General features: G+C 67.9%; 66 protein-coding genes and 4 pseudogenes (1 of these 70 running past the window's edge). 41 read left to right on the top strand and 29 right to left on the bottom strand.

Annotated elements, in window-relative coordinates:
- Positions 1-79: 79 nt before the first annotated feature.
- The 5 genes from IH68_RS0137525 (at position 80) to IH68_RS59955 (ending at position 3,003) form a co-directional block, all read left to right on the top strand.
- Positions 80-421: an ArsR/SmtB family transcription factor gene (locus IH68_RS0137525; protein ID WP_030944580.1), complete on the top strand. Its 342-nt coding sequence runs from the start codon at positions 80-82 to the stop codon at positions 419-421.
- A 3-nt stretch (positions 422-424) separates the two neighbouring features.
- Positions 425-931, top strand: coding sequence for an SRPBCC family protein (locus IH68_RS0137520; RefSeq protein WP_030944577.1), 507 nt, complete (start codon positions 425-427; stop codon positions 929-931).
- Positions 931-1,596, top strand: a complete 666-nt coding sequence (locus IH68_RS0137515) for a dihydrofolate reductase family protein (RefSeq protein WP_030944574.1) — start codon at positions 931-933, stop codon at positions 1,594-1,596. The genes IH68_RS0137520 and IH68_RS0137515 overlap by 1 nt, the downstream gene beginning before the upstream one ends.
- Positions 1,597-1,829: 233 nt before the next feature.
- Entirely contained in the window at positions 1,830-2,405 is a 576-nt protein-coding gene (locus IH68_RS0137510) for a hypothetical protein (protein WP_030944571.1), read from the top strand.
- Positions 2,406-2,622: 217 nt separating this feature from the next.
- Positions 2,623-3,003, top strand: coding sequence for a Tn3 family transposase (locus tag IH68_RS59955; RefSeq protein ID WP_078912783.1), 381 nt, complete (start codon positions 2,623-2,625; stop codon positions 3,001-3,003).
- Positions 3,004-3,144: 141 nt separating this feature from the next.
- On the opposite strand, the gene IH68_RS0137500 is transcribed toward IH68_RS59955, so the two are convergent.
- A complete protein-coding gene (locus IH68_RS0137500) occupies positions 3,145-3,723 on the bottom strand; it encodes a TetR/AcrR family transcriptional regulator (RefSeq protein WP_030944567.1) in 579 nt (192 codons plus the stop codon).
- 90 nt (positions 3,724-3,813) lie between these two features.
- Between IH68_RS0137500 and IH68_RS0137495 the strand changes: the two genes are divergently transcribed.
- The 6 genes from IH68_RS0137495 (at position 3,814) to IH68_RS50575 (ending at position 7,251) form a co-directional block, all read left to right on the top strand.
- The gene (locus IH68_RS0137495; protein ID WP_030944565.1) at positions 3,814-4,260 is read left to right on the top strand and encodes a DUF1772 domain-containing protein; all 447 of its coding nucleotides are present in this window, start codon (positions 3,814-3,816) and stop codon (positions 4,258-4,260) included.
- Positions 4,261-4,442: 182 nt separating this feature from the next.
- Entirely contained in the window at positions 4,443-4,793 is a 351-nt protein-coding gene (locus tag IH68_RS0137490; protein WP_030944563.1) for an antibiotic biosynthesis monooxygenase family protein, read from the top strand.
- A 175-nt stretch (positions 4,794-4,968) separates the two neighbouring features.
- The gene (locus IH68_RS0137485; RefSeq protein ID WP_051833930.1) at positions 4,969-5,295 is read left to right on the top strand and encodes a hypothetical protein; all 327 of its coding nucleotides are present in this window, start codon (positions 4,969-4,971) and stop codon (positions 5,293-5,295) included.
- Positions 5,296-5,352: 57 nt separating this feature from the next.
- Positions 5,353-5,778, top strand: a complete 426-nt coding sequence (locus tag IH68_RS0137480) for a DUF4267 domain-containing protein (protein WP_030944558.1) — start codon at positions 5,353-5,355, stop codon at positions 5,776-5,778.
- Positions 5,779-6,335: 557 nt separating this feature from the next.
- On the top strand, positions 6,336-6,836 hold the full coding sequence (locus IH68_RS0137475) for a GNAT family N-acetyltransferase (RefSeq protein ID WP_051833929.1): 501 nt from the start codon (positions 6,336-6,338) through the stop codon (positions 6,834-6,836).
- Between the two features lie 55 nt (positions 6,837-6,891).
- Positions 6,892-7,251 (top strand): transposase, encoded by a 360-nt coding sequence (locus tag IH68_RS50575; protein WP_030944552.1) that lies wholly within the window; start codon positions 6,892-6,894, stop codon positions 7,249-7,251.
- Positions 7,252-7,265: 14 nt separating this feature from the next.
- Here IH68_RS50575 and IH68_RS0137465 read toward each other — a convergent pair whose 3' ends face one another.
- From IH68_RS0137465 to IH68_RS0137455, 3 genes are all read right to left on the bottom strand, one after another.
- On the bottom strand, positions 7,266-7,763 hold the full coding sequence (locus IH68_RS0137465; RefSeq protein WP_078912782.1) for a GNAT family N-acetyltransferase: 498 nt from the start codon (positions 7,761-7,763) through the stop codon (positions 7,266-7,268).
- A 75-nt stretch (positions 7,764-7,838) separates the two neighbouring features.
- Positions 7,839-8,039, bottom strand: a complete 201-nt coding sequence (locus tag IH68_RS56660) for a hypothetical protein (RefSeq protein WP_159403788.1) — start codon at positions 8,037-8,039, stop codon at positions 7,839-7,841.
- Positions 8,040-8,996: 957 nt separating this feature from the next.
- Positions 8,997-9,233 carry a hypothetical protein gene (locus tag IH68_RS0137455; RefSeq protein WP_030944547.1) on the bottom strand — a complete coding sequence of 79 codons (237 nt, stop codon included), beginning with the start codon at positions 9,231-9,233 and terminating at the stop codon, positions 8,997-8,999.
- Between IH68_RS0137455 and IH68_RS0137450 the strand changes: the two genes are divergently transcribed.
- Positions 9,232-9,561: a hypothetical protein gene (locus IH68_RS0137450; protein ID WP_063763576.1), complete on the top strand. Its 330-nt coding sequence runs from the start codon at positions 9,232-9,234 to the stop codon at positions 9,559-9,561. The genes IH68_RS0137455 and IH68_RS0137450 overlap by 2 nt on opposite strands.
- A 190-nt stretch (positions 9,562-9,751) precedes the next feature.
- Here the strand turns inward: IH68_RS0137450 and IH68_RS0137445 are convergent, their stop codons facing one another.
- From IH68_RS0137445 to IH68_RS0137435, 3 genes are all read right to left on the bottom strand, one after another.
- Positions 9,752-10,597 carry a hypothetical protein gene (locus tag IH68_RS0137445; RefSeq protein ID WP_030944542.1) on the bottom strand — a complete coding sequence of 282 codons (846 nt, stop codon included), beginning with the start codon at positions 10,595-10,597 and terminating at the stop codon, positions 9,752-9,754.
- 105 nt (positions 10,598-10,702) lie between these two features.
- On the bottom strand, positions 10,703-11,800 hold the full coding sequence (locus IH68_RS0137440) for a WD40 repeat domain-containing protein (protein ID WP_051833927.1): 1,098 nt from the start codon (positions 11,798-11,800) through the stop codon (positions 10,703-10,705).
- A gap of 95 nt (positions 11,801-11,895) precedes the next feature.
- Positions 11,896-12,876, bottom strand: a complete 981-nt coding sequence (locus IH68_RS0137435; protein ID WP_030944535.1) for an FAD-dependent oxidoreductase — start codon at positions 12,874-12,876, stop codon at positions 11,896-11,898.
- Positions 12,877-12,984: 108 nt separating this feature from the next.
- On the opposite strand from IH68_RS0137435, the gene IH68_RS0137430 reads away from it, so the two are divergent.
- Entirely contained in the window at positions 12,985-13,881 is an 897-nt protein-coding gene (locus tag IH68_RS0137430) for a LysR family transcriptional regulator (protein ID WP_030944532.1), read from the top strand.
- 175 nt (positions 13,882-14,056) lie between these two features.
- Here IH68_RS0137430 and IH68_RS0137425 read toward each other — a convergent pair whose 3' ends face one another.
- The 3 genes from IH68_RS0137425 to IH68_RS0137415 form a co-directional block, all read right to left on the bottom strand.
- Positions 14,057-14,473 (bottom strand): hypothetical protein, encoded by a 417-nt coding sequence (locus IH68_RS0137425; protein ID WP_030944530.1) that lies wholly within the window; start codon positions 14,471-14,473, stop codon positions 14,057-14,059.
- Between the two features lie 77 nt (positions 14,474-14,550).
- Positions 14,551-14,940, bottom strand: a complete 390-nt coding sequence (locus IH68_RS0137420) for a hypothetical protein (protein ID WP_030944527.1) — start codon at positions 14,938-14,940, stop codon at positions 14,551-14,553.
- A gap of 285 nt (positions 14,941-15,225) precedes the next feature.
- Positions 15,226-15,762: a hypothetical protein gene (locus IH68_RS0137415; RefSeq protein ID WP_234341729.1), complete on the bottom strand. Its 537-nt coding sequence runs from the start codon at positions 15,760-15,762 to the stop codon at positions 15,226-15,228.
- Between the two features lie 529 nt (positions 15,763-16,291).
- Here IH68_RS0137415 and IH68_RS0137410 point away from each other — a divergent pair.
- The 4 genes and pseudogenes from IH68_RS0137410 (at position 16,292) to IH68_RS0137400 (ending at position 18,533) form a co-directional block, all read left to right on the top strand.
- Complete coding sequence (locus IH68_RS0137410; protein ID WP_030944522.1) at positions 16,292-17,104, top strand: class I SAM-dependent methyltransferase; 813 nt, start codon at positions 16,292-16,294, stop codon at positions 17,102-17,104.
- A gap of 115 nt (positions 17,105-17,219) precedes the next feature.
- Positions 17,220-18,034, top strand: a pseudogene (locus IH68_RS50570) (transposase family protein).
- Entirely contained in the window at positions 18,031-18,387 is a 357-nt protein-coding gene (locus IH68_RS59950; protein ID WP_420719026.1) for an SUKH-3 domain-containing protein, read from the top strand. Before IH68_RS50570 ends, IH68_RS59950 begins: the two are co-directional and overlap by 4 nt.
- Complete coding sequence (locus IH68_RS0137400; RefSeq protein WP_030944518.1) at positions 18,333-18,533, top strand: hypothetical protein; 201 nt, start codon at positions 18,333-18,335, stop codon at positions 18,531-18,533. Before IH68_RS59950 ends, IH68_RS0137400 begins: the two co-directional genes overlap by 55 nt.
- Before the next feature lie 38 nt (positions 18,534-18,571).
- Here IH68_RS0137400 and IH68_RS57365 read toward each other — a convergent pair whose 3' ends face one another.
- On the bottom strand, positions 18,572-18,793 hold the full coding sequence (locus IH68_RS57365) for a transposase (RefSeq protein ID WP_420719028.1): 222 nt from the start codon (positions 18,791-18,793) through the stop codon (positions 18,572-18,574).
- Positions 18,794-19,410: 617 nt separating this feature from the next.
- Between IH68_RS57365 and IH68_RS0137390 the strand changes: the two genes are divergently transcribed.
- Positions 19,411-20,238: a hypothetical protein gene (locus IH68_RS0137390; protein WP_159403787.1), complete on the top strand. Its 828-nt coding sequence runs from the start codon at positions 19,411-19,413 to the stop codon at positions 20,236-20,238.
- A gap of 35 nt (positions 20,239-20,273) precedes the next feature.
- On the opposite strand, the gene IH68_RS59945 is transcribed toward IH68_RS0137390, so the two are convergent.
- The gene (locus tag IH68_RS59945) at positions 20,274-21,221 is read right to left on the bottom strand and encodes a helix-turn-helix domain-containing protein (protein ID WP_078912780.1); all 948 of its coding nucleotides are present in this window, start codon (positions 21,219-21,221) and stop codon (positions 20,274-20,276) included.
- Between the two features lie 48 nt (positions 21,222-21,269).
- Here IH68_RS59945 and IH68_RS0137380 point away from each other — a divergent pair, with 48 nt between their 5' ends.
- Both IH68_RS0137380 and IH68_RS0137375 read left to right on the top strand, forming a co-directional pair.
- Positions 21,270-22,160 (top strand): ATP-binding protein, encoded by an 891-nt coding sequence (locus IH68_RS0137380; RefSeq protein ID WP_030944508.1) that lies wholly within the window; start codon positions 21,270-21,272, stop codon positions 22,158-22,160.
- Positions 22,161-22,290: 130 nt separating this feature from the next.
- Positions 22,291-22,896, top strand: a complete 606-nt coding sequence (locus IH68_RS0137375) for a dihydrofolate reductase family protein (protein WP_030944505.1) — start codon at positions 22,291-22,293, stop codon at positions 22,894-22,896.
- 55 nt (positions 22,897-22,951) lie between these two features.
- On the opposite strand, the gene IH68_RS58550 is transcribed toward IH68_RS0137375, so the two are convergent.
- Complete coding sequence (locus IH68_RS58550; RefSeq protein WP_420719027.1) at positions 22,952-23,362, bottom strand: WYL domain-containing protein; 411 nt, start codon at positions 23,360-23,362, stop codon at positions 22,952-22,954.
- A 217-nt stretch (positions 23,363-23,579) separates the two neighbouring features.
- Between IH68_RS58550 and IH68_RS0137360 the strand changes: the two genes are divergently transcribed.
- Together IH68_RS0137360 and IH68_RS57360 are read left to right on the top strand one after the other, a co-directional pair.
- On the top strand, positions 23,580-24,011 hold the full coding sequence (locus IH68_RS0137360; RefSeq protein ID WP_234341735.1) for a zinc-binding dehydrogenase: 432 nt from the start codon (positions 23,580-23,582) through the stop codon (positions 24,009-24,011).
- Positions 24,012-24,343: 332 nt separating this feature from the next.
- Positions 24,344-24,589 carry a hypothetical protein gene (locus tag IH68_RS57360; protein ID WP_030944494.1) on the top strand — a complete coding sequence of 82 codons (246 nt, stop codon included), beginning with the start codon at positions 24,344-24,346 and terminating at the stop codon, positions 24,587-24,589.
- 322 nt (positions 24,590-24,911) lie between these two features.
- On the opposite strand, the gene IH68_RS0137350 is transcribed toward IH68_RS57360, so the two are convergent.
- A complete protein-coding gene (locus tag IH68_RS0137350; protein WP_030944491.1) occupies positions 24,912-25,832 on the bottom strand; it encodes a helix-turn-helix domain-containing protein in 921 nt (306 codons plus the stop codon).
- Between the two features lie 173 nt (positions 25,833-26,005).
- Here IH68_RS0137350 and IH68_RS0137345 point away from each other — a divergent pair, with 173 nt between their 5' ends.
- Both IH68_RS0137345 and IH68_RS0137340 read left to right on the top strand, forming a co-directional pair.
- Complete coding sequence (locus tag IH68_RS0137345) at positions 26,006-27,352, top strand: aldehyde dehydrogenase family protein (protein ID WP_030944489.1); 1,347 nt, start codon at positions 26,006-26,008, stop codon at positions 27,350-27,352.
- Positions 27,353-27,880: 528 nt separating this feature from the next.
- Positions 27,881-28,993 (top strand): alkene reductase, encoded by a 1,113-nt coding sequence (locus tag IH68_RS0137340; RefSeq protein WP_030944487.1) that lies wholly within the window; start codon positions 27,881-27,883, stop codon positions 28,991-28,993.
- 72 nt (positions 28,994-29,065) lie between these two features.
- Here IH68_RS0137340 and IH68_RS0137335 read toward each other — a convergent pair whose 3' ends face one another.
- The gene (locus tag IH68_RS0137335; RefSeq protein ID WP_030944485.1) at positions 29,066-29,653 is read right to left on the bottom strand and encodes an NADPH-dependent FMN reductase; all 588 of its coding nucleotides are present in this window, start codon (positions 29,651-29,653) and stop codon (positions 29,066-29,068) included.
- A gap of 89 nt (positions 29,654-29,742) precedes the next feature.
- Between IH68_RS0137335 and IH68_RS0137330 the strand changes: the two genes are divergently transcribed.
- From IH68_RS0137330 to IH68_RS50545, 7 genes and pseudogenes are all read left to right on the top strand, one after another.
- Positions 29,743-30,231, top strand: a complete 489-nt coding sequence (locus IH68_RS0137330; protein ID WP_030944483.1) for a MarR family winged helix-turn-helix transcriptional regulator — start codon at positions 29,743-29,745, stop codon at positions 30,229-30,231.
- Between the two features lie 165 nt (positions 30,232-30,396).
- Positions 30,397-30,591 carry a transposase gene (locus IH68_RS56655; RefSeq protein WP_051833924.1) on the top strand — a complete coding sequence of 65 codons (195 nt, stop codon included), beginning with the start codon at positions 30,397-30,399 and terminating at the stop codon, positions 30,589-30,591.
- Between the two features lie 84 nt (positions 30,592-30,675).
- Positions 30,676-30,909, top strand: a complete 234-nt coding sequence (locus IH68_RS52010; RefSeq protein ID WP_051833923.1) for a hypothetical protein — start codon at positions 30,676-30,678, stop codon at positions 30,907-30,909.
- 3 nt (positions 30,910-30,912) lie between these two features.
- Positions 30,913-31,512, top strand: a complete 600-nt coding sequence (locus tag IH68_RS52005) for a transposase (RefSeq protein ID WP_051833922.1) — start codon at positions 30,913-30,915, stop codon at positions 31,510-31,512.
- A 146-nt stretch (positions 31,513-31,658) separates the two neighbouring features.
- Positions 31,659-32,519: a hypothetical protein gene (locus tag IH68_RS0137320; protein WP_030944481.1), complete on the top strand. Its 861-nt coding sequence runs from the start codon at positions 31,659-31,661 to the stop codon at positions 32,517-32,519.
- Between the two features lie 106 nt (positions 32,520-32,625).
- Positions 32,626-33,138 (top strand): DinB family protein, encoded by a 513-nt coding sequence (locus tag IH68_RS0137315; protein WP_030944479.1) that lies wholly within the window; start codon positions 32,626-32,628, stop codon positions 33,136-33,138.
- A gap of 560 nt (positions 33,139-33,698) precedes the next feature.
- Positions 33,699-33,994 (top strand): annotated as a pseudogene (locus tag IH68_RS50545) (hypothetical protein).
- Between the two features lie 98 nt (positions 33,995-34,092).
- On the opposite strand, the gene IH68_RS0137305 reads toward IH68_RS50545, so the two are convergent.
- On the bottom strand, positions 34,093-34,467 hold the full coding sequence (locus IH68_RS0137305; protein WP_030944476.1) for a hypothetical protein: 375 nt from the start codon (positions 34,465-34,467) through the stop codon (positions 34,093-34,095).
- Positions 34,468-35,018: 551 nt separating this feature from the next.
- Between IH68_RS0137305 and IH68_RS0137295 the strand changes: the two genes are divergently transcribed.
- Entirely contained in the window at positions 35,019-35,732 is a 714-nt protein-coding gene (locus IH68_RS0137295) for a class I SAM-dependent methyltransferase (protein ID WP_030944475.1), read from the top strand.
- A 298-nt stretch (positions 35,733-36,030) separates the two neighbouring features.
- Here the strand turns inward: IH68_RS0137295 and IH68_RS59940 are convergent.
- From IH68_RS59940 to IH68_RS54050, 3 genes and pseudogenes are all read right to left on the bottom strand, one after another.
- Positions 36,031-36,285, bottom strand: a pseudogene (locus IH68_RS59940) (transposase); the annotation flags it as partial.
- A gap of 69 nt (positions 36,286-36,354) precedes the next feature.
- A complete protein-coding gene (locus IH68_RS0137285; RefSeq protein ID WP_030944472.1) occupies positions 36,355-36,843 on the bottom strand; it encodes a hypothetical protein in 489 nt (162 codons plus the stop codon).
- Between the two features lie 99 nt (positions 36,844-36,942).
- Entirely contained in the window at positions 36,943-37,113 is a 171-nt protein-coding gene (locus tag IH68_RS54050) for a hypothetical protein (RefSeq protein ID WP_199931967.1), read from the bottom strand.
- 233 nt (positions 37,114-37,346) lie between these two features.
- Between IH68_RS54050 and IH68_RS0137275 the strand changes: the two genes are divergently transcribed.
- The 3 genes from IH68_RS0137275 to IH68_RS54045 are packed head-to-tail and all read left to right on the top strand — an operon-like array spanning position 37,347 to position 38,348.
- The gene (locus IH68_RS0137275) at positions 37,347-37,838 is read left to right on the top strand and encodes a DUF2975 domain-containing protein (protein WP_030944470.1); all 492 of its coding nucleotides are present in this window, start codon (positions 37,347-37,349) and stop codon (positions 37,836-37,838) included.
- A complete protein-coding gene (locus IH68_RS0137270; RefSeq protein ID WP_030944467.1) occupies positions 37,838-38,059 on the top strand; it encodes a helix-turn-helix domain-containing protein in 222 nt (73 codons plus the stop codon). Before IH68_RS0137275 ends, IH68_RS0137270 begins: the two co-directional genes overlap by 1 nt.
- Positions 38,060-38,099: 40 nt before the next feature.
- Positions 38,100-38,348: a transposase family protein gene (locus IH68_RS54045; protein ID WP_234341727.1), complete on the top strand. Its 249-nt coding sequence runs from the start codon at positions 38,100-38,102 to the stop codon at positions 38,346-38,348.
- 138 nt (positions 38,349-38,486) lie between these two features.
- On the opposite strand, the gene IH68_RS0137260 is transcribed toward IH68_RS54045, so the two are convergent.
- Positions 38,487-38,882, bottom strand: a complete 396-nt coding sequence (locus IH68_RS0137260) for a CPCC family cysteine-rich protein (RefSeq protein ID WP_037885880.1) — start codon at positions 38,880-38,882, stop codon at positions 38,487-38,489.
- A gap of 335 nt (positions 38,883-39,217) precedes the next feature.
- Between IH68_RS0137260 and IH68_RS0137255 the strand changes: the two genes are divergently transcribed.
- Complete coding sequence (locus tag IH68_RS0137255) at positions 39,218-40,093, top strand: arylamine N-acetyltransferase family protein (protein WP_037885879.1); 876 nt, start codon at positions 39,218-39,220, stop codon at positions 40,091-40,093.
- 230 nt (positions 40,094-40,323) lie between these two features.
- Here IH68_RS0137255 and IH68_RS56650 read toward each other — a convergent pair whose 3' ends face one another.
- Positions 40,324-40,539 (bottom strand): hypothetical protein, encoded by a 216-nt coding sequence (locus tag IH68_RS56650; protein WP_159403786.1) that lies wholly within the window; start codon positions 40,537-40,539, stop codon positions 40,324-40,326.
- An 898-nt stretch (positions 40,540-41,437) separates the two neighbouring features.
- Here IH68_RS56650 and IH68_RS0137250 point away from each other — a divergent pair.
- Complete coding sequence (locus IH68_RS0137250; RefSeq protein ID WP_030944456.1) at positions 41,438-42,151, top strand: VOC family protein; 714 nt, start codon at positions 41,438-41,440, stop codon at positions 42,149-42,151.
- A gap of 292 nt (positions 42,152-42,443) precedes the next feature.
- Here IH68_RS0137250 and IH68_RS0137245 read toward each other — a convergent pair whose 3' ends face one another.
- The gene (locus IH68_RS0137245) at positions 42,444-43,046 is read right to left on the bottom strand and encodes a TetR/AcrR family transcriptional regulator (RefSeq protein WP_030944452.1); all 603 of its coding nucleotides are present in this window, start codon (positions 43,044-43,046) and stop codon (positions 42,444-42,446) included.
- A gap of 107 nt (positions 43,047-43,153) precedes the next feature.
- Here IH68_RS0137245 and IH68_RS0137240 point away from each other — a divergent pair, with 107 nt between their 5' ends.
- Positions 43,154-44,089 carry an alpha/beta fold hydrolase gene (locus tag IH68_RS0137240; protein ID WP_030944449.1) on the top strand — a complete coding sequence of 312 codons (936 nt, stop codon included), beginning with the start codon at positions 43,154-43,156 and terminating at the stop codon, positions 44,087-44,089.
- A gap of 15 nt (positions 44,090-44,104) precedes the next feature.
- Here IH68_RS0137240 and IH68_RS54040 read toward each other — a convergent pair whose 3' ends face one another.
- Entirely contained in the window at positions 44,105-44,788 is a 684-nt protein-coding gene (locus IH68_RS54040) for an IS5 family transposase (RefSeq protein ID WP_078912778.1), read from the bottom strand.
- 4 nt (positions 44,789-44,792) lie between these two features.
- Here IH68_RS54040 and IH68_RS58545 point away from each other — a divergent pair.
- Positions 44,793-45,470, top strand: a pseudogene (locus IH68_RS58545) (IS701 family transposase); the annotation flags it as partial.
- Between the two features lie 365 nt (positions 45,471-45,835).
- Here IH68_RS58545 and IH68_RS58540 read toward each other — a convergent pair.
- Genes IH68_RS58540 through IH68_RS0137225 form a run of 3 tightly spaced genes read right to left on the bottom strand, consistent with a single transcriptional unit; the run spans position 45,836 to position 48,222 of the window.
- A complete protein-coding gene (locus IH68_RS58540) occupies positions 45,836-45,982 on the bottom strand; it encodes a DUF6207 family protein (RefSeq protein ID WP_234341734.1) in 147 nt (48 codons plus the stop codon).
- A gap of 58 nt (positions 45,983-46,040) precedes the next feature.
- The gene (locus IH68_RS0137230) at positions 46,041-47,159 is read right to left on the bottom strand and encodes a fatty acid desaturase family protein (protein WP_030944446.1); all 1,119 of its coding nucleotides are present in this window, start codon (positions 47,157-47,159) and stop codon (positions 46,041-46,043) included.
- Between the two features lie 7 nt (positions 47,160-47,166).
- Positions 47,167-48,222: a ferredoxin reductase gene (locus tag IH68_RS0137225; protein WP_030944443.1), complete on the bottom strand. Its 1,056-nt coding sequence runs from the start codon at positions 48,220-48,222 to the stop codon at positions 47,167-47,169.
- Between the two features lie 87 nt (positions 48,223-48,309).
- Here IH68_RS0137225 and IH68_RS0137220 point away from each other — a divergent pair, with 87 nt between their 5' ends.
- Positions 48,310-49,449, top strand: coding sequence for a PucR family transcriptional regulator (locus IH68_RS0137220; protein ID WP_030944440.1), 1,140 nt, complete (start codon positions 48,310-48,312; stop codon positions 49,447-49,449).
- 142 nt (positions 49,450-49,591) lie between these two features.
- Here IH68_RS0137220 and IH68_RS59935 read toward each other — a convergent pair whose 3' ends face one another.
- Together IH68_RS59935 and IH68_RS0137215 are read right to left on the bottom strand one after the other, a co-directional pair.
- Positions 49,592-49,990 carry a transposase gene (locus IH68_RS59935; protein ID WP_107057590.1) on the bottom strand — a complete coding sequence of 133 codons (399 nt, stop codon included), beginning with the start codon at positions 49,988-49,990 and terminating at the stop codon, positions 49,592-49,594.
- 27 nt (positions 49,991-50,017) lie between these two features.
- Entirely contained in the window at positions 50,018-51,034 is a 1,017-nt protein-coding gene (locus tag IH68_RS0137215; protein WP_030944436.1) for a Rieske 2Fe-2S domain-containing protein, read from the bottom strand.
- 199 nt (positions 51,035-51,233) lie between these two features.
- Between IH68_RS0137215 and IH68_RS0137210 the strand changes: the two genes are divergently transcribed.
- Complete coding sequence (locus IH68_RS0137210; protein ID WP_063763575.1) at positions 51,234-52,772, top strand: flavin-containing monooxygenase; 1,539 nt, start codon at positions 51,234-51,236, stop codon at positions 52,770-52,772.
- Between the two features lie 102 nt (positions 52,773-52,874).
- Here IH68_RS0137210 and IH68_RS0137205 read toward each other — a convergent pair whose 3' ends face one another.
- A protein-coding gene (locus IH68_RS0137205; protein WP_030944431.1) for an alpha/beta hydrolase crosses the window boundary here: on the bottom strand, positions 52,875-53,084 show its 3' end. It continues 852 nt past the right edge of the window; only the last 210 of its 1,062 coding nucleotides appear in the window; its start codon lies off the right edge, out of view — the gene reads right to left on this strand; it ends in the stop codon at positions 52,875-52,877.

Raw genomic sequence — 53,084 nt, 5'->3', positions numbered from 1 at the left:
TGACGGCGCCTGAGCATCAGGCGCGCTCGGTTCCCACCTTCGACTTGATGTATTCCGATATCGGAATACGATGGCTGTCATGGCACGAGCAGCGACGACGTCGGACGTGTTCAACGCGATCGCCGAGCCGCAGCGCCGGGACATCCTGGCGCTGTTGCGGACGGGCGAGCGGCCGGTGAGCGGCCTGGCCCGGGAGCTGGGGATGAGTCAGCCGGGGGCGTCCAAGCATCTGCGGGTGCTGCGGGAGGTGGGGCTGGTGCGAGTCCGCGGGGCAGGCAGGCAGCGCCTGTACGGCCTCGACGCCCGCGGGCTGCGGCCGGTCCACGAGTGGGTCGGCGGGTTCGAGCGGTTCTGGAACGAGACTTTCGACCGGCTGGACACCTACGTGCAGGACCTCAAGCAGACACGGCAGGAGGAATGACCGATGACAGAGGCACGGCAGGAAACGCCGGCGGAGCCGCCGGCGGCCGACCGGGAGATCGTGATCTCCCGGGTCATCAACGCCCCACGGGAGTTGGTGTTCGAGGCATTCACCGAGGTCCGGCACCTGTCGCGATGGTGGGGTCCGGAGGGATTCACCACCACCACGCGGTCCTTCGAGTTCCGCGAGGGCGGGGAGTGGGACTTCGTGCTGCACGGGCCGGACGGGACCGACTACTTGGAGTGGATCCGCTGGCTGCGGATCGTCCCGCCGGAGCGGATCGAGCTGCTGCACGGTGAGTCCCGCGACGACCCGAACGCCTTCGAGTCGGTCCTGACCTTCGCGCTGGACGACGCGGCGACCCGGATCGTGATGCGCACGGTGTTCCCCACCAAGGAACTGCGCGACGAGGCGGTCGAGAAGTACCACGCGATCGAGGGCGGCCGGCAGACCCTGAGCAGCCTGGCCGCCTACGTCAGCGACCTCGCCCGGAAGGGGGCGCAGGACTGATGGCCGGCACGGTGTTCTTCAGTGTGACGATGTCGCTGGACGGCTTCATCGCGCCCGAATCGCTGCCCGTTGACGACTTCTTCGCACCCGACCGGCAGGACGACCCGCAGGTCCAACGCTGGATGGCGCAGTGGGCGGAGCTGCAGCAGTGGGTCTTCCCGCTGCGGTTCTTCCGGGAGAACCTGAAGCTCGGCGAAGGCGGCGAGGAGAGCCGCGACAACGACATCGCGCGGGAGACGTTCGAGCGCACCGGCGCGAGCGTCATGGGCAAGCGCATGTTCGACCTCGGCGAGCAGGCATGGCCCAAGGAAGCGCCCTTCCACACCCCGGTCTTCGTCGTCACACACGCCAGGCGTGACCCGTGGGAGCGTCCCGGCGGCACCACGTTCCACTTCGTCAACGACGGCATCGAGCACGCCCTCGACCAGGCCCGCGCCGCCGCCGGCGACCGCGACATCCGCATCGCCGGCGGCGGCGCGACGATCCTGCAGTATCTGAACGCCGGCCTGGTCGACGAGTTCACGATCACGCTGTCACCGGTGCTGTTCGGCGCCGGCACGCGCCTGCTCGACGGCGTGGACGCGTCCAGGGTCGCGCTGGAGCCGGTCCGTTCGGAGTCGTCGCCGCGGGTGACGCACCTGACCTACGCCGTGCACCCACGGTAGCCGCGCCACCACTCACCTGGCGACCCGAGCACCCACGGCGCCCACACCTGAAGCAGCACGCGATCACAGCCCACTGTGACCAGCCCATTCATGGAGCCATCAGCGACGTGCTGCGGCGCTCCGGCAGCAACTGTGACATAGGCAATCCGGCGGCTGAATTCCTGTAGTGTTGGGCGGCGTTGGGTTGGCTGAGCGTGGGTATTCGCCATTTGCGCGGAGGGTGAGGGGTCGGGGTGCCGGAGAGGAATATTGATTTCGGCGCTTTCGGGGCGCGTGGGATCAAGGGGCATGAGGCCGTGGCACGTCAGCTCGACGCTCTCGCGAATTTCATCTCCACTCCGATTACGCAGCGGCGTGGGCTGCTGGCGCGATTGCACTACCTCATCCGTACCGACCATGCGCGCGCCGCCGCGCGTGAGGCGGGTCTCACGGTCACCGACCGCACGGTCAGGACATGGCTCGACGGCAGGCGGACCCCTTCGAAGAAGAACCTGGAGCGCATTGAGGCCGCGTACTACACGGTGCGGCGTCGCAACGTGGCCCGCTACCTGCTCGACCGCCTCAACAAGCAAGGACGCGGCACCCGCGTCGAGTTCCACCCGCTCAATCAGTCCCAGGTCCCGCGACCGCGGCAACGCGAGCTCAGCTTCAGGACCCTCAACGTGCGCCACTGGGACCGCATCGTGGAGGCCTGGGCCGCAGACGATGGCGAGGCATTGGACGATGCCTGGGTGAGCGACGCTGTGGTCGACCTGGGCAGCGAGTGGGGTCAGTACGAGTACGTCTCGAACATCGGTTTTGCAGCCTGATTCTGTTGCAGGATCTCAAAATTGACTTCATTTTCTCACCGACCCCTTCGACTGGCCTTTCCTTTATGAAGGGAAGATGAGACTGGCCGTTTGGGTGGTTGTCGTGTCGAGGCTCAGGCGATGGTGTCGATCGTGAAGTTCTGACGCGAGGGGCTGTTGGCATCGGTCGACGGCTGCGCTTCTCCGTGCCGAAGCGGACCGTCCACGCCGACCGTCGCTGAAGTGCTACCACTTCAAGCGCGGCGTCAACGGGCTGAATGCGGTTCACGACCGGGCCGTGGGCATCGGACAGATGGTCATGCCGGGCACCTCGCGCGAGTCCCTGCACATCCTGGACGCGCTGCTGAAGCTCGACGCCGAGGGGAAGCCGGAGACGGTCGCCACCGACGACGCCTTGTATCGCGGCCTCGTGGTCGAGCTGTTCACAATGCTGGGCCACGACTTCTCGCCCTCGGGGCGCTCGGCCTGGTCCTTGATGCCACCCTGCTCTGGACGACCCGCTGCCTCGACGCCGCCTTCGGCCATCGGCGGGTTCTGCCGCCCGAGTTGCGGGAGCATGACGTGCTGGACGAGGACGTGGCCCGGGTCTCCCCGCTGAAGCACGCCAACCTCAAGTGCCGGGGCCCGCTACCGCTTCGCCGCCCGTCCGCCACGCGAGGGCCTGCACCCAAAGCATTGCCGCTGGCAGGCAGCGGCAGGGCACTGGGGCTCCGGCTGCGGGATTCGCCAGGATGACGTGTCAGAGCATGGCGAGCCGGTCCACCAGCAACTCCACCCTCCACTCGGTGTGCTCCGGCGGCAGCCGTCCCGCCCGCGTCAGGGTGGCAAGGCCGTGCAGGGCCGCCCAGAACGCCTCGGTGAACAGCCCGGGATGGACGCCGTCCCCGGCGACCTCGCCGAGGCTCTCCAGCAGGGCGGCGAAGGCGTCCTTGAGAGGTTGTGGGGTGTCCTCCTGCGCGTACGCGAGGCCGCCGTCGAGCTGGAACAAGGCGTCGTAGACCGCGGGGTTGCGTGCGGCGAAGTCGAGGTAGGCGTGGGCGAGGGCGGCGACCCGTTCGCGCGGGCCGTCCGCGGCGGCGGTCGCGGCGCGTACCGCGACTGCCATTTCGGCGGCGCCCTGGAGGGCGACGGCACCGATGATCTCCCGTTTGCCGCGGAAGTGGCTGTAGAGGACGGGCTGGCTGTACTCGATGCGCTCGGCGAGCCGGCGGGTGGTGACGGCGTCCCAGCCCTGTTGCTCGGCGAGTTCGCGGGCCGTCGCCACGATGAGGCGCTCGCGCTCCGCCCGTTCGCGCTGCTTGCGTTCCTGTACCGACATGATTCGATCCTAGCACCGCTAGACAATCGAGCGGCAGCAGTACTAGCGTTGCCTCATCAGCTAGCAACGCTAGATTCTGGAGGGGTCGTCATGCTCAGCGCACTCGAGGTCGTCACCACCGTGGCCGTCGGCGTGATGGTGGGGGTGGAGTTCTCCGTCGCCTTCGTCATGAACCCGATCTTCAACGCACTCCCGGAGGACAGTGACCAGCTCGCCCGAGCCCACGGGGGCCGGATGCTCGGCGCCGTGATGCCGTTCTGGTACATCGGCTCCCTCGTCCTCGTCGGCATCTGGGCCGCCGTCGGGTGGCACCACCACGGCACCGGCCTCGTAGTCACCGCCGCCGCACTGCTGATCCTCAGCGTGATCATGTCGCTTCTGCTGCTCGTCCCGATCAACAACCGCAACAAGACATGGACCCCCGAGAACCGGCCCGCCGACTGGAAGGAGCAGATGAACCGCTGGGACCGCTTCCACTACGTCCGCGTCGCCGTCATCATCGCCGCCTTCGCCCTGCTGGTCGCCGCCCTCACCTGAGCCCGCGGGCCGATACCGCCCGGTCGTCGGCCGAACCGCTCGACGGTGCGCCCGAAGTGTGGCAGCGCCATCTCCATCTGCATCCAGGACCCGCACACCCACACCCTCGAAATCCGCTGGTACTCCACAGGCCGCGGGCGCCGGCGACACCCACTGACCGATAGCGAGAGGAAGTGCCGAGAATGGCCGAGTTGCGCAGTCTCGACCCGAATACGCCGATGTTCACGCAGTTCAAGGAGAAAACCGGGCCCATAGTCCTGGCCAATACCTTCGTCGTTCCGAAGGGGAGGACTGAGTCGTTCCTGGCCCTCTTTCGGAGGCAGGCGGAGTTCATGAAGGCTCAGCCGGGATTTGTCTCCCTGCAGATGCACAAGGGAACGGCGGACAGCCGGCTTCTGATGAACGTCGCGGTCTGGGAGTCGACAGAGGCGCTCGCCACGGCGTTCGGCAGCCCGGACTTCCAGCGCATGGCCGCCGAGTTCCCCGACGACATCGTGTCGTACCCGCACATCTTCGAGCAGATCGACGTATGACACGGCAGCTGCAGCCGGAGGAGGGCAGCTGGAGAAGCCCCGTCCTCCTCCGGGCGTCACGCATCCATCTGCTTGAGGCAGTTGACCACTGTGGCTGCCACTCCTGTTCCGGGTCGATCTGGATGCGGACGTCGTCCTGTTCAGGCAGGCCCAGCACGAGCGCACTACGGCCACGTTGGCCAGGCCGGGCGCCGCGGTTCCGGCGTGGGCGGCGACCGCCGATCACCGGCAGCCGGTCCTGCTCGACCAAGTCGACGACGAGGAGGCCATCCTCCTTGTGCTTGCGGCCGAGCACATCACCGAAGAGGAACGGGCCTGCCTGAGTCACCACCTGCTGACCAACACGCCCAAGCTCGCCCTCTGCGGCCTCGTCCTGGAGGACGCGAACCTGGCCGAGCGCGCCGTGCTCCGGTCCGCCCTCCCCGCGCCGGTACGCGGCATCCGCCACGTCATCGGCCGCCCTCGCTACGCCCGCCACGTCAGCCGGGTCCGCGCCACCTGACCAGGCCCCATACGACTCAGCTCACCAAGCTCACCAAGACTCGCAGGGAGAAGAACAATGTTGCTGAAGAAGATCAACACCGTCCTGGCCGCCGCCTTCGTCCTCTTCATCCTCTGGTTCGGGACGGAGTTCATCCTGAGCCCGGAGACGACGGCGCCGACCTTCGGCCTGCCGAGCTGGCCGTCCGGCGATGGCGGCGGCTTCCTGATCATCAAGGGAATCCGCGACGTGGTCCTGGCCCTGGTCCTGGGCATCCTGCTGGTGACGGGCCACCGCCGGGCGCTGGGCTGGGTGCTGCTGGTGGAGGCCCTCGCCGCGTACGGCGACATGACCACCGTGCTGGCCCACCACGGCTCCGTGGCCACCGCACTCGGCGTCCACGCCTTGACCGCGACACTGATGGTGGTCAACGGCCTGCTGATAATGCGCGAGACCCGCAAGGTCGCGGCCGCTGCGGCAACGCCCGCCCCGCGGCCCGCCTGACGCCATCTTGGCGCGTGCCTGTTGGCCTGTCAGCGCCCTCCGGGCGCAGCGAGGCGCACGATCTTCTTCCGGGGGCGGCGGCCTGGTCTCATGCCCCCGGGAGGGCGCAGCGCGGCCTTCTGCCTCGCGCGGCAGAAGAGGCGAATGCTGCTCTCGCCCAGGCCTCGGGCCTGACCTTCTTCGGGCAGTTCTGCCTGATTGCCGACTGTGCGAATGGGGAGCTGGCAGCGATGCCGGCACGCAACTGGCAACAGCACAGCGAGGCGATGGACGACTTCCTCGACCGGGCCCACGCCCTTGGCCCGCCAGTTGTCGCTTGGGCGTTCGTGTGGCCGTTGGCGGGTTGGGTCTGATCTTCAGTGGCGCGGGTGTGTGGTGAGGGGGTTGTTGGAAGCCTGTACATGCCTGTGCTGTCGGCCTGTGTGTCGTGCTGTCGGCCTGGCGTGTGAGGGCGTCGGGGTGGTTGGGGTTGGGTGGCGATGTGTCTGTTGGGGGTGGTGGGTTGGGATACTACGGTCGTGGATGGTGGGGTGTGGGGCAGTGGTGGGGGATCGGCGATGGCCGTGTCTGCAGGGGCCGCGTCGGTAAACGACGGGGGCTGGGTGTTGCGTGGTGCAGTGGCGACGGATGTTGAGGTGATCGCGGAGTTGCGGGCGGCGGTCATGCGCGCGGACTTGGAACGTCTGGGGCGCTATGACGAGCACCGGGTACGGCAGCGGTTGCGGGACTCCTTTTCCGTGCAGCACACGTGGGTCATCATGCTCCACAGTGAACTGGCAGGATGCGTCACGGTCCGGCCGGTCGGAGGCAGGCAGTGGCTGGAGCATTTCTACCTGGCTCCGCACTGTCAGGGCCGGGGGCTGGGGTCGGCCGTGTTGCGCACGGTACTGGAGCGAGCGGATGCGCAGGGCATGACCGTGGGCTTGAACGTCCTGCAGGGGAGTGCTGCCCGGCGGCTCTATGAACGTCACGGATTCGTCATGGAAGCCGAGGACCGGGTCGACGTTTTCATGATGCGTCCACCGGGGGCGATGGCGGGCACCTCTGTGGAAGCCTGAGTTGTGACGGTGCGAGGGGCTCGCCGCGGCTGTGTTCTGCGGACGGTCACCGTCCGTGCGCGGGCCATATAGCTTTTCCCCGCACAAGCACGCCGCGGTCCGCACATGGACCGCCGGCAACGACGTCGAACTGGTCTTTCTGCCGACCTACGGCTCCTGGCTGAACTGGATCGAATCGGAGTTCGCGGCCCTGCGCTACGTCGCGCTCAACGGCACCGACCACCGCTCTCACGACGAACAGAACGCCGCCATCGCCGCCTACATCCGCTGGCGCAACGCCCGCACCGAGCCGAAGACCAACTTCGCCCCTGATTCGGCATCCGTACTTGGACTCAGTACCCGGTCAAGGCTGCATGAGGAGTCCACCAGGATTCTGCCGCTGCGCATGCAGCGCCATCATCGAGGCGGACACTGATCCGGTCTGAGCCGTCACCCCGAGACGGGCATGACCAGCGTGTTCACGAAGTCCACGGCGCCTTCCCGCTGGTAGAAGCGCAGGGCACCTGCGTTGCCCGCGATGACGGAGACCTTCATGACCTGGACACCCGACCCGGCGAGACGCTCGCGCGCGGCCCTGACAAGGGCCTGCCCAACTCCGGCACCTCGAGCTTCGTCATCGACCACGAGGGTTTCCAGCACACCGACTTGGTCCCCCCACTGCCATGAACCAGGGGCGTCGAGGACGCGCACAACCGCATAGCCGAGCAGTTGGGACCCATCCCGAGCAACCAGTACCGCGGCAAGCGGCTCCCGCAGCCATTCGAGGTACTGTCCCCGCCGCAGACGCCACGAGTCCTCGGGCGAGCGAACCCCGCCGAGAGCCGTCAGGTGTGCGGCCTCCCGACTGTGGTGGGCCAGAAGCTGCCCCCAGAGGTGCTCGAGGCAGTCCACCTCGGAAGCAGCTAGGCCGTCGATCACGGGATTCATGCCAGGAAGCGTAGCCAGGGAAAGCTCCTCGGCCCCAATCGATTACCTGGCTAACCATCCGAGCAGAGCCACTAGTCAGTCCTCGCCAACCTGGATCAGCACGGCGAAACAGTGGCCGTCGGTGCCGGCGACGAGGCTTTCGAAGGTGCAGCCGGAGATGTCCGTCAAACTGTCGCTGTCGCAGTTGGACCACCATTGAGCCCGTTTCAACTTGAAGTTGCAGGTCACTGGGCTTGCGTGGGTTGAGGCTGGGATGCTCGTGGTGGTCGTGGGCATGATCGGTAGCAGGTGATCGTCTGCCGCGGGGCCTCTTCACCGGAATGGCGGTCCTGGGTTCGAGTGGCTCGTGGGCTCCGCGGAGATCCTGGCGGGAAGGGGCTGCTGCTGGTGGATGTACTGGTCTGGTGATGGAGTGGAGGGTCGTGCTGGCCGACCGCGCCGAGCGGTTGCGTAAGGGGCTCGCTGAGATCGATGCCGAGGTGGCCCGGCTGGATGCCGCCGAGGTGGTGATCGGGCAGTTCATTGAGGCCGAGCGGAGGGGCAGGCCGATGACCGCGTCATGGCCGAGGAGTTGGAACGGGTCGCGGCCACTCCGGGGGCTGGCGGGATGCTTCTGGTCCCGCACCGCTAGCCAAGCATGGACGAGAGCGTGTTGCCCGCTGGCTACCAGGCAATCAGGAAGATCGTGGCCGCAGCCTCGGAGCCTGTCCGGGCCAAGGACGGCAGTATCCAGTTCGGCAAGGGCAGCGGGCCCGGGCAGGTCGAGCCGCCGCGACAGGCTCAAGCGCCTGGCGGACCGGGGCCGGCTGCACCGCACTCCCGCCGGCCGCTCCGCCCACGCTGCGCCGACGCGTGCCCACGAGGCTGGCCGGGTCATGGGTCGATCACCGTAGAGAGCGGCCACGGTCGGAGCAGCCTCCGGCGGGGGCGCTCAGGCTCCGAGATGGTGGGGGCGCCGCTCGGGAGGTGCCGGCGAGGGGTGGCATGCGCGGGGTGCTTCCATCCCGCCTGCCGTCGACCCAGGCAGAGCCGAGCAGACGTGGCTCATGGCGTCCAGGTCGTTCGTACAGTGGCGCGCTCCACCTGGACGCCCTGAACCACGCCCGCTCCACGGTGTGTCGGCCGACGGCAGACGGCATGGGAGCTGGGGAAGGTGGTGGGTTGAGGTGACCTGTGATGTGGCGAGGAGTTCTGTCGACAGGAGGTCCGCACCCTGATCGAGGCCCGTGCCGACTAGTCGCCGGGGGTGGTGACGCATGGATGGTGCACGCATCCGCCCGGCGGCAGGGCATGGATCACCCAGTGGATCCCGAACGCCACGGCCGCCGCGGCCGCCAGGAAGACCAAGACATGGGCCGCTCTGGCCCACCAGGCGTCCCACAATCTGACAGTCACCGCCAGGAACCCGACGACCAGCAACGAGATGCTCACGGCGGCTATGACGAGACCTGATATGAACAGCTGATACATGGTTGCGTCCAAGAAAGTCGTGTACGGATTCGACCGGTTCATCACCGGCCGACGGGCGACCCGCGGCCATCCGCTCACCGCCGCCCAGAAGGAAGCGAACCGGCTGGACAGCCGCGAGCGAGCGGCGAACGAGCACGGCTTCGACGACCTGAAGAACTGGCGATTGCTCACCAAAGTCCGCATGAACGCGCAGCACGCGACCACGCTGCTGCGGGCTCTCCTCGTACTGACGAACGCCGAGGCCCACCGCCGCCAGACGATCACCCGCTACCGATCACGCCCACGACCAGCACAAGCATCCCAGCCTCAACCCACGCCAGCCCCGTGACCTACAACTTCAAGATGACGCGGGCTCACTGGAACCACGCCTCGATGCAGACGTGGCAACGGATCAGGCGATGTACCGGCTGATACCCACGGTTGAGGCTGCCTGCACCGATCCACGCGGAGATGGAAACCCTTGCTCAATGCCACGCGGGCCGATCGTTCGGCGGTCGGACGGAGGGGTTGTCCCTGCTTTACGCGTGCACCGCGGTGGTGAAGTACCACAGCAGGAAGGCGGCCATGGCGAGCGTGGTCGGCACGCCGACGAGGAGGCGGATCAGCAGGATCAGGGTCCTGACCCACGGTTGTCCCGGTCCCATGGCGAAGTCGGGTCTGGCTGGGTCGTAGGAGATCGCTATGGTGTCGGGCGCCGAGCGCGCGCCGCTGCGACGGACTTCGTGAGTGGTGCCGGCGGTGTCGGTGAACTCGTACACCACGATCCCGGGGGTGTTGTCGTCATCCCCGGGTACGTAGTCCGCGTATGTGGCGACGGTGGTCATGCCGTACCGGTGCAGCAGCCACCAGGTCACCGTGGCGCGCCACGTGCTGCGGGCTACTGCACAGCCGAACACAACTCCCGCGAAGGTGGCGGCCCACAACTTGGCGAGGTGCCCGTCTCCCGTCTGCGCGGGGAGCAGCAGGCCGAGGGCGAAGAGAGAGGTGAGCGCGGAGCAGGCCCACCACTCGTCCGTGGACAGGAATGGTCTGCGGGGTGTTCTGGGCATGGAGGGGCGTTCCTGCGCCTTCACCAGGGCCGCGCCGTCGATACGTCTTTCGGCCTCGTCCCGTTGCGGGATGGCGGCGTTGACGGCGTTGGCGAAGGCTTCCACCTCTTCGATGCTGCGGGAGCTGATCGCGCAGACCGTTGCCGCCTGGGCTCCGTCGGCCGCCGAGCTCAGCCGGATCTCGACAGTCGGGCGCTTGTTCCTGGCGACATCGACGGCCTCGATCGCGTCGAGGGGGATGAGCAGCCGGATCCCTGCCCGGTCCAGTACGACGCTCTCGCGCCGCAGGTGCGCGGTTCCGCCTCTGCCGCGCAATATCGTTCCGGGCGCGGGCAACGCGTCTCTGACAGTCACGACTGGATACCGCCGATGGGTCGACTGGGCTGGATTCTGCGGGAGTTGAGGGTGGCCGGGGCCGGGTCACCGGTTCGGCCACAGCCGTACCGTGCGGTCGAGGCCGGCTGAGGCCAGGGTCTTGCCGTCCGGGCTGAACGCCACCGATGTCACCTTGTCGGTGTGTCCGGTGAGCGTGTGGAGGGGGACGGCGTCGCGCGTGCTCGTGTCCCACAACCGCACGGTCCTGTCCTCGCCGCCGGTGGCCAGGGTGTTTCCGTCCGGGCTGAACGCCACCGTCGTCACGGGGGCGGTGTGGCCGGTGAGCGTGGCGTCGACGGTGCCGGTCGCCGTGTCCCACACGCGCACGATGTTGTCGGCGCTGCCGGTGGCCAGGCTTCTGCCGTCGGGGCTGAACGCGACGGGCTTGAATCCGTGCCAGAGCGGGGCGTCGAGGGTGGCGTGGACGGTGCGGGTGAGCACGTCCCACAGCCGGACCGGGCTCATGGTGAGGTCCGCGCTGCCCGCGGCCAGGGTTTTGCCGTCCGGGCTGAACGCCACCGCGTTGACCACGAGCATGCCCTGGGTCGTCAGCGTGGCGGTGACGGTGCGGGTCGGCAGGTCCCACAGCCAGGCCGCGCCGTAGCGGCCACCGGTGGCGAGGGTCCTGCCGTCCGGGGCGAACGCCAGGTCCAGGGGGAGCTGGGGATGGGGCAGGGCGATGCCGGTGCGATCCCCCTGGGTCCAGAGGGACACTTCGAGGGCGCCGGTCGTGGCCAGGGTCTTGCCGTCCGGGCTGAAGGCCATTTTCGTCACGTCTTCGATCTGGTCCGGCCAGGGAGCGGTCGCGGTGCCCTCGGCCACGTCCCACAACCGCAGCGTGCTGCCCGTGCCCTGGAGCGCGGACAGGCCGGTGGCCAGCGTCTTTCCGTCCGGGCTGAACGCCACGCAGGAGGCGTGGCCGTCGGGGAGGGTGAACACGACCTTGCGGGGTGCGGCGTCGTCGGCTCTCGACTCGATCACCGCGAGCGGGACGGCTATGGCGGTCACGCCGAGCGCGGCGAGCAGCAGCGTGCGGCGCCGCACCTTGGCGGGGGGTTTCACCGGCGGCCCGCCGGGTTTCGGCTGCGTCCCACCGGCCGTAGCGGCGGGAGTGTTGATCTCTGCGGGTTCGACGGAATCCATCGGCGCACACCCAGTCCTTTGAGGAGGCAGAAGTGATGACGGCGGTGCGGGGTACGTGTGGGGCCGTACGGAGGGGAGTCGCGAGCGGCAGGGGCTCATCCCGGCCGAACGGCCCCGATGACAAGGGCGGTTGCGGCGTCCGCGCAGCCCCAGGCGAGGGTGACGCCGGCGCCCCCGTGGCCGTAGTTGTGCACCAGCCGGCGTATCGGGCCGGGCGGGCGCGGGTCGGTCTCCAGGCGAACTCCGCTGTCGCGAAAGGGGCGTAGGCCCACCTGGTGGGCCAGGACCGGGGCGCCTGCCAGTTCTGGCAGCAGGTCGGTGCAGCGGCGCAGGATCGCGGCGGCGGTGGCGGGGGACGGCGTGGTGTCCCACTCGCCGAGCTCGAAGGTGCCGCCGAGGACGACGTCCGTGCTGCGGGGGTGGACGTAGGTGTTGCCGTCGGCGTTGTCCTCGTCACGGACGGATGTGTGCAGCCCGGGGTTGGCGACGAGGACCAACTGTCCTCGCGCCGGCCGTACTTCGGTGTCGCCGCAGAGGATGCGGGTGGCAAGGCCGGAGGCGTTCACCACCATGGGAGCCCAGGTGCATGCCTGTTCCAGGGCGTCGATACGGCGATGGATCAGCGTGCCGCCCGCCGTGGCGAAGGTCTGCTGGAGCCAGGGCAGGTAGTGGGACATCTCCACGGCCGGGACGATGAACGCCCAGCCGCCGGTGAACGGGGCCCGTACCTCGTCCCCGCGCAGGGGGCGGAGGTCGGGAAGGGCGGAGGCCCACCAGGGGATGTCGTGGATCGGGCGGCGCAGCAGCATCCGGGTGGGTCGCATGACCACGCCGGGCACCCCGTCCGCCGCCTGGCGGGCGAACTCGTCGTGGGTGCGGGTGGCCCAGTCCAGTACGCGCGGTTCGAACCGGGTGCGGGTCGGGTACCACACGGCCGCGGCGACGGAGGACGTCGTCTCGGTGGGCGGCTCGGCCGTGACCACGGCGACGCGGGAACCGGCCTGCTGCAGGCGCAGTGCGGTGGTGAGCCCGATGACCCCGGCGCCGATGACAACCACGTCGAACCTGTCGCCCATCTCTCCCCCTCGATCGCCGAACCCTGTGTTGCCACTGTCGGAGGGGAGCTGACGGCCTGTCCAAGACCAGTCACCTTCAATGCAATAAGCCGCGCTTATAGTTGGCGGATGGACTTGCGGCGGCTGCGCTACTTCCTCGTGCTGGCCGAGGAGTTGAATTTCACGCGGGCCGCGCACCGGCTGCACATCGCCCAGCCCGCCCTGAGCCAGCAGATCAAGGCACTAGAACGGGACATCGGCGCTCCACTGCTCGAACGGGGCAGCCGGGGCTGCCGGTTGACCGTCGTCGGCGAGGTCGTGGCCCGTGAGGCCGGCGAACTGCTGGCCCACGCGGACGCGTCGCAGGAACGGATCCGGGCGGCCGTCGGCGGACGGCAGGGACAGCTGCGTCTGGCCCTGACCCGCTCCGCCCGGGGCGGGCCCGTCGACGCACTCCTCGGCGCGTTCCGTACCCTCCATCCGGACGTGGATCTCGTCGTGCGGACGGGGTGGACCGCGCACAACATCACCGAGCTGCTGGCCGGCAGGCTGGATGCCGCTTTCGTACGGCCACCGCTGGACGGCGAGGGCCTGGAGTGCCGGCACATCGCCCGCGAGGAACTCCTCGTGGCCGTCCCCGCCGATCATCCCCTCGCCCGCGAACGAAGAGTCACCCGCGGACGCATCGCCACCGAACCCGTGATCCTCTGGCCACGCGAGAACGCCCCCGGAATGCACGACCTGATCACCCGGCAACTGTGGCCCGACGGGGGGCCGCGCATCGTGCGGGAAGAACCCGACGACGAGCAGCTCCTCCTCAGCGTCGCCTCGGGCACCGGCATCGCCCCGGTGCCCGAGGGGCGTGCCCGCGCGCTGCGCATACCAGGGGTCCGGCTCAGGCATGTGACCGCGCCCATGCCCACCGTGGACCTCGCCCTGGCCCACCGGCCGCCGGGAGGCGCCACACCGGCACTGCGGAGGCTCCTCAGCCTTGTCGACACTCTGCCCCCGCCGTCGGCCGACTGACGCCGGTTACAGTCCGATCGGCAGGTTCATGACCCGGCGTGGACAAACGTCTCTCCCGGGAGCGACCCTACGAACAATCGCACTTGCTCGACGGGATCCACGGGAACCGCCCCGTGACAGACGATCACCTGCTGGCGATCTGTGCTGCGACCAGCACAAGAATCCCACCCACCACTCACACCAGCCCCATGACCAGCGTATTCAGGTTGGAATTGGCCCATTGCGCTGCCGTCCCGAGGAGTTCCACGACCTGCCCCGCGACGACAGCGGCCTCGGCAGAATCCATGAACGCGACGTCGGACCACACAAGGCACCGGGAGGCAAGGCGCCCCAGGAGAGACGCGGCCCTCTGGGTGTCGATACCGTCCAGTGCCTCCTCGACCTGCTGAACGGGTGCTGGTCCCGTCGAATCGGAGGCGTTCTGTCGCCAGTCCTTCCGGTACAGCTGCCTGAACAGGGTGTGCACTTCAGCGGCCACGACTCCGCTCGCGCCGTCGCTCGTCGGCCGCAGCGGCCCGGAGCGGACGTACACACGCCCCTGGTACGAGAGGCGTTTCATCAGCACGGACAACTCGTCGCCATGCCGGGTCATGTCAACGCTCCTTCTGCGCGAGCAGTGTCGCGATCCGTCTCTGCCTGGGCGGCGCCTGAACGACGTCAGAGCCAGGGTCAGGCGTCAGGGTCGACCTCGGGGTGAGTGAACCGCACGGGCTTGCCCAGCGACCGGGCGTAGGCGATTTCGGCTCGGGTGCTGTCTCCGATGTAGTCGCCGACTACGAGCACCTCATCAGCGAGCCGGATCTTCGCCCGGTGCAGATCGTCGAGTCGAACCTTGAGCACCTCGGCCCCGACAGGATCGGACGAGAGTTCGTGCGGCGACTTCATGTCACAGCCCGGTTTGACGACAATCTTTCCGGCTGTGGTCTCCCGCAGATCGGCCTCGTTCATCTCGACCATGAAGCGGGTGGAGCCGCAGATCACGACGATGCGTGGGAGGCTCAACAGCTTCTTGGCGTCGGCGAGCTTCGCGTCGGGGGTGAGTAGTTGTGAGTACGACACTGGTCCCTCCTGGTGGTGTGGTCCAAGGGGTGCCTGCGAGGTCGAGGGAGTTCACCTGTGTGAACGGCAATGGTGCAGTACCGCGAATATGGGCTGGCGCCTGTTTTGGGCCGGATGCCGTGTCGCGCAGGGCTGCGGCAGTCACCGTGGCCAGCCCGCCGGCGCCGATGGCGGCAGCGATGGTGGTGTACAGGACCCCCCGTCGACTGCGCAGCACAGCGGGGGCGGTTCCCGTCAGCCTCAGCAGATTCCAAACAGATCCCCCCGGACGGTCAGGAACAGGCGTCAGCTGTAGAGAAATGTCTGTCCGCTGCCCGTCCTTCTGAGCCCCATGGACTCAAGCGACTTGTCTCGGTCTTGCCGCTGGTCGAAATCCTGAATTGCCTTCAAACCGGCTTGAGGCGCTACACGCGCCACGTCGGCGAGGAGCGTCTGGAGGGTGGTTCCGACGAGGGTCGCACCATCGTTGAGGGCAGCCAGCACGAACAAGTTGTCGTACGGTTGGTCGAGCCGCCCCTCCGCCAGACTTACAGCGACAAGACCGCGCTTGAGGGGCTCCACGGATATGGTCCGGACTGCCGTGGACGCCATCCGCTGCCCATACGCGCTGAGTATTGCAGCGGCTCTCCTGTCGACGCCTTCGGCCATTTTCTGCCTGGCTGTCACGGGTCCACGCATATACGCGGCGATGATCGCCTCGACTTCTGTGTCCAGTTCATGCGGAAGCCGGATCCTGAGGTAGCCGTTGAAGCGTTTGTCGCGAAGGCGTGACAGCGAGGCGTCCTGTCCCTGCCCGCTGTTGGCGTCTTGCCTACGGGACAAGACAGTCCCCCTTCCATCGGTCCTCGGCTTGCAGCAGTGGCTGAATCTCGCGGGCGAAAACTGAAGGCTCCTGGCGTTCTGTGTGCCAGTACGTTCCCTTTGTGGGTGAGGCGACGTACACGGTGCCACGCTGGTTGATGATGGTCTGAATCCACGCATCAGTCTTGGCGAGATTCCAGGGCTCGGCAACGAGCTTGGCATAACCGGGCCATTGAGGTTTTCTCAGTGATGATCACTTTTGGATTCCCTTGAGAACGCGGCGACGCGGGTGAGGTCGCCGATGCGGTTGGGGCTGAGCGTGACGTGCGGCGGGTGCGTCATCGCTGCTTGAGTTCGGCGGCAGTCGCTCGCCGAGCGCGCACGTGCCGCCCATCGGGCGCGGAAGATCAACTGTGCGTTGGCGGAGGTGTCCCCGTACGCGCATCCGGAGTTGGATTTCGAGAGCCGATCGACCTGGTCATGGCCACTTGTTGGTTGGCGGGTCCGACAGCGTAGTGGGCCAGTCCGCCTCCGTGTATCGTCCGGACTCATGGGTGACCTGGCAGGGCGCTGGCGGGAGTTGAACAAGGCGTACTGGGACGAGCGGGTGCCCATCCATCTGGGCGCGGACCTCTACGACATGGAGGGGTTCCGGGCCCGGCCCGATTCGCTGAAGGACTTCGAGACAGCCGAGGTGGGGGATGTCAGGGGCAAGCGCCTGATCCATCTGCAGTGCCACTTCGGCCGGGACACGCTGTCGTGGGCGGCACGAGGAGCCCAGGTCACCGGGCTGGACTTCTCTCCACCCGCGATCGAAGCGGCTTCACAACTCGCAACCGAACTCGGCATCGACGCACGCTTCCTGACCGCGGACGCCTACGATGCGGTCTCGGCAGTCGAGGGGGAGACCTTCGACATCGTCTACGTCAGCTTCGGGGCGCTGAACTGGCTTCCCGACATCAGCCGCTGGGCGTCGGTGGTCGCCGAACTGCTCGCCCCAGGTGGACACCTGTACCTCGCAGAGTTCCATCCCTTCAGCTACCTCCTCGATGACGAGACCGGAAGCACGGTCACACACGACTACTTCGATGAAGGTCCGGAAGCCTCGGGAGGCCCCGGTACGTACGCCGACGAGGCGGCAACGACCGAGGCCAACGAGACCGTCGAGTGGCGGCACAGTCTGTCGTCCGTTGTCTCGGCGATCGCCGGAGCTGGGCTACGGATCCAGTTTCTTCACGAGCATGACCACACCTTCTACCTCCAACGCCAGTCGCTTGAGCGCCACGACGGTGACATCTACCGGCATCCGGAGGGAGCTCCGCGCACTCCCCTCACCTACTCGATCGGCGCCGAGAAGGCTTGAGCCACTCGATCCAGCGCGGATCGGGTATGCGGGCCCCGGGCTCGAACGGACGAAAAGCCCCTGGTAGGACAGGTCTCACCACAAGATCATGTCCGTAACCACCAGAGGCTTCACGTTGGTCACCTATGTCGCCACGCTCGACGTCCCGCGCCATGTCGTGGAGTACCTGCCCCGTCTGCTGGCCGCGCACCGGCGGTGAATTGGCACTCCGCGCGGCAGCCGCGCGCTCGGCCATTCCGTCAAGCCGTGCTGGTGCTGCGCTGGTTCCGCGAGCGCGGATGCGTCCACTGCCTGGCCTGCGACGCCGGCGTCTCCCAGGCCACCGGCTACCGCTACCTGCACGAAGGCATCGATGTCCTCGCCGCCCAGGCCTCCGACCTCCACCAGGTCCTGGACCGCTGCCGACGCGAGGGCATGACCCACGTGATCCGCGACGGCACGCTGATCGAGTGCGACCGCGTCGCGGGAGTCCGCGACAACGGCAACGACCTGTGGTTCAGCCTGAAACACAAGGCCTTCGGCGGCAACGTGCAGTTCTTGTCCGCCCCGGACGGCACCCCGCTGTGGGTCTACGACGCCGAGCCCGAGCCCGGCTCCACCCCCGACATCACCGCCGCACGCATCCACGCATTGCCCGCGCTGTGCAAGGCCGCCGCCGATGGCCTGCCCACCCTCGCCGACAAGGGCTACATCGGCGCGGGGATCGGCATCGTTGTCCCGGTCCGGCGCCCGAAGGGCCGCTCCGAACAGACCCTGCACGCGGACACGCGCGCCACCAACAGCCTGATTAGAGGCGTCCGCGCCCTCGGGGAACGCGCCGCAGCCGAACTCAAGCAGCGGTGGCGAACCCTGCAACACGTCACGCTCAGCCCCAGGTGGATCGGCGACATCGCCCGAGCCGCCATCGTTCTCAACGGCGTCTGGAAATGAAAACCGCTGAGAAAACGTCATTGACCTCCCACGGCGGTGTCCGGAAGCCGCCCGATTACCGGTATGCCCTGGCTGGGGTGCCAGGCTTGGCCTGGGGCAAGTACGTCGGTGGAGGCGTTCGGCGGAGCCCATCTGTAGGCTCCGCCGCAGTTGTGAACCAGAAGAGGCTCTCGGTCGGCATCGTCATGCACGACGCTGCGGAGGCGTTTCTCCAGGAGTTCGGAGGGCTGACCGTGAGCATCGGTGGCCCGGGGATCAACCGAGCTCGGGAACCGTTCGAGCTGAACCCGGAGTTGGCTTGGGGAGACGTCTCTTCCCGCTCGGCGAGCTGGATGGCGGCCGTTTCTTTATAGGCATCGATGAGGGCAGTGAGATCTGCCTTGTCGAAACCTGGGTGGCCAGCTTCGGGCCAATGCCGCACGCCCTTGAGAATCTGATCCTCGAGGTGATGTCCCGCAGGATCGATGACGAACACAGGCAGTCGGATCAGGCCCGCTGACAACGTCACTTGGCGAGCAGGACGCGCTTGGGGAGGAGCTACAATCCTGCGCGGCCGAACATCTGGCGCTCGAGCATCTTGATCCGGTTGACATGACCTTCCACGACGCCGGAGTTCCACGGGTGGGAGAGCTCTGCGACGACGGCGTCAAGGTCGCGTTCGAGGTGGTGAGCGAACCGGCTGAGACTGGGCAAGTCGGCAGAGGCTCTGGCTGATTCGATCCACTCTGGCAGTTGGTCGCCTCGAAGGTCGGTGACCATGTGGGCGAAGGCCCGGACGTGCTTGGCGAGGACATCCAGCTCGGGGCAGTTGACCAGCACAGCCTTGAGCTGGATCCGGTCGCTCTCGACCAGCGCGTCCAAGTGGGGGCAGGATCCAGCAGGTCACGGCGCGGACCGAGGGCGGCCGGGGCCCGACCGGCTGGGGCTTGCGGCGCAGAGACCTGCTCACGCAGTTCCGGACGTTTCCGTGGCCGTCCGGGTAGGCCCAGCTCTCTGATCTCCTCCCACAGCTTCCAGGCGTTGGTGCAGCCTTTCTGCCAGCGCTGGGCTAGGTAGGGCTTGTAGGCGTCGAGCTTGGTCGCGCGGATTTGCCACTGCCCGGTGAACAACCCTCCGGCGTGGTGTCGACCCCGCCGCATGTCGGCTGGGCGATTTTCGGGCGACCTCGACCGCATCGCCCAGAGGTTCAAACGTCACGCTGCGTACACCACCACACGAAGTGGACCAGAGCCCGCTCTCGCGCACAAAGCCAGGCGTCCGCCCCCACGAGTTCTGAGACCCCGACACTTCCCCCGAACGTGTGTTTTCCGACATGGCCGAAGGGCAACCTCCCCTGGGAGCATCGGTGATCCACCGAACGGACGGGGGGAAGCGGAATGACCACTGCGCACAGACGGGTTCGGCTCGGGGTGGGGCTCGTTGCGGCCGTGCTGTCGCTTGCCGGCTGCTCGGGCGGGGGTGGCGACGATTCTGGGTCGGGCCAGTCCCCGAGCACGACCGTGACGGCGGCGGACCCGGTCGGGACCCCCTCGACCGCCTCGCCCACCCCGGTGGTCTCACCGTCGGACGTGTATCCCACGAACGCGGACGGCTGCCACCCGAACGCGAAGTGGAGCACGGCGAAGGCGGTGGACTGGGTTCACTGGGGACAGATCGGCCAGCCCGCCCTGGGCCCGGGAGAGGTCCGTTTCGGCAAGTCCACGCCCGGTTTCGACGGGCCCCTGTGTGCCAAGGTCTCCGTCCAGGTCGAGTACTGGCGGATCAACTACCGGCCGTCCTCCGCCACTTCGGCCGCCGACCCCCTTGCGAGGGAGGTGAACTACGACTTCGCCATGAAGTCCCTGAAGCGCAGCGAACTGCACATCGACGGCCGTGCGGTCCACGACGTGAAGCCGCCGAAGGGCTTCGCCTCGACCAAGGCCAGCCCCTGCGACGGCTTCCTGGAGGCGATCTACGTCGGCGCTGCGCTCAAGTCCCGCGAACTGCCGACCAAGATCGACACGGGTAACTCGATCCTCGGCGACACCGTCACCTTCCCCACCAAGCGCGTGGTCGACTACCACGTGTTCGCGCCCTCCGGGCCCCAACTCTGCGACGACAACGGCGTCCCCACGGCGTCCCCCGCTCCGTCCGGCTACCCGTCCTCCGGCTTCGGCCTGTCCACACCGTCCCTCCCCGAATTCCAACTCACCCCGAAGAGCTGAAGAGCTGACGACCGGGAAGGGGCCGCGGGAAGGGGCTACCCCAGCACGCGCGCCAGCGCGAAGCCGTCGTGCCCCTTGCTGCCCACCGTCTGGAGCGCGGTGCCGGCCAACCTCGGGTGGCTGCCGATCAGTTCGATCGCCGCGCGGCTGCCCAGCACGTCCGGCGAGGTGCTGTCCGCGTCGGCCACCCGGCCCTGCTGTACGACGATGTCCACCACGATCAGGCTGCCCGCGCGGGTGAGTCTGAGCGCCCACTCCACGTAGTGCGTGTCGTTGCCCGTGTCGGCGTCGATGAAGACCAGGTCGAACGGGGCCGGGTCCTCGTCGGCCAGCTCGGGCAGCGACTCCAGGGCCGGGCCCACCCGCATCTGGACGATCCCGTCGAGACCCGCCCGCGCGATGTTGCGGGTGGCGACCTCGGCGTGCTTGGCCCTGTACTCCACGCTCGCGACCCGTAACGCTCTAGTGCTGATGTCCCGGACGCGGTCCCAAAAGTCGGGGGTGTCGCGCCGGGTGAGCCAGCCGCGGACCTTGTGCGGTTTCAGGGCCAGGCCGGCCATGATCCGGCCGACCTGGGAGGCCGATATCGCGGGGGAGACGGTACCAGCGACCTGGGCGGCGATGGTTGTCTGGGTCCAGGTGGCGGCGGGTCCGGGCGGGATGCCGGTGGCCGCGGCGACCACCGCCACGCGCACCAAGTCGTCGTAGCGGCGCGGCCGGCCTGAGCGGGCGGCGTCCTTCGGGCCTTCCAGCCCGCGTTCGGCGAACCGTCCGCGCCACTTGCGGACCGTGTTCACGCCCACCGCCAGACGGCGCGCGATCGCCGCGTTTCCCGCCCCGCCCGCTGCGGCCAGCACGATCTGGGCCCGCAGGACCTGCCTCACCTGTGCCTTCGCCGATGAGGCGATCCGCAGCAGTGCACCGCGCGTCTCCTCGTCCAGCACCACCGGCACTGCCGCACATCGCCCAGAGCCCTCGGTCATGAGCAATGATCACGGCCGGGGACCGATCAGGGGCGGCAGGATGGGTCCGTGCCGAAGAACCCGCCCGAGTCCATGCAGCACCACTTGCGCCAGCGGCTCAACACCCACACCACCGAGCACTGGCCGCAACTCAGAGGGGTCCACGTCCGATTTCGAGCTGGATTCGCCTACGTAGACGGCGAGTTGAAGGACGGCGAGCGGCTTCCGCTGTGCCGCCTGCGCTTCACCGGCGTCCTGCACACCTGGGGCTTCGCCCTCTACGAGGCCGGCAACGACAGCTACCGGGACAGCATCCTCCCCAGCGGCCTGCCGGCCGGCTCGGCGGAAGAGGCCCTGGACTGCGCGGGCGACCTCTACCTCGAACCTCACCCGCTGGGCGGCTCCGGGCCGACCCGCGTCCCAGCGGGGCTCGTGCTCCTCGTCGGCCCACCGGCTTCCGGCAAGACCAGCTTCGTGCGGGCACTGATCGCGCACGGCCAGATCGACGAGGACGCCGTGGTCTCCAGCGACGAGATCCGCACGGAACTCCTCGGCACCTCACCCACCGACGCTGACCCCGACGCGGCGGACGCTCGAATCTTCGAGGAACGCGACCGCAGGATCGTCGCCCGGCTCGCCGCCGGACAAACCGCAGTCGCGGAGTCCACGAATGTCACCCCACAGGCGCGCACCCGACTCATCGCCATTGCCAGGCGCTTCAACGCCCCGGTGACCATGCTGCGATTCACCCCGGACCTCGGCCTTCTCCTCCAACAGCACGCAGAGCGAGGCCGTACTGACATCACTGCCGCAGACATCCGCGGCTACGCCGCGGTCATGGCCCGCCACGCCGGGGCTGACCAACTGCGCACCGAGGGCGCAAACGCCGTCCACGACGTCCCTGGACGCCTTCAAGGGGCCACGCCCGCCGAGGCCGCAGCCCACTTCTCATTCACCTGACAACCCCACGCATCCAGGCTCGCCTTCCTCCACGAACTTCTGCGGAGCAGCACAAGTGCTGCTCCGCAGAAGTTCCGCCGATGAGTTTCCGGCGGTGGTGCGGTCTACCCGTCGACGAAGGGAGCGCACCATGCGCAAGATCATTGTTTGTACGTTCCTGACGCTGGACGGCGTCATGCAGGCGCCGGGGGGTCCGGACGAGGACGCTGAGAGCGGCTTCGAGCACGGCGGCTGGCAGAAGCCGGTGAGCGACGACGAGGTCGGTGCGGCCATCGCCGGCTGGTACGAGCCCTCCGACGCGATGCTGCTCGGCCGTAAGACGTACGAGATCTTCGCGTCGTACTGGCCGACCGCCGATCCCGACAACCCGTTTACTGAGCGGATGAACAGCATGCACAAGTACGTGGCGTCGAGGACCCTGACGTCCGTCGAGTGGCAGAACTCCACCCTGCTGGAGGGCGACATCGCCAATGCCGTACGCGAGCTCAAAGCGTCCGACGGCGGCGACATAAACGTCGTCGGCAGCGGCGACCTCGCCCAGACCCTCATGCAGCACGAGCTTGTCGACGAGTACCGGCTGACCATCCATCCGGTAATCATCGGCACCGGCAAGCGGCTGTTCGCCGACGGAGCGATCCCCACCGCGCTGGAGCCGGTCAGCGTCTCGACGACGAAGAGCGGCACCATCGTCGGCGTCTACCGGCCGAACGGTAAGCCCAGCTACGACAGCTACTAGCGGTGGTCGTCTGCAACCGGGCCGAAGTGAGCTGACGGGCGGCAGCTTCCCCGTGCTACTCCGCGTGCTCGCCGCCTTGTCGACGCGCCAAGTCCTCCCAGGCGAGGGCATCGAACTGAGCGCGGAGGCGTGTGCGTAGCACGTCGCGCAGTTCGTCGGGCGCCACCACGGCGAGCGGCACAGCCAGTGAGAGCAGACGGGTGGCGAGTTCGTCCAGGTCGTTGCCGCCGAGGGTGACACGGGTGGCCTCCGGCCCGACGCTCTCGTGGACGCCCGACCCGGGCGGGACGAGCCGCTGTGCCGCCTCCAGCGGCACCGGCAGCACCACGGTCGCGTAGAGCGGGTAGTCGCTGGTCAGCATGTCGGCCACCATGCGAGCGGCATCCGGTGGATTCTCGATCAGGACCGGCTGCCCGGTGGGCCGCGCTTCGACCACGCGGTCTGCCCGGAAGGTTAGCCACCGCAGCTGGAACCCAAACCGTGGGGCAGGTCAACCCGGATCGGACTCGACCCCGTAGCCGAGGTCCCGCAGCCGGGCCGCGTCCCGCCGCACGGTGCGCTCATTTGACCTCCATGCGCTCGGCGAGCTCACGGTTCGTCCATGACGGCCGTTGGGACAGCAAGGACAGCAACCGCAACAGCCGCACCGGGGTACTCGACACACCGGGACTGTAGAGGATGACCTGGCCGCGTTTTCGGCGTCACTGGCACCCGCGGACCCAAAAGCATCGCACCGTTGCCGCACCAGCAGCGCACGCCCCTACCGACCGCCTCCACCTGACCGCGGCCCTCGACGACGTGACGTCGGGCCGCCCCGTCGCCGTGACTGGGTCAGGTCGCTGCGAACGCTACGGCCGGGCGGCACGCTGATCTCCATCCTGCCGCCGGACGACACCTTCCCCGCCAAGGAGGCCGAAGCGGCTGGAGTGCGGGCGGTGTTCATGCTCGTCGAGCCCGACCATGCGGGGCTGCGCGAGATCACCTCCCTGGTCGAGGACGGACGCCTGCGCGTGATCGCCGACGAGGTCTTCCCCCTCGAAGAAGTCGCCCGGGCTCACACACGGGGCGAGACCGGCCGCACCACCGGCAAGATCGTCCTTTCCGTCACCGCCTGACCTCTTCCGCTGCTTTTGCCTTGCGGCAGCCATGCCGCCGGCCCCCCGGCCTGCGTCAGGCAGGCGCTATCCCACGCGCACCCCGCACCAGACAGAACGGAACCACCATGAGCACCATCGCCGCTGCCCGGCCTGGAACTGTTCCGGGCCGTGGCCAACCCAGAACGGGACGCCGACCAGGTACGGGAGCAGGCTCTGCGGCGCAGCTTCCCGGCGTCGCGTTCTCACGCTCTGCCTCTGCGTGTCGCGCCCGCGCCACCGTGAATGGCGACCGGGGCCGGCTGCTCTTCTCGGCCGCGTGTGGGTGACCGGGCCGGACCCAGGACAAGGCGGTGACCATCATGACCGACCGGATCGGAAACGTCACCCGGCAGCGTTACGAACAGCTCGTCACCCAGGCCAAGGACCTGATCGCGCAGGTCGCCCATGCCCAGTTCTCCTTGGGGGACATGGCGTCGGAGATCGAGCCCATGAGGGCAGTGGACAGCGACGACGAGCAGCTCCTGCGCGGACGGATCTACGGCCATGACACCGACGAGCCGGCCCGCGTCCCGGCCGCGCCTACGCCGAACTGGTAGGCGGGGCCTGTTCGACGCGCACTTCCGGCCCCGCATCCCGGCCCCAGCCCGGCCTGCGATTGCGCGGGAAACCTCCGGATCCGACGTACGTACGGAAGCCAACCTGAGCCGACTACGGAAGGAGAACACCGACCTGCGCCGCACCCTCGCCCTGTACGAGGAGGCCATCCGCCAGCTGACCCTCGAAAACGACGCCCTGCGCAGCGGCGCCGCCGTTCTTCCACTGCCTACCCGCAGCACGCCCGCGCCCCGGACGCGTCTGGCGTGCGAAAGGACGCCGGGCGTGGCGCGCAGCCAACTACCGATGATCAAGGGAAGTCCATCAAGCCGTGCGTGCCGGCGTCCCGGCTCCCGCCCTTGTCGCGTCGGTGCCCCAACTGGCCAGCACTCGTAGTGCCTCCGCGGACGGGGAACCGGGTTCGGCGTGGTACGTCGCCAGTGTCTGTTCGTGGTCGTCGGCCAGGTGGAACGACTCGAGGCGGAGGTCGAGTTCGCCGACGAGCGGGTGGTGCAGGCGCTGGATGCCGTGGCACTTGTCCTTGACGTCGTGGGCGGCCCACAGCCGCCTGAACTCCTCGCTCTTCACGGAGAGTTCACCCACCAGCGCGGACAGCCGGGGGTCGTTGGGATGGGAGCCGGCGTCCATGCGCAGCTGAGAGACGACGTCGTTCGCTTTGTGCTCCCAGTCCACGAACAGGTCGCGGTACTCGGGCCTGAGGAACACCAGCCGCGCCCAGTTCCGCTCGCGCTCGGGCAGCTCGGCCCAGTCGCCGAAGACCGCCGCGGCCATCCGGTTCCAGGCGAGGATGTCCGAGCGCCGCCCCACGAGGATCGCCGGGCCGCCTTCCATGGTGTCCAGCAGCGTCCGCAGGGGGCCCCGCACCTGCTGGGTGCGGCCGGCCGGCTTCTTCTTCTGCTGTTTCGGCTTCGCCAGGTGTGTGAGGTGGGCGTGCTCGGCGTCGCTCAGCCTGAGCGCGCGGGCGATGGCGTCGAGGACCTCCGCCGACACGTGCCGCCCGTTGCCCTGCTCCAGGCGCGTGTAGTACCCCACCGACACCCCGGCCAGCTGCGCCAGCTCCTCGCGGCGCAGCCCCGGCACCCGCCGGTGCCGCCCGAAGTCCGGCAGGCCCACGTCCTCCGGCTTCAGCCGTGCCCGACGGGTGCGCAAGAACTCACTGAGCTCGGCACGCGGGTCCAGTGCGCCGTCGGCGGGCTCGTGCACCGGTTCGGGGTATTCGTCCATGCCTCGAGTATCCCCGGTCGGACGCACACCAGCCTGCCCCAGCCAGTGGTAGGCACAGCGGATGTACACAAAGCCGTGACCTGGGTGAATACCGGATCGTCCAGCACGCTGGAGACCGTGCCCGGCTGGAAGGCAGCCGGGGCGTGGCTTGCATCAAGAACGGAGCACACCCCATGACCACAACACAGGGGACCGAGTCGAGGACGCACCGGACCGAAACGGCCGCGGAGGTGGTCGGCCGCCTTCGTGCGACGTTCAACACCGGCGTCACCCGCGGACTGGACTGGCGCATCGACCAGCTGCGGCGGCTGCGGGCACTGCTGGTCGAGAACGAGCAGGAGCTGCTCGAAGCGCTCTGGGCGGATCTGAGGAAGAACGCCGCCGAGGCGAAGACGCAGGAGATCGACTTCACCGTCGCCGACATCGACGAGACGCTGGCGAGTCTCGAGAGCTGGCTTCAGCCTCGCCCGGTGGAGGTTCCTGCCCACTTCGGTCCCACGACAACGGCATACACCACGTACGACCCGCTCGGGGTCGTCCTGGTGATCGCTCCGTGGAATTTCCCGCTGCACCTTCTCATCGACCCCATCATCGGCGCACTGGCCGCGGGAAACACCGTGGTGGCCAAGCCGAGCGAGATCTCGGTGCACACATCGGCAGTGGCTTCCCGCCTCCTGCGAGAATACTTCGACGCCGACGTGCTCACCGTGGTCGAGGGGGGTGCCGAGGAGACGACGGCCCTCCTGGCACAGCGTTTCGACCACATCTTCTACACGGGCAATGGCACGGTGGGCCGGGTCGTCATGGCCGCGGCAGCCAAGAACCTCACCCCGGTCACGCTGGAACTCGGGGGTAAGTCGCCGGTCTTCGTGGCGCCCGACGCTGACGTGGACGAGACCGCGAAGCGGCTGGTCGGCGCCAAGTTCGGCAACGCGGGGCAGCAGTGCATAGCCCCGGACTATGTTCTGGCTGATCCTGCCACCGCCGCCGCGCTGGTTCCCGCCCTGCGCGCGGCGGTCGAAGCTCAGTTCGGCTCCACTCCGCAGACCGCAGCCGGCTTCGGCCGGATCATCAACGAGCGGCATTTCGACCGGCTCACCGCTCTGCTGGACTCCGGCCGGGCGGCGGTGGGAGGCCAGCACGACCGTGACGACCTGTTCATCGCACCAACGGTGCTCACCGATGTCGACCCCGCATCGCCGGTCATGCAGGAGGAGATCTTCGGTCCGATCCTCGCTGTCGTCGAAGTCGAAGACCTCGATGCCGCCATCGCCTTCATCAATGAACGCGACAAGCCCCTCGCGCTCTACGCCTTCACCACGTCCGAGGCCGCCAAGTCGCGCCTCGTGAATGAGACGTCCTCCGGCGGCGTCGCCTGGGGCCAGCCGGTGATGCAACTGCTCATGCCCGGCCTGCCTTTCGGTGGCGTCGGAGAAAGCGGCATGGGCCGGTACCACGGCCGGTATTCCCTCGAGACGTTCAGCCACCTCAAGGGTGTCGCGGACGTACCGCTCAGCTAACCTCGCGCTTTCGTGAAGCAGGCTGTCCGATGGGCGATCGGCCGGCGGAAGTGCCTCGGGGCGATGGGAGTGAGGATCGCTGAGATCGCCGTTCCCGCCACCGCCGGAAGCGCGTTCCAGGTGCAGCCGTGTATCGGCCCTCTTCGCGGGGGCGCGTCAAGGGAGCCGGTCGCGGCGCGGCCTGCAGACACCGATCCGCACCGACTCCGGCGGCGGCACCCAAGACTTGGTCACCTGGCTGACTGCTGATCGTGCGCAAGGAGCGAACGCCCGTACTTCGGCGGGCAGTTGCACTTGACCGGCGTGGACGCCGACGCCGACGGGATGCGGCTCTGACCGCGTTCGCCCCCGCGTTCGCCGCCAACATCACCTACACCCCGATCGCAGTCCTGCAACCGCGTCACCGTCAGCGGGCCCGCGCCTGCCCGAGGACCGTATCGGCGCCTCCGCCGGGACAGCGTGGCCCCCCCTGCGTCGCAGACCTTCATTCCGTTTTCCTCCGTATTGCAGAAAGAAAGAAAGAAACCCATGAATGTCAACATTTCAGAAGTTTCGCCAGTTCCATCGCTTTTCTCCCCCATCTCCCTCGGGAAGATCGAGCTCGCCAATCGCATCGTCATGGCACCGATAACCCGGGTCCGGGCCGGTTCCTCCGGCATCCCCGGGGGCCTGATGGTCGAGTACTACCGGCAGCGGGCGAGCGTCGGAATGATCATCACCGAGGGCACCTACCCCGACCACGCGTCGCAGGGGTATGTCGGTGAGCCGGGCATCGCCACCGACGAGCAGGCGGCCGGCTGGCAGCGCGTGTTCGAGGCGGTGCACGCCGAGGGCGGCCGCATCGTCCTGCAGATCATGCACGCCGGCCGCGGCACCCACCCCGACATCAACGGCGGACGCCGCATCCTCGCCCCCAGCGCGATCGCCATCGACAACAAGACGTTCACCGAGAAGGGCGAGCAGCCCTACCCCGTACCGGAAGCGATGACCACCGCAGAGATCCGGGCAGCCCTCGAGGACTTCGTCGCCGCGGCCCGCCGGGCCATCGAGGCGGGAGCGGACGGCGTGGAAATCCACGGCGCCAACGGCTACCTGCTCCAGGAGTTCCTCTCCCCGGCGGCCAACCAGCGCACCGATGGATACGGCGGCTCGCCGCAGAACCGCGCCCGCTTCGTCGTCGAGGTCGTCACGGCGGTCGCCCAGGCCGTCGGTGCCGAGCGGGTCGGGCTGCGGATCTCGCCGGAGGTCGACCTCGGGGACGTCTTCGAGACCGACCGGGACGACGTCCTGGCCACCTACGGCACCCTGGTGGACCAGCTGCGCCCGCTGGGCCTGGCCTACCTCTCCGTACTGCACGCCGAGCCGGGCGGCGACCTGGTACAGGAGCTGCGGCGCCGCTTCGGCGGCAAGCTGATCGTCAACAGCGGTCCCTTCGGGGGGCAGACCACCCGCGAGGAGGCGCTCCAGCAGCTCGAGGCCGACCACGCCGACGCCGTGGTCGTGGGCCGGGCCCTCATCGCCAACCCTGACCTGGTCGAGCGCTGGCGGGGTGGCCACCCGGAGAACGAGCCGCGGCCGGAACTGTTCTACGGGCCGGGCGCGGAAGGCTACACCGACTACCCCTTCCTCGAAGCGGCTTGACGCCCACGGTCACGCCTGTCCATGCGGCAGCCCCACTCACACATGGTCATGTGATCGGCCACGAACTGGGCCTCATGCAGCCGTGGCCGTCTGCGTCTTGGCCTGGCGCAGCCCGCGCAGGGCGCCGGACCAGGCGATCACCTGGTCGAGCATGCCGTCCACGGCGGTGTCGACGCCCTGCTGGGGGACGAAGCTGCCGGTGTGGAACGAGGGGCGGATCGAGATGGTGGGCTGGGCGCGGACCGTGGCCACCTGGAGTTCGGCGAGGACGAGCCGCAGCGCCTCCGCGGCCCGGGCCCCGGCGACCCAACCGCCGTAGCTGATGATCCCGGCGGCCTTGTCGTTCCACTCCCGGTAGATGTAGTCCAGGGCGTTCTTCAAGGCCCCGGGGTAGGAGTGGTTGTACTCGGGGACGAGGAATACGTAGCCGTCGAAGCTGTCGATGAGTGCGCCCCACGTGCGGGTGTGGTCGTGCTGGTACTGCTGGAAGTTCGGGTTGCCGGGCTCGTCGAGGTTGCCGAGGTTGTGGTCGGCGAGGTCGATGAGTTCGTAGTCGGCGCCGCCGTGGGCACGGGCGGCCTCCAGCGCCCAGGCGGCGATCTGGTCGCCGCGGCGTCCGGGGCGGGTGCTTCCGAGGATGAGTGCTATGCGGAGCGGCATGGTCTTCCTCCGGTCTAGAGTTGACGCATCAACTCTAGACCGGAGGGAGTTGAGGTGACAACTCTGCTGGTCGCGGTATCCTCGGCGCTATGATAGAGACGCGATCGCTGGAACCCGAGGAGTGGGAGTTCTGGGATACCTGGATGCGCGCGCAGCGTTTGCTCACCAGGAAGCTGGAGCGGGGACTGCAGCGTGACTGCGCCATCTCGAAGGCCGAGTTCAGCGTGCTGGTGACACTGTGGCAGGCCGCCAGCCGCGAGATGCGTGTCGGCGAGCTCTCCGAGTCACTCGACTGGGACAAGAGCCGCGTCTCACATCAGCTGACTCGCATGGAAAAACGCGGCTTCGTCAAACGCACTCAGTACGGGGCCGATGGCCGCCGCGCGGGGATCGGGTTGACCGTCGAGGGCCGCCGCGCCGCCCAGAGTGCCATCCTCGTGCACGGCGACAACATCCGCCGCCACTTCCTCGACTCGCTGACGCCCGAGCAGACATCAGTCATCCGGGCATGGAGCAAGGAAGCAGTCGATCGCCTCGAGCCGCACCGCAGCGAGGCTTCCAGCGACGGCGCGTCCTAGACCACGTCCCACACCGCCCTCGTAGACGCCGCCGATACGGCCCTGGGCAATGCCCGACAGGTCCTAGCGGGCCGGGCCGGCGCCCGTCTTGCCCAGCCACACGACACTGCTGCGGCGCGTGATGGACCTACCCGACCCCATCGCCCCGAGCCGCGTGCCGTCGGCGTGGATGACTTCGCCCTACTGCGCGGTCACGTCTACGGAGCCGTCGTGATCGCCGCCGAGACCCATGAGGTCCTCGACCTGTTGCCCGAACGCGACGCCGCCACTCTCGGCCCGTGGCTCAAGGCCCATCCCGGCATTGAAGTCATCTGCCGCGACCGTGCCGGCGCCTACGCCGCCGCGCCTCAGGCCCTCTAGGTCGCCGACCGCTTCCACCTCTGGCACAACCTCACCACCGCGGTCGAAAAGACCGTCGCCGCTCACCGCTCCTGCCTGCACGACTTGTCACCAGCCGGCCCGCAACCCGAACCCGCGCGGGAGACGCCCGCCGAGCGGGACACGGGCCAGGACGACGAAACAGAGGATCCGACCGGCAAGTTCGCCGAGCGGGCCCGCGCCTACCACGCCCTCGTCCACGAGCTCCTCGCCCACGGCATGGGCAACCGCCACATCGCCCGTCACCTGGGCTGGGGACGTCACACCGCCCAGCGATACGCCCGCGCCGCTCGCTGGTAGGGCATGGTCAAAGGCCACAAACGCCAACCCCCCAGCAAACTCGACCCGTTCAAGCCCTACCTGGCACAACGCTGGTCCGAGACCGATGGGAAGGTACCCATCCTCGTCCTCTACCGCGAGATCACCGGCCGCGGCTTCCGCGGCCACTACTCCACCGTCCGCGACTGGGCCCGGCGCGACCTTCCGCGGCAGGACGGCTTCACGCCCGCTCCGCCACCGCCCTGGGTACGGCAGGTGACCGGCTGGCTCACCCGGCACCCGGCCACCCTCACCGAGGAGGAGAAACTGCACCGCAAGGCCGAACCCGACCGCTGCCCCGAGCTGGAGACCGCCGCACACCTGGTCGGCTCGTTCGTCGAGATGCTCACCACACTCAGCGGCACCCGCCTGCCCGAATGGATCACCGATGCCACGAACGCCAAGCTGGCCGGCATCAGTAGCTTCGTCAGCGGCCTACACAGCGACTTCGACGCGGTGACCGCCGGGCTGACCACCGACTGGAACTCCGGCCCGGTCGAAGGAACAGTCAACCGGATCAAGATGCTCGAACGCCAGATGTTCGGGCGCGCTGGCCACCTCGGGCGCTCCGGGTGCACGGGTTGATCACAATCTCCACAGTTCCTAGTTCATTACGCACTTATTGCACGAAAGATCTTCACTGTCTCCGAACTGAGTTCATATGATGCGGAGATCAACAGGCCCGACCGGAGGGGGACTTCGGCGGGCCTCTCAGTTCACGTGGGGGATTCATGCGTATACGCGTTGCGGCCGCCGCCGTCGTCTCCGGTGCCGTCGTTCTGTCCGCGGTCGCTCTTCCGGTTGCCGCCCAGGCGTTGGAGCGCACGGGTGCGTCGACGAAGCTCAGATCCTTCGCCTCCCACGCCTCTGGGACCGTTCGTCCGAACGACTCGCTGGGCAACACCAAGTTCTCGAACGCGGTCATCAACGGTGGCAAGGACATCGTCCTCGGCACGACCGGCACGAAGTCCCTCATCGTCACGTACACCGCCACCGACCAGAACGGCGTCGCCCTCACCGAGGCCTTCCTGTGGCAGGGCACCGACAGCTCGACCACGGACGGCATCACCGGTGGCCTGGGGACGGACGACGACCCCAGCTGCACGGAGTCGGCGACCCAGGGCGTCTACAACTGCAAGGCCGTCTTCAACATCCACCCGGCCACCGACATGAAGGACAACGGCGTCGCCGGGACCTGGAAGCTGTTCCTGGGCGGGTGGGACCTGTACGCGAACGCCAGTTACAACGACGACGTCGCCACCGTCGCGATCAAGAAGTCCTCCACGCTGACCGCTGACGCCACGCCCGAGCCGGTCAAGAAGGGCAAGACCATCACGGTCACGGGCAAGCTCGCCCGCGCGAACTGGTCCACGGGCAAGTACGAGGGTTACGCGTCCCAGCCCGCGAAGCTGCAGTTCCGCAAGAAGGGCAGCAGCGCCTACACCACCCTCAAGACAGTCAGGACCAACAGCACCGGCGTCCTGAAGACCACTACCACTGCCACGGTCGACGGGTACTACCGCTATGCCTTCGCGGGCACCGCCACCACCGCCGCCTCGACAGCGTCCGGCGACTTCGTCGACGTCAGGTAAGCGGGCTCGGTATGCGGCCCCGACGGTCAGTGCCGCATCAGCCAACGTTCGCCCTGCAGTGAGGCCCTGCCTGTCGACGGCTTCGGACACTGGCGATAATCAACCGATGAGCGCCATCGATCGCCCTATGCCGCCCCTGAACGCCGACGAGCGCACGACGCTTGAAAGCTGGCTTGACTTTCACCGCAGCACACTGGTCATGAAGTGCGAAGGACTGGACGATGAGCAGGCCGCCGCGGCGTCCGTGCCGCCGTCCGGCTTCACGTTGACCGGCCTGGTCCAGCACATGGCGGAAGTGGAGCGGAATTGGTTCCGCCGTGTGCTCGCCGGAGAACAGGCTCCGCCCATCTACGACCCTGAGGCTGACCCGGACGGCCCCGACGGTGGTTTCGATGTGGCTGAGGGCGCCCTCCTGAGCGACGCCCTCACCACCTGGCACGCGGAGATCGCCCGCGCCCGTGAGAACTGCGCCGAGCGCGCTCTGACCGATACGGGTCGCTTCATGGAGCAGGACGTCAACCTTCGCTGGATCTACGTGCACATGATCGAGGAGTACGCCCGCCATAACGGGCACGCCGACCTGGTCCGGGAACGCATCGATGGCGCTACTGGCGTGTAGCGCCGGACCAGGCAGCGTTGGCCCTGTCGATGACGGCGCGTAGCCACTGGTCGTCGGTATCGATCGACGAGGAGGTCGCCGCCACCCCTCCCGCACGTGCTGGAGCAGGTGCACAGCCGCCTGTTCGCCAGCGGCTTGACTCTCGACGAGCCACGTCAGCAAGTCTGGCTACTCCGAGGGCCGTCTGTCCGAATTCCTGCGCGGCAAGGGCTACTACCCCGTGCTGGGAGATCACCCGAAGCGTGGTCCGTACCCCGGACCTGCCGGTCTGGCCGCTGTGTCGACTGGGAACGGCAGCGGCCCTGGAAGCGAACAAGAACCAGATCTGGATCGAACGTTGTCAGCGCAGAGCGGCAGGCTGAAGCCGACGAACGCGGGCGCCAGGGGCAGGAGCTCCTCCGTCAGCGGGAGGAAGCCGCGCAGGCCGCGTGGTAGTTCGGCGGCCGGCCCGGACGCTGGCGAACCTGACCAGGGCAAGCCCCCTCCGCCGACGGCGCGGACAAGCCCACGGTGCTCCTGGGCAAGCCCGCGTTGTCGGTGGCGACTGACAGGCTGGAGCGATGAAGGACGATGAGCAGCTGCTGTGCGGCTGGGTCTACGGCTTCGACCACGAGGCCCCCGACCCCGGCCCGCGCCCGTGGCAGACGTACGCCGCCCTCGAAGGCGGGCCGCTGGGCCGACTGCTGCTGGACATCACAGGCCGGCGGCCGGAGGAAGCCGACGACGACGGTGCCGCCCTGCCGAGCCGTTGCTGTGGCCAGGCGGCCGCGCCCTGTACGACCCGCGCCCCGGAGAATCCCGTACGCCCGGCCCGGGCGTGATGCGCCACTTTCACTACTCCGGCGATACGCCCTGAGCTTGTTCTCCAAGCGCTCAACCGTCGGGAAGATGATCAGTGTCGTCTCGCGGACGCCCTGCCGGGCTGCGCCGCCGGAATCATCTGCTGACGGGCGGTTAGGGTCGGTTCAGGACGACCGAGTTGATCGGCGTCAGGTTGAAGACACCCAACTCGTTCAGCCCGATGGTGACCACGCAGTCGACGCCGTTGTAGCCGTTGCACAACTGGGCGGTGGCGTTGGCGCTGCCGTATTGGTTGTTGAGCACATAGTGGTAGCCGAACTGGTTGCTCAGATTGTGGGCACCGTAGCTGTAGAAGATGTTCGTGGGCGAGCTCGTGTGGATGTCTGCCCCTTCGGGGTAGATGCATACCGCCCCGCCCGGACAGCCGTACACGGTCCTGTCGCTCGCGTGCGCCGAGCCGGTGCCGGCTGCTGCTATCGCGGCCGTGGCGAGCGCGAGCGCGGCGGCGCCGCGCGTGATCCTGCGCATCGTGGTGTCCCTCCGTTCGCGGCCGACCTCCGCCGGCCGTCACCACCGGTAATCGGCGAATGCCGGGCCGGTCCTCCTCCGACGCGTGCCGGGCAGTGTCCTGCACCATCGTGCTGGCACGCCCTGCAGTTCAACAGATCCCAAACCATCCACATGTGACGGGTCGCGACCTGCCGTCGTCGCAATAACCCTCCGACGGCTACGTCGCCTTGTCCATGAATTCGATCGTGTTCAAACCGCTGGCGCTGCGCCTGGGCATCAACGTGATCGCGGCCCCGGTGATCAGCGATTTCAAGCACAGGTGAGCCGTTCGTGGCCCCGTGTGTGCCTTCGGGTTGCATGATCTGGGCGAGCACCACGGTCCGGGACACTCCGACCATGAGCGCGACCACGGCAGGTAAAGGGCCGGGCGGTCGCCGTGTCGGCGAACACACACTGCCGCTGCGGTGACGGGCGGATGCGATGAGGGTGCCCGGTGCTGGTGCTGCTCCTAGGCTGGAAGGGCTTGGGGCGTGCTGCGGGGATACCTCAGGCATCTATTGGCGTTAGGGGTGGCCAACACGAAATCGGATGAACATAGGGCGCGGATCAGGGAGGTTCGTCGTCGGCTCGGGCAGGAGGGGCCGCCGTGGACGCGGGATCGCGAGGCGGACTTCGAGACAGTCACGGTGCCCGAACCTGATAGCGACCAATTGCGTGACTTGCTGATCTCCGAGGGCGTGCAGACGGTTGTCGAGGTCGGTCTCGCCTACGCCAGTTCCGCGCTGGCGATCGGTGAGGCGCTGGTTACCGTCAATCCGCCGCGTCCCCGGCACATCATCATCGACCCGTTTCAAGGGAGTGACTGGTCCAACGTTGGCTGGGACCTGCTGCGCTCCGCGGGACTGGACTCGATTGCCTCGCTTGTGACGGCTCCTTCGTCGATCGCGCTCCCGCAACTCCTCACCGAAGGTCTTGTGGCTGACGCGGCTTTCGTGGACGGCAGTCACCGGTTCCATGAGGTCTTTGTCGATCTGTACTTCTTGCGCAAGATAGTCCGGCCTGGCGGGCTGATCGTTATGGACGATGCCGGGGCACTATCGGTGCGGACCGCTGTGCGCTACTACGAGCAAAACCTGGGGTGGGCGATGGTTCCCGGTGCCTTCCCTGCCGGCACTCTGGCGACGGTTGCTGATGCCGAGGCCGCACCGGCGACGCGCTGCAGGGCCCTGCGTTTGCCTGATCCGTCGTTCGAGCCGCCCTTTGACGAGTTCCACGCCTTCTAGCGGAACAGTTCAGCCGGCGGGCTTCGGCTTCTTCGCCCGGCCGGGGGCGGCTTGTTCCGAGTCGGTCGCCTGGTCATGAGGGTGATGAGTGACCAGTTCAGGTGGGCCTCGGAATACTGCGGGAGGCGTTCGTAGTCGCGTGCGTTGCGGCGGGCGTCCACGATTCACCCCAGGGTGCGGTCGACGCGCCAGCGGCGCGGGAGGACGCCGAGGCCTTTGGCAGCCTTCGGACGGTGGACGGTCTTGAGGGTGATGTGGAGGAGGCTCTCGGCCATGGTGACGAGCCGGTCGCGTATGCCGAGTCGGTCCAGACCTGCGTGATGTGCGGATGGGTCAGGCGAAGGCGCCGGAGCAGCTCGCGTGCGGCGTCGCGGTCCTGCATATCAACGGGCGTCACCGTGATCATTAGGGGGAGGCCCTTTGTGTCCACCGCTATCTGTCTCTTGCGCCCGTTGATCAATTTCGCGGGATCGGAGCCTCGCGTCGCCCAGCTCATCGTGGAGGCGCCCTTGTCCGGCTGCGAGTCGACGATCAGCGTGACCGGACGGGGCACGCCGCGGTGGTTCCAGCGGGCGAAAAACCCGTAAACCGTCTCCTGCGGCGTTTTCTGGAATCAAGGTTGTCAAACGGTGTGCTTATGGAGTGCACCGAGATAAAGGCGTTCACGCTGGGGCACTTGGTCGTCGCGGCCAGGCGTGAAGAACACCGCGCATACGTTCGCGGGTTGGGTAAGGATGCTGGACTGCTCTCCGAACGTGAGGCGGTCGTTGACGTCGTGGCGGCAGTCGACTGCATCAAGGGCAGCGATCAGGTCCTCTCGGAGCACTGTGGACGGGTAGGAATCAGAGTCGCGCAGGACCAGCGGCGGCAGCTTGGTCGTTGAGCCTGGCCGGAGCCTGATCCAGATTCCGCTCACAAGGCGTTGGGTGATGACCAGCTCCAGGCCGTTCCAAGCGTGGGGGTAGCCGTCAATGTCCGGTCTCATCCGGATAGCGGGGTGCGGGCGTCCTGGGCCCAGGAGATCCTCGGCCTCGGTCAGCGACATGCCGCAGTGAAGCGCGCCGATACGGCCGGTACGGGCGAAGTCGACGAGCACATTCATCAAGGTCACGACGGCGACACTGGCATGTTGTCGTGCTGGCCCACACCTGGATAAATTTCAATGGTCCTCAGCGCGGCTCACCAGGTCGGCACGATCGCGTGCGGGTGGTCAGGTCGGTGACCGGCAGCAGAGTTGCAGTCGCGGGGGACCGAGTTGGCGGGGTGTCGGGTCGGCGGGTGTGGGGATGTCGGTGAGTCGTTCGACGAGTTGGTCGAGGGTGGTCTGCCCGTAGCCGTCGCCGGCGCGTTCGTCGTCGGTGAGTGGGATATTGGCCAGCATCTTTTGAAGGTCGCCTTTCGTCCAAGGCTTCGCCGTAGTCGGATGGCGTCCGATTTGTGGCCAAGCGAGGCCACTTTCGACGAGATCAAGAATCTTCGCGTACACGCCATGCCGGTGGACGGGGTGGCGGCGTCCCGCCGTGATCCGAGACCGCCGCCCACCTCCGTTCCAGCCCTTGCTCCACCTATTGAAACTCGATAGATTTTGATCGTGAATCGATGGACGGATGGGCCATGGGAAAGCTGACAGTGGGTGCGCTGCGCGCCGTGCTCGTGATGATGCTCGCCGGCACCGTGTTCGTACAGGCCGGGATGGTGTGGGCGTTGGTCAGCGGAAACGACCCGGAGGACGGGTCGCTTCCGCTGACGCCGCTGCGCGTGATCACGATCCTGGGCATGGTGTCGGTCCAGGTTGCCGTGGTCTGCGTATGGCGGCTGGTGTCGATGGTGCGACGCGGAACCGTGTTCTCCCACGCCGCCTTCCGGTACGTGGACGGCGTGATCGGCGCGATCGTCGCGGCTTCCCTCGTGTGGTTCGCGGTCACGGCCGTGAACGCGCCGGGCCAGCGGGACGATCCGGGCGTCACCGTCATCATGGGTGGGATCGGCCTGGCCATCCTAGGGGTCGCGCTCATCGTGCTCGTGCTGCGGATGCTGCTCGCCCAGGCCGTCGCGCGCGACGGCGAAGCGGCGCAGATGCAGGCCGAGTTGGACGAGGTGATCTGATGCCGATTGTCGTCGACATCGACGTGATGCTGGCCAGGCGGAAGATGTCCGTGGGCGACCTCGCGGAGCGCGTGGGGATCACGCCCGCCAACCTGGCGGTACTCAAGAACGGCCGCGCCAAGGCGGTGCGTTTCACGACGCTCGCCGCGCTTTGCGAGGCGCTCACATGCCAGCCGGGCGACCTGCTGCGATGGGAGACCGAGGGCACCGCCGGCGAATGAACCGTGCCTCCCAACGCCTCATCGCCGATCCCGCTCGCATTTGACCATTCTCCGCGAGTGCCCCGGGGCCGTACCCGAGGAGATCGCGGGCCGGCTGGAGCGAGTGGCTGAGGTGCCCGACCCTCGTGAACCGCGCGGCGTACGGCACGTTCTGGTCGTCGTGCTTGCGCTGACCGCGTGTGCGGTTCTGGCCGGAACGACCTCCCTGCTGGCGGTGGGTGAGTGGATCACCGACGCCCCGCCGTCTGTCCTGGAGCGCCTTGGCGTACGCCCGATCCGCTGTCCCTGAAGCGGTGCCTGCCGGCGGAGGCGACGGTGCGGCGGCTGCTGGGCCGCATCGACGGCGAGGCGTTGGACCGGGCGGTGGGCCGCTGGCTGCCTTCGACGGCGTTGTGGCCTGACTCGACCAAGAGTCCGGATGACGGCATCATCCGTCGGCGGGACGCCAGAAATCCGTGTTCCGATAGCGCCACCAGTAGAGGACAGTGCGATCGTTGGGCCACGCGGCCAGCTGAATGCCTCCAGGCTCGAAGCGGTCGCGCTCGGGATCGATAGGGCGCCAGCTCGGGTCCATCGGTTCGTCGTCCTCGGGCGGGCGGACGTGCTCCACGGACCGTTCCGCGCAAGCTCCGAAAGCCTCGTAGTTCTCCTGGGCCTCGATGAGCGAAGGTCGGTTTGCTCCGCCTGAGTAGTCCGGCCAGCGAAGCTGGATAGCGTCGTCCTCCCAGAAGCAGACTGGACAGATCTGATACGAGCCCGGCGGCTCGTCCATGGTCAGATGGCCGCAGCACACGCAGGGGTACTTCAGGATCACGCGCGTCATCCTGTCCGACCCCACCGCGAGGACCAAGTGGTTTCCGGGTAGGTGACAGGGAGACCCGCATGGTCATGCCAGTCAGCTGCCCGTGGGCGTTCCAGGTCGTTGAGAGGACCTGGAGTATGGCGGCGTCCACCGCGGCGTTTTCTTGGACCGTGCGGCCAGCGCAGGCTCGCCGTCGGTGTTCGGGGAGTGATCCGGCCGTAGGGCGGCGCGCGTCGCGGCGCCCTGTCCATCACCGCTCTCGTCGACCGTCTCAGGTTTCTCGGCGATTTTCTCCCGATATGAGAGCAGTTCACATGTTTGCGCAGCTAAGAAAGAATGGGTCCATGTTTGAGTCGATGGCACGATTGGACTTCGATGTCCAGCGTGCGTATCTGGCCCGTCTCGGTATTGAGGCGGCACCGCCGTCGGTGGAGGCCATGCGCTTGTTGGTGGGGCGTCATGCTGAGCGGGTGCCGTACGAGACGCTGTGGATTCCCGCCGGTGAAGCCTGGAGCATCGACCCGTACGAGTCCGCCGCGCGTATCGCTGTGGACGGCCGAGGCGGCTACTGCTATCACATGAACGGGGCACTGGGGTTGCTGCTCAGTTCGCTCGGTTACGCGGTACGCGGCCACATCGGCGGAGTGCACGGCCCGGAAGGCCCCCAGCCCGCCGTGATGGGCAACCATCTGGTCCTGACGGTGGAGCAGCTGCCGACGGAAACGAATCCGGGCGGCGTCTGGTACGTCGACAACGGGCTGGGCGATGCCCTGCACGATCCGCTGCCGCTGGTCCCGGGACGGCATGATCAGCCGCCGTTCGTGCTCCATCTGGAGCAAGTCGCTGAGGGGTTGCAGTGGCACCTGACTCACGACCCGGACGGCGGATTCACCGGAATGACCTGGACCATGGCCCATGCCCACCCGGCGGACTTCGAGGCGCAGCACCAGTGGTTGTCGACGTCGCCGGAGTCGGGGTTCGTGCAGGTGCCAATGGCCGAACGCCGTGACGCGACCGGGGCGGACGTCATCCGCGGCCTGGTGCCGAGCCGGATCGGCGACGGCGCCCGCACCGACGAGCCCGTCACCCGCCGCGCGGAGTGGTTCGACCTGCTCGCCGATCGATTCGACCTGCGGTTGCACGGCATGCCTGAGGAGACGCGTGAGCGACTGTGGACGAACGTCCTCGCGGCGCACCGCCGCTGGCAGGAATCGCAGACCTCCCAGAGTTGAGGTTCAACCGGCTCCAGTGCGGCGGGCTCTCGTCTGCCCCTCGCTGAGTCCCACCGGGGCAGACCGCTCCCCGGAGCAAGGCCGCTTCGTCGAGATCATCGGGTCGCTGGTCTGTCAGGCCGCAGGGATACTCAGCGCGGGATTGGGCGGCGGCTGCATGTCGTACGGACCGTGAACCCGCTGGATGAGTTCGAACCGCCCCGACTGGCTGGGGCCTGCTGCCGCAACTGTCACAGACAGACCGGGATCCAGACCGTGACGACGCAGTTGGCGACACTCCCGTCGCCGCCGGCGGCCGGCACTTTTGAAGTGAGGTGCGGGGTGAGCGGCGCGGGGGCAGCGGACGCGGCCGTCGCCGACTCTGCTGCAAGAGCAAAGACCAAGGCAGCACCAACTGCCAGCGTTCGCAGAATGACTTTCTTCGGCCAGCCCATATGTGTGTTCATATGCATACAGTGCACGCCGCTTCGACACACTGTCGCCCTGAGCGCAGCACACACGGCAGTCGCAGACAAGCGCATCACCTGCCCGTGACCAGGGACGGGTCCCTCGCCGAGCCCCACCACGACCCATACGAAGATCACCCGAACGGGCTCCTCAAGCTTCGGATCGTCGATGCCACGCCCCTGCCGCCATGGTGTGGTCGGTTGGGTGGCCGACGGAGGTGCGTCGCCGACGGTCGCGTTGCAGCTCGGGCAGGTCACCCGACAGGACCAGGCCCGGACACGCTTCGAGTCTTCGCCGGAGCGGAACTGAGCGCGGCGGACCGTACAGTCCGACGTTCCCAGGCGGCCGACGGCAGCGGAAATTCTAGACGTCAGCTTTGTTGCCGAGGCAGGAATCGGGCCTGGTAGATGCGTGTGGGGCCGCCTCTAAAGGGCGGCCCTACCTGTGTGTGCTGTCAGTTTCCGGGTGTCAGTTGGTTGCGTTTAGGGTGCACTTGACGGACGTCAAGACGCTGGGCGTGCCGCAGTCCCCGGAGACGGCGGTGTCGAGCCACTAGGCGTCCGTGCCCATCAGGCGCGTCTTGGGGATGAATCCGCCGAAGGGCGACATGGACTGCTGGTTGTCAATACTGGCGCTACCACCTCGCCCGCGAACTCAAACGCATCTACCCAACCCCCGACCACCACCGATACCAACTCATCGCCTGACAAACCATCTTTTGGCAGCGTGAACTACACCCATGGGCGGCTGACGCATAACGCATAACAGTGAGATCCGAACGCGGGCCGCGGAATACTCGGCTGCAACCCAGGCCGGCCCGCCCATAGGATCCCCGTTCGAGGCGCTGATATGACGCGCTGCCGACAGGCACTCAACGGACCGAGGATGCGTGGCGCAATGAGTAGCCGACTCTTCGCAATTTCCTTCGACGCGCACCAGCCCGAGCGCCTGGCGCATTTCTGGTCCGGCGTCCTGGGCTGGGAGAGAGCGGACGATTCTTGGGACGGCGTCGCCCTGCTGTCCGGGAATGACGCCGGCTACCGCCTCGGCTTCCGTCCCTCCCAGGCACAGAAGATCGCCCAGAACCGGCTGCACTTCGACCTGACCAGTTCCTCCCGGGAAGACCAGCAGGAGACCGTGGCCAGGGCGCTCGACCTCGGCGCGCAGCACGCCGACGTCGGCCAGGGGCCGAACGCATCCCATGTGGTGCTCGCCGATCCCGAGGGCAACGAGTTCTGTGTCATCGAGCCGGGCAACAATTTCCTCGCCGGCTGCGGCTTCATCGGAGCGCTCGCCTGTGATGGTTCGCAGGCCGTGGGCTACTTCTGGAGCGCGGCGCTGTGCTGGCCGCTGGTCTGGGACCAGGACAAGGAGACCGCCATCCAGTCGCCGAACGGCGGCACGAAGATCACGTGGGGCGGTCCGCCGCTCATGCCGGACCCCGGCAAGGACCTGCACTTCGAACTCGCGCCGGACGACGATCAGCAAGCCGAAGTCGAGCGCCTGCTCTCCCTCGGGGCGAAGCGTCTCGACCCCGCTCATGGCAGGGACGGCGCCGTGCTGCTGGCCGACCCCGACGGCAACAACTTCCGTGTGCTCAGGCGCCGGTGAAGCCGGAACCGACAAGAGCCTCGGGTGGCGGTTGCTACTGGGAGGAGCGCAGCACAGAGCCTGGGGCCTGTCCGATGGGTCGCGTGACTGGCAAGTTGAAGGGCAGCCCGCTTCCGTAAGACCATGGTCTGCAAAGCACGGTAACCTGGGCGCCTCGCAACTCACGTGGGACAGAGGCTACTTCACAGGCATCATCCGCCTACGTCTCGTGGGCGTAGCAGAGGCTCAGGCTGACACGCCGGCAAGGCGAGAATTCCTCCCGGGTGTCCTGACCCCGGGTGGTGTCCGTGCTTCAGGGCAGGAAGATCCGGTCCAGGTGGTAGCGGAGGACGGCCGTGGCCGATTCGGCGTCACGCTGGCCCACCAGGACGCTGGTGCCGAGCCCAGCTGACATGGCCAGCAAGCCGACCGCTTCGGCGTGGGTGTCCGTACCGGCCCGGAGCAGTCCGGCGTCCGCCGCCTGCCGCAGCAGCCCAGTGAGGGTGATCTCGGCGGAGTCCGGATCCTTGATGAAGGGCTGGGCCGCGAGGGCTTCGTCGGTGACCGACAGCACGGCGTACGAGGTGTAGAGGTGATGGAACAGGCGGCTCTCCTCGTCGACCGGCAGGGCCGCCGTCAGCAGTGCCTCGATCACCGCCCGCGGACCGGGGTTGTCATCGGCGGCGCGGACGTGGGCGGTCACCCGTTCCCCGAACCTGTCGGTCAGATGCCGCAGTCCGAAGAGGAGCAGCTTCTCCTTGGACTCGAAGTAGTACTGCACCAGCCGCAGTGAGACGCCCGCCTCGGCCGCCACGTCCCGCATACCCACAGCGTGCAGCCCTTGTCGTCCGGCGGCCCGGACGAGGGCCTGCGCGATCTCGGTGCGGCGCTCTGCGTGATCCACGCGCTTGGGCATGCTTCGACTCTCCGTTCCTCGGATCGCGTCTCCCATTTTTGATGATACAGCCGTACCATGGTTATGGTACGTTCGTATCACAAAGACCGACTGTCCAGGAGGTGGCCGTGCCCGACCCCACAGCAGCCCGTTCCCAGCCCGATGTCGGCCGCTTTGTCAGCGACGCCTGGCGTGTGCGCTACTTCGCGGCCTGCGACGCGGTCTACGCGCTGGGTGCGCCCGCGTCCTGGGAGGAGGACGTGGCGACCTCCTTCGGGACCACGCACGTCTACCGCTACGACCCCGAGGACCCGGCCGCCCGCGAGCGCACCCCCCTCGTCCTCATCCACGGAGCCGGTTCCTGCTCCGCCATGTGGTACCCGAACACTGCCGCCCTCAGCGCCGAAAGGCCCGTCTATGCCATCGACACCCCAGGCGACCCGGGCCGCAGCGTGCAGCGCGCACCCATCCACGAGCCCGAGCGTGCTGCGCAATGGCTGGACGAGACACTCGCCGGTCTCGGGCTCCACCATGTGCACCTCCTCGGTTCGTCCTACGGCGGCTGGCTCGTCCTGAACCAGGCGTACCGCGCACCGGAACGCCTCGCCTCGGTCACACTGCTCGACCCCGGAGGTCTGGAGAAGGTGGGACTGCGCTTCTTCGTGTGGATCTTCGCCAGCCTGTTCGCCACCTTCGCCCCCAAGCCGTTGCGGCCACGACTCGCGTCCTGGCTGGAACAACCCGTCCTCGTCGTGCCGGAACTGCGCACCATGATCCGGACGGGCGTGCGCGCCTACCGTATTCGCCGGCCTGTGCCGCAACCCCTCACCGACGCCGAACTGGGGGCCATCCGGACGCCGTTGTACCTGGTGCTCGGCAGGCGCAGCCTCCTGGTGCACCCTGACCGGCAGGTCGAACGCGTGCCCCGGCTGATCCGCGGCGCAAGGGCCGAGATCATCTCCCGGACCGGCCACGGCCCGCAGATCGACCACGCGGAGCTGACCAACCGGAAGATGCTCGACTTCATGAACGCCGCCGACCTCGGCCTGCCGACATCACACTAAGGACCGCTCGGCGGGTCACGAGCGAAGCCAAAGTCGGACCGCGGCTACAGCCACGGTGCCGTGAAAGACGTAGTCCCGCTCCTCGAAGCGGGTTGCTACGGCCCGGAAGCTCTTGAGCTGATTGATTGTCCGCTCGACCTCGTTCCTGCGGACGTAGCGTGAATGTGGGGCGTCGCCCCACTGACCGGGCGTGACCAGCAGTGCCAGAGGCCGCAGCCCGCCTTGACCAGCTAGGTGGATCTTTGTGCTCAGCCCGCCGCGTGAACGACCGACGGCTTCATCGGGGCGATGCCGGACGGGCTGGGTGCGCTTACCGGGTTTCAGTGGTGCCTGCTTGCGAGCGTCGGCAGCGTGCTGGTGGGCGCGGCACACGGTGGAGTCCACACTCGCCATGGACCAGTCGATGCAGCCTTCCGGGGCGGCATCGGCCTGGACGGCCCGCAGAATCCTGTCCCATGTGCCGTCCGCTGACCACCTTCGATGCCTGTCATGAACCGTCTTCCATTTCCCGAGCCGCGTCGGCAGATCCCGCCACGGGATGCCGGTCCGCTGACGGAACAGGATCCCGTTGATCACCCGACGGTGGTTCTTCCAATGCCCTCCGCGTCCAACGTTCTTCGGCAAGTGAGGCCCCAGACGGGCCCATTCCTCGTTCGACAGATCACCCGCCCCACGCTGACCGGAACGATCGCAATGCACACACGATAGGTGTCGCGCCTGCCGGCGTCGGACTTCGAGAGGACGACGGGCGTCCCACGCGCATGCGCCCCTGAGCGTCGAGGGCCGTAGGCGGCTCGTGAAGCGGTACCCGACACTTCCCGTCGCCCACGTCGCCGCTGAGGCGAAGCTTCGGACATCGCTGGAAGCACGGCATGAGCTACGTACTGGCGATCGCCTGCTCGGCCGAAGTTGCCACCGGCGCAGGCCGCATCCGGGCAGACAGCCTGGCCAAACGGCTGCCCAAAGGCCTGGCAGAAGCTGTCCGCCGCGGCTGGCGCCAAGGGGCAACGCATCTACGACGGGGCCCTCATCGGCCTCGCCGAACCAGGCCCGGGCCGTCACCACAGGCTGATCCGCCGTAACCGCACCATCGGCGATCACGCCTACTGCCGCTGTTGCTCACCCGAACCGGGGCTCTTGGCCGAGCTGGTGCGGGTTGCCGGATCCAGATGGCGGGTGGAGGAGACCTTCCAGAGCAGGAAGGGGCTGGCCGGGCTCGATGAACACCAGGTCCGCCGCTATCCCTCATGGGCCCGCTGGGCCACTCTTGCGGTGCTCGCCCACGCCTTCCTCGCCACCGTCCGCGCCGAGGAATACGCCGGCCAACCCGCCCCCCGATGGGCTACTGCCGCTGTCCTGCAACGAGATCCAGCGCCTGTTCCCCCCTTTACCAGCTTCGGCGCCGGCTCGGGCAACAACGGCTCGATCAGCGACCACAGTTCGTCCGACACGATCCACGGCCGCGACTGACGATTCCCCACGACCAGACCAACGAGCCGGCGCGCAGGCGAGTCGTCTTGGCGCTGGCCAGCGCATCATCGATGAAGCGCTTGTTGCGAGTCCCGTTCCGGGCCTCGACGCCCCGGCCGTTCCCCGGGCCCTTCCTGCTGCCGCGAGCCGGGTCGGACACAGGGGCGGGGAGCATCGGTTCCGGCAGCGCCCGCGTCACAGCCCCATGCATTCCACCCAGCCCGCCCGTCGGCGAAGCGATCGTACGCATCCGGCTATCGGCCCGACCATGGCAGGTCAGCGCACTGCAACCCCTCGCCAGGGGCTGTGTGTTGAGCTCCTGGCGCACCGCACGTCCAGATAGCAGTGCAGCCGGACACCGGGCTGTCCCGGATCCCGTGTCGTACGATCTGATGTCGCGGTCGCCCACCGTCCGCAGCGGATCGCACCGAACCCGGCGGTGCCGCCGGTACGGCCGAACGATCTGAACCACTACCGGGAATCAGGCCGCGACGAGCTCCTGCTCGCGGGCCGGCGTTTTGACGTTGGGCTTCTTGTTCGGCAGCGAGAGCCGGACGACCTTGCGCCATGCGGAGAACACCTGCTTGGGCAGTGGCCCGGTGACGTACTCCAGCTCGTACTTCTCGAACAACGCGCGCACCTTCACCGCGACCTCGGCGTACCGGTTGCTCGGCAGGTCCGGGAACAGGTGGTGCTCGATCTGGTGCGACAGGTTGCCGGTCATGAAGTGCATGGCCTTGCTGCCGCTGATGTTCGCCGAGCCCATCATCTGGCGCAGGTACCACTGGCCGCGTGTCTCGCCCTTGATCGACCGGCGCTCGAAGACCTGTACGCCCTCCGGGAAGTGCCCACACATGATGACCGAGTGGGACCAGATGTTGCGGACCAGGTTCGCGGTGAACGTGGCGGCGAGCGTGGGGAGGAACGACGGGCCCGACAGCAGCGGGTGGATCACATAGTCCTTGAGCACCTGCTTGCGGATCTTGCGGCCCACGGCCCTGGCCTGCGCGCGGAACTCCGGGTTCTTGCGGCGGCGCTTGTGCAGGTTCTTGCCGAGCTCCAGGTCGTACGCTGCGATGCCGTACTCGAAGAAGCAGGCGTTGATGAAGTTCCACAGCGGCTGACCGAGGTGGAACGGGTGCCACTTCTGGTCCTCGTCGACACGCATGATGCCGTAGCCGAGGTCGTTGTCCTTGCCGATCACGTTGGTGTACGTGTGGTGCAGCTCGTTGTGCGAGTGCTTCCACTGATCGGCCGGCGAGACGTGATCCCACTCCCAGGTGGTGGAGTGGATCTTCGGGTCCCGCATCCAGTCCCACTGGCCGTGCAGGATGTTGTGGCCGATCTCCATGTTGTCCATGATCTTCGCCACGGACAGCCCGGCGGTGCCGATCAGCCACGCGGGCGGGAAGATCGAGAACAGCAGTACGCCCCTGCTGACCAGCTCGAGCTTGCGCTGCGCCGAGATGACCTTACGGATGTAGGCGGCGTCTTTCTCGCCGCGGCCGGCGATCACCTCGTCGCGGATCGCGTCCAGCTCACGGCCGAGCTCCTCGATCTGCTCCGCGGTCAGGTGTGCGGTGGGGTCGATGGCGGTCAAGGTGCTCCTACCGTTCGATGTCGCAGGGGCCCGCGGCGGCGGACACGCAGGTCTGGATGAGGACGCCCGGCTCGGCCTCGGTGATCTCGCCGGTGCGCAGGTCGCGGACGGCGCCCGCCTTGAGCGGCGAGACGCAGCCGAAGCAGATGCCCATGCGGCACCCGGAGGGCATGAGCACGCCTGCCTCCTCGCCGATGTCCAGCAACGGCGTGGCGCCGTCCGCGTCGACGGTCTTGCCGGTGGTGCTGAACGTGACCTCGCCGCCGTCGCCGGCGACGACGATGCTGGGGCGGAAGCGTTCGGTGTGCAGGCGCTCTGGGACGCCTTGGTCGCTCCAGTGCTTTTCGGCGGCGTCGAGCAGGCCCGCGGGCCCGCAGGCCCAGGTCTCGCGCTCGGCCCAGTCGGGCACGAGTTCGTCGAGACGGGCGATGTCGAGCATGCCGTCGGTGTCGGTGTGCACCTCGGTGAGCTGCAGTTTCTTGTCCGCGACCAGGTCGTGCAGTTCGCTGCGGAAGATCACGTCTTGCGGCCGTGGCGCGCAGTGGACCATGACGACGTCGTTGAACTCGGTGTCGCGCAGCATGCCCATCACGGGCGTGATGCCGCTGCCGGCCGTCAGGTAGAGCACCTTGGTGGGCTTGGCCTGCGGCAGCACGAAGTCACCGGTCGGCTGGTCGAGCTGGATCAGCGTGCCCGGTGTCGCCCTGCGGACCAGGTGGTTGCTGACCTTGCCGTCCGGGATCGCCTTCACGGTGATCGTGACGCGGCCGTCCTGGCGGTTTGTCGGCGAGGTGATGGAGTAGGCACGCCACAGGCGCACCCCGTCGACGTCGACGCCGATCCGCACGTACTGGCCGGCTGTGTGGCCGCGCCAACCGCGTCCCGGCCTGATCACGATGGTTGCGGCGTCACCCGTCTCGGGGTGCACGGCCTCGATGCGCCCCCGCAGGTCAGCGCCCGCACGCAGGGGGCTGACCAGGTCGAGGTAGTCCGACGGCAGTAGCGGCGTCGTGACCATCTCGAGCAGTTTCCACGCCCTGCTGCGGAGGGCTGCACTCGTCATGACTCCAGCTTGCTGTGCCTCAGGGCGTAAAGTCCTGACCGCAGGACGTAAATTTGGTCGTTCGAATTGTTCGCAGGGAACAAAAACATGAGCCATGCAATCCGGAGGGCCAGCGAACTGACCCTGGATGAGACGACGGTCACGGCACTGCGGGCCGCGCTGAAGGCCACCGCCGACGAGGTCGTCCAGGCGATCATCGACGAGGTCCCTTCCTACGCCAACGCCCTGTCGGGACACATGGGCGCCACCATCCGCCGAGCCGTCCGCACCGCCCTGGGGCACTACCTGGACCTCGCGAGCGGGAACGCCACAGGCGGCGACGCCGGTGACGCAGCCTACGAGCTGGGCCGCGGCGAGGTCCGGGACGGCCGTTCGATGGACGCCCTGCTCAGCGCCTACCGCGTCGGCGCCCGCGTGGCCTGGCGTTGCCTGGCAGCCGGTGCCGTACCCGCAGGTCTGCCCGCCGCCGAGGTCGCCAAGTTCGCCGAGCTGACCTTCGCCTACATCGACGAGCTCTCCGCCGCGAGCGCCGCGGGCCACGCCGACGAACTGGCCGCCCGGGGCCGGGCTCAAGAGCGCCACCTGGAACACCTGGCCCGCGACCTCCTCGCCGGCGCGAGCCCGGATGTGCTGCTTGCCTCTGCTCAAAGGGCCGGGTGGCAGCCTCCTGTCTCACTGACCGCGGTCCTGCTGCCCGCCGCCCAGGCCCGGCCTGCCTACCGCACGCTCGACCCGAGCACCCTCGTCCTCGACGACCTGCCGGACGCCACCGGCGTGCTGCTCGTCCCCGATGCCGACCGATCACATCTCTTGCGGCAGCTGACCGACCGCACCGCCGTGGTCGGCCCGGCCCGGCCGTGGACGCGTGCGTCCGCCTCGTACGCACGAGCCGTACGCGCGCGCTCCCTCTCCTCCGAGATTCGCGACACCGAGGACCACCTGCCCGAGCTGGTGCTGAGCGCCGACGTGGACGCGTTCGCAGACCTCCGTGCCCGAGCCCTCGCACCGTTGCGGGCCTTGCCTGTCGCGACCGCGCGGCGGCTGGAGGAGACGTTGCGGGCGTGGCTGCTGCACCAGGGCAGGCGGGATGAGGTGGCGGCGGAGTTGTTCGTCCATCCCCAGACCGTCCGGTACCGGATGTCGCAGCTGCGGGAGCTGTTTCCGGATCTCGCATCGCCGAACCGGGTCCTTGAACTGACGCTGGCGGTCGGTCTTCGGGTCAGCTGAGGCGTTCTTCGACCGTCCAGGACCGCGTTTGCGAGCGGTCCAGTTTCTGGCCAGACATCCACGGATGGCTTCGAACCGCCTCTGGGAGAGGTCGCCTCGCCCAGCAGCTCGGCGGCCCGGCGGTGGATGGCCGACTCGGCCTTCAGCTCTGCGATCCGCTTGCGGGCCGCCGCGAGTCCGGGCTCCTCGTGCGTGGGGCCACGGGAGCTTGCCCGGTGTCGATCAAGTGCCGGCGGCGCCAGACATAGATGGTCTGCTCGATGATGCCGAGAAGCTTCGCCACTTCGGCGGCCTTCCGGCCGGAGACGACCAGGTGGAGGACACGGCGGCGGAACTCGGGCGGATAGCTGCGAGGCGTGACGGCCTCCGGAGGTTGCTGGACGGTCGATTCTCCAGCGACCGACTCCGTGAGACCCAGGGCAGACCAGTATCTCCACCGATCCTGGAGCGGTTCCGTGAGGTGTTGGCGACATCGTTGACGGCTGTCTTGTCGGTCACTTGGTCGTCGGTGGTATGGCGACGGCTTCCTGGCATGGCTCACGGTAGGGGCAGTCGCTGTGCGGTCCGCTCACGGCGGTGGGTAAAACTGGCGGGCCCAGTGGCGGAACAAGCCAATGGCTTCGTCGCTCGCGGCGAGGCGGGGCCGTGGCTCGTAGCGTTTGGTGTTCCAGATTCTCAGGTCCTGGTGGATCTTGCTGACCGCAGTGCGCAGCATGGCGTGGGCGAAGGCGCGGTGCAGGCTCCGTCGTGGGAGCGATGCTCCAGTGGTGCGCTGCTTGCGGATGTCCGCGCAGGCCGCCGCGACCAGCATGCGGGTGTTTCGCGGCCCGGTCGGGGTGTGTATGGCCCACAGGTAGCTGACGAGTCCGAGCGAGGGTAGCGGGAGCTCGACCCGGAGATATCCAAGGCCCGCCATGAGGAACGTATGGTCGGCCAGGATCTTCTGCTTGACGATGTGAGGCCGGTCCGGCCCGAGGCGCAGACGCATATGCAGGAGGGGGCCTTGGGTCTGCGGCGGGTCGAGTTCCTCTACGGCCACGTGGTGCAGGATGGGCAGATGTCGATAGTCGAGGGTGTTCTCGATGATTTCCTGGGCGTAGGTGCGCACTTCGGTGCTCCAGGCGGCCATCGCTCGGACTCCGGCGTGGGCGGTGCCGGGGATTTCCCAGGCGGGTGGAGTGCCGTCGGGTGCGTACCAGGCGAAGAGGAAGCCGTTGCGTTCGCTGATGGTGTGGTGCTGCAGGTGGGCGCGCGGTGGGGGGCCGTCGGGAGTGCCGACGCAGGTTCCGTCGGGGGCGAAGGCGAAGCGATGGAAGGGACACACCAGGTTCTGGCCCTCTACGGTTCCGCCCGCCCCGAGATGAGCGCCGAGGTGCGGGCAGTAGGGATGCACTGCGTGGGGCCGGCCGTCGCGGGTGCGGTAGAGGACGATGTCCTCGCCCATGAAGCGACGGGTCAGGACTTTGCCGGGGGTCATTTCCTGTGAACGGGCCAGGCAGAACCAGCCGCTGGGGTAGGGCAGATGCCGGCCCGTCTCGTTCGTGGCGGCCTGCGGATCACGAGCAGCGGCGAGTTCGTCCCTCATCGTCATGGCGGGCAGCCAAACACAGCAAAACGCATTGAATTCAGCCCATCCGGCAAGATCACTCGTATGAGGTAGACACAGGCCATATCGCCATGGCCGATCACGCGCACACGCCTAGGATCGGTCACTCTGAGTGAGTGGTGGGGGCGGTTCGGCATCGAGTCCGGGGACGCTCTCGAGGCAGGCAAGGGGGCGCCGGGTGGCCGATGACAACACTGGCAACACTCGTCATGAAGCGGAAGTCGTCGTCATCGGTGCCGGCCTCTGCGGCGTGGCCGCCGTCATCGCGCTGCGCCGGGCCGGTATCGATGACGTTGTCGTGTTGGAGAAGTCTGCTCGCCTCGGCGGGACTTGGCGCGACAACACCTATCCCGGATGCGGCTGCGACGTGCCGTCGCTGCTGTACGAGTACTCCTTCGCACCCCACGCGTGGAGCCGGGGCTTCGCCGGGCAGCCCGAGATCCTCGACTACCTCACCACCACCGCGGCAACCCACGGCGCCGACAAGGCGATCCGCTACGACACCGAGGTACGGAGCATCCGCTGGGAGCCGCAAGCGCACCGCTGGAACCTGCACACCACAGCGGGCACGTACACGGCCCGCGCCGTGATCGTCGCCACCGGCCCCTGGCACCAGCCCCGCCATCCTGACATCCCGGGCCTCGGCACCTTCCCCGGCACCGCCTTCCACTCCGCCCGGTGGAATCACGAAGTCGACCTGGCCGGACGGCGCATCGCAGTGGTGGGGGCCGGAGCGTCAACCGTCCAGTTCCTGCCCGAAATCCAGCCCGAGGCGGCACACCTCGATGTCTTCCAGAGCACACCGCAATGGGTGCTTCCCAAACCCGACTACCCCTTCCCTCCAGCTGTCCACCGCTTACTCGAACACCACCCCGCAGCGCGCCGCGCACTACGCGGCCTGCACCACTGGACCCAGGAAGCCATCGGCGTACCCCTGCGCCATCCACACCTGCTGCGGCCCCTGGAGGCTCTGGCCCGCCTCCATCTGCGGACCTCCGTCCGGGACCCCGCCCTACGCCGGGCCCTTGCTCCCCGCTACCGCTTCGGCGGTCGCCGCCTGATCACCTCCAGCACCTACTACACAGCCCTCACCCGGCCCAACGTGCGACTGCATCCCACCCGCGTGGCCGCCGTGGAGGGCAGCGAGGTCATCGGCGCCGACGGCACCCGAACCCGCGCCGACATCATCATTCTCGCCACCGGCTACCACATCGGCGGCATTCCCCTCGCGCCCCACCTGCACGGTACCGGCGGCACACTGGCCGAGACCTGGGCCGACAACCGCCGCGCATACCTGGGCACCAGCGTCAGCGGGTACCCCAACCTCTTCCTGCTCCTCGGCCCGAACCTGCTCACCGGCACCACCGCCGTGCCCACCGTCCTCGAAGCCCAGCTCCGCTACATCACCACCGCGCTCACCCACTTGCGGGCGAGCGGGGCGGCAGCGCTGGATGTCAGGCCCGAGGCTGAAGCAGCCCACCAGCAGGCCCTGCACGCGGCGCTGCGTACCACTGTCTACAACTCGGCCGACCAGGCCAGCTACTACTTCGGCCTACCCGGCGTCAACACGTTCTGCTGGCCCTGGTCGACAGCCAGGCTCGTCAAGCGCCTGGAAGCCTTCGACCCTGACGTCTACACATGGACGCTGCCGTTGCCGGCCCAGCCCGGCGCTGAGCGGGACGGGCTACCGACATGCCCGTCGGATCGGCTCCAGTAGATCCCGGTCACGTACCCGTCGCATTCGCAAGTCGTGGGTGCTGCGCACAGTGGGCCTTCGCTGGTGGAGCAGTGGCCCGCACGGCAGTGGCCGCCCGGGTGTTCAGTGCGGTGCGGACAGCCACTGGCTGAGCCATCCGAATGCCGCGGGGTACTCCGCCGACCAGGTGTTGTAGTTGTGTCCGCCGCTGGGCAGCACCAGAGTGCGGACCTCCACCGGGGTGACCCTGGCGGACGCCTGGAACTTCTCGATGTACGACGGCGGACTGAGCGGGTCTTCCCGCGAGGTTGCCAGGAAGAGCCTGACGCGGGC

The sequence above is a fragment of the Streptomyces sp. NRRL S-646 genome (assembly GCF_000720765.1).
In the GTDB taxonomy this organism is placed as follows: Bacteria; Actinomycetota; Actinomycetes; order Streptomycetales; family Streptomycetaceae; genus Streptomyces.
This window is presented reverse-complemented; position numbering and strand designations above follow the sequence as displayed.

What these genes read in the sequence shown, in the direction of transcription:
- IH68_RS0137525 (WP_030944580.1), top strand. Translation starts at nt 80, where the DNA reads ATGGCACGAGCAGCGACGACGTCGGACGTGTTCAACGCGATCGCCGAG.
- IH68_RS0137520 (WP_030944577.1), top strand. Translation starts at nt 425, where the DNA reads ATGACAGAGGCACGGCAGGAAACGCCGGCGGAGCCGCCGGCGGCCGAC.
- IH68_RS0137515 (WP_030944574.1), top strand. Translation starts at nt 931, where the DNA reads ATGGCCGGCACGGTGTTCTTCAGTGTGACGATGTCGCTGGACGGCTTC.
- IH68_RS0137500 (WP_030944567.1), bottom strand. Translation starts at nt 3,723, where the DNA reads ATGTCGGTACAGGAACGCAAGCAGCGCGAACGGGCGGAGCGCGAGCGC.
- IH68_RS0137495 (WP_030944565.1), top strand. Translation starts at nt 3,814, where the DNA reads ATGCTCAGCGCACTCGAGGTCGTCACCACCGTGGCCGTCGGCGTGATG.
- IH68_RS0137490 (WP_030944563.1), top strand. Translation starts at nt 4,443, where the DNA reads ATGGCCGAGTTGCGCAGTCTCGACCCGAATACGCCGATGTTCACGCAG.
- IH68_RS0137480 (WP_030944558.1), top strand. Translation starts at nt 5,353, where the DNA reads ATGTTGCTGAAGAAGATCAACACCGTCCTGGCCGCCGCCTTCGTCCTC.
- IH68_RS0137475 (WP_051833929.1), top strand. Translation starts at nt 6,336, where the DNA reads ATGGCCGTGTCTGCAGGGGCCGCGTCGGTAAACGACGGGGGCTGGGTG.
- IH68_RS0137465 (WP_078912782.1), bottom strand. Translation starts at nt 7,763, where the DNA reads ATGAATCCCGTGATCGACGGCCTAGCTGCTTCCGAGGTGGACTGCCTC.
- IH68_RS56660 (WP_159403788.1), bottom strand. Translation starts at nt 8,039, where the DNA reads ATGCCCACGACCACCACGAGCATCCCAGCCTCAACCCACGCAAGCCCA.
- IH68_RS0137450 (WP_063763576.1), top strand. Translation starts at nt 9,232, where the DNA reads ATGGTTGCGTCCAAGAAAGTCGTGTACGGATTCGACCGGTTCATCACC.
- IH68_RS0137455 (WP_030944547.1), bottom strand. Translation starts at nt 9,233, where the DNA reads ATGTATCAGCTGTTCATATCAGGTCTCGTCATAGCCGCCGTGAGCATC.
- IH68_RS0137440 (WP_051833927.1), bottom strand. Translation starts at nt 11,800, where the DNA reads ATGGATTCCGTCGAACCCGCAGAGATCAACACTCCCGCCGCTACGGCC.
- IH68_RS0137435 (WP_030944535.1), bottom strand. Translation starts at nt 12,876, where the DNA reads ATGGGCGACAGGTTCGACGTGGTTGTCATCGGCGCCGGGGTCATCGGG.
- IH68_RS0137430 (WP_030944532.1), top strand. Translation starts at nt 12,985, where the DNA reads ATGGACTTGCGGCGGCTGCGCTACTTCCTCGTGCTGGCCGAGGAGTTG.
- IH68_RS0137425 (WP_030944530.1), bottom strand. Translation starts at nt 14,473, where the DNA reads ATGACCCGGCATGGCGACGAGTTGTCCGTGCTGATGAAACGCCTCTCG.
- IH68_RS0137410 (WP_030944522.1), top strand. Translation starts at nt 16,292, where the DNA reads ATGGGTGACCTGGCAGGGCGCTGGCGGGAGTTGAACAAGGCGTACTGG.
- IH68_RS59950 (WP_420719026.1), top strand. Translation starts at nt 18,031, where the DNA reads ATGAAAACCGCTGAGAAAACGTCATTGACCTCCCACGGCGGTGTCCGG.
- IH68_RS57365 (WP_420719028.1), bottom strand. Translation starts at nt 18,793, where the DNA reads ATGGTCACCGACCTTCGAGGCGACCAACTGCCAGAGTGGATCGAATCA.
- IH68_RS0137390 (WP_159403787.1), top strand. Translation starts at nt 19,411, where the DNA reads ATGACCACTGCGCACAGACGGGTTCGGCTCGGGGTGGGGCTCGTTGCG.
- IH68_RS59945 (WP_078912780.1), bottom strand. Translation starts at nt 21,221, where the DNA reads ATGACCGAGGGCTCTGGGCGATGTGCGGCAGTGCCGGTGGTGCTGGAC.
- IH68_RS0137375 (WP_030944505.1), top strand. Translation starts at nt 22,291, where the DNA reads ATGCGCAAGATCATTGTTTGTACGTTCCTGACGCTGGACGGCGTCATG.
- IH68_RS0137350 (WP_030944491.1), bottom strand. Translation starts at nt 25,832, where the DNA reads ATGGACGAATACCCCGAACCGGTGCACGAGCCCGCCGACGGCGCACTG.
- IH68_RS0137345 (WP_030944489.1), top strand. Translation starts at nt 26,006, where the DNA reads ATGACCACAACACAGGGGACCGAGTCGAGGACGCACCGGACCGAAACG.
- IH68_RS0137340 (WP_030944487.1), top strand. Translation starts at nt 27,881, where the DNA reads ATGAATGTCAACATTTCAGAAGTTTCGCCAGTTCCATCGCTTTTCTCC.
- IH68_RS0137335 (WP_030944485.1), bottom strand. Translation starts at nt 29,653, where the DNA reads ATGCCGCTCCGCATAGCACTCATCCTCGGAAGCACCCGCCCCGGACGC.
- IH68_RS0137330 (WP_030944483.1), top strand. Translation starts at nt 29,743, where the DNA reads ATGATAGAGACGCGATCGCTGGAACCCGAGGAGTGGGAGTTCTGGGAT.
- IH68_RS52005 (WP_051833922.1), top strand. Translation starts at nt 30,913, where the DNA reads ATGGTCAAAGGCCACAAACGCCAACCCCCCAGCAAACTCGACCCGTTC.
- IH68_RS0137320 (WP_030944481.1), top strand. Translation starts at nt 31,659, where the DNA reads ATGCGTATACGCGTTGCGGCCGCCGCCGTCGTCTCCGGTGCCGTCGTT.
- IH68_RS0137315 (WP_030944479.1), top strand. Translation starts at nt 32,626, where the DNA reads ATGAGCGCCATCGATCGCCCTATGCCGCCCCTGAACGCCGACGAGCGC.
- IH68_RS0137305 (WP_030944476.1), bottom strand. Translation starts at nt 34,467, where the DNA reads ATGCGCAGGATCACGCGCGGCGCCGCCGCGCTCGCGCTCGCCACGGCC.
- IH68_RS54050 (WP_199931967.1), bottom strand. Translation starts at nt 37,113, where the DNA reads ATGCTGGCCAATATCCCACTCACCGACGACGAACGCGCCGGCGACGGC.
- IH68_RS0137275 (WP_030944470.1), top strand. Translation starts at nt 37,347, where the DNA reads ATGGGAAAGCTGACAGTGGGTGCGCTGCGCGCCGTGCTCGTGATGATG.
- IH68_RS0137270 (WP_030944467.1), top strand. Translation starts at nt 37,838, where the DNA reads ATGCCGATTGTCGTCGACATCGACGTGATGCTGGCCAGGCGGAAGATG.
- IH68_RS0137260 (WP_037885880.1), bottom strand. Translation starts at nt 38,882, where the DNA reads ATGACGCGCGTGATCCTGAAGTACCCCTGCGTGTGCTGCGGCCATCTG.
- IH68_RS0137255 (WP_037885879.1), top strand. Translation starts at nt 39,218, where the DNA reads ATGGCACGATTGGACTTCGATGTCCAGCGTGCGTATCTGGCCCGTCTC.
- IH68_RS56650 (WP_159403786.1), bottom strand. Translation starts at nt 40,539, where the DNA reads ATGAACACACATATGGGCTGGCCGAAGAAAGTCATTCTGCGAACGCTG.
- IH68_RS0137250 (WP_030944456.1), top strand. Translation starts at nt 41,438, where the DNA reads ATGAGTAGCCGACTCTTCGCAATTTCCTTCGACGCGCACCAGCCCGAG.
- IH68_RS0137245 (WP_030944452.1), bottom strand. Translation starts at nt 43,046, where the DNA reads ATGCCCAAGCGCGTGGATCACGCAGAGCGCCGCACCGAGATCGCGCAG.
- IH68_RS0137225 (WP_030944443.1), bottom strand. Translation starts at nt 48,222, where the DNA reads ATGACGAGTGCAGCCCTCCGCAGCAGGGCGTGGAAACTGCTCGAGATG.
- IH68_RS0137220 (WP_030944440.1), top strand. Translation starts at nt 48,310, where the DNA reads ATGAGCCATGCAATCCGGAGGGCCAGCGAACTGACCCTGGATGAGACG.
- IH68_RS0137215 (WP_030944436.1), bottom strand. Translation starts at nt 51,034, where the DNA reads ATGAGGGACGAACTCGCCGCTGCTCGTGATCCGCAGGCCGCCACGAAC.